The organism is Mesorhizobium sp. M0208, from assembly GCF_040322015.1.
Classification (GTDB): Bacteria; Pseudomonadota; Alphaproteobacteria; order Rhizobiales; family Rhizobiaceae; genus Mesorhizobium.
Genome location: NZ_JAMYSP010000018.1, coordinates 1 through 57,671, shown reverse-complemented (window position 1 = coordinate 57,671; position 57,671 = coordinate 1). Strand labels below are relative to the sequence as shown.

Genomic DNA, 57,671 nt, shown 5'->3' with positions numbered 1-57,671 from the left:
GAGCTTCGCCAATGAGTGATTCGACAGTGCGTGGTGTACTTCCCGGTAACCGAGCAGCAGGGCAGGAAAGCACAGCAGAACATGCGATCCATTCAGCATTCGACCCTTGATCACCTCGAAGTCGCGAACGTCGTCACGCAATTCGACGCCCGCTGCCGCGAGATCCGGGCGACCCGAGCAGAAACGGTCCTCCATGACCCATTGGAGAAAGGTCTCGGCCCGCACGGGAAGCCGGTCGTCAATGCCCATCGATGCATTCAGGGTCGATCGGTCCTCGGGCGTAATGGCGGGGACAATGCGATCGACCATGCTGTTCGGAAAGGTGACATGGTTTTCAATCCAGTCGCCAAGGCCCGGATCCTTCGCGCGCGCAAAAGATAAGACGGCGAGCTTCGCGACGTCGCCGTTGTGGCGGAGATTGTCGCAGGTCATGATGGTGAACGGCCCTGCTCCGCTGGCCCGGCGCCGGGCCAGCGCTTCCACGATGTGTCCAAAGGCGGTCCTCGGCGCGTCATGCCGACCTAGATCGTGAACAATGTCCGGATGGGTCAGATCGAATTCGCCGGTCGCCTCGCAAATATTGTAGCCGCCCTCGGTGATCGTGAGGCTCACAATCCGGATGCCGGAGTCTGACAGCGCCTCCAGCACCGCCTCCGGATTGGCTGGCGCATGCAGATATCGGATGATCGAGCCGATAACGCGCGAGGATCGGGCACCGTCGGGTGCGCACTCGGTCACTGTGTAGAGGCAGGACTGCTCTTCAAGGTCCTTCGCCTTCCGCGCGGCGTCGGCGCCCTTGCCAAGCCCTACGCCGACGATCCCCCAATCTTCGTGTCCCGGCAGATGTAGGCAGCGATCAAGCACAAGGGCCTCGTGGGCGCGGTGGAAGTTCCCCACGCCGATATGAACGATGCCTGCTCTCACACGAGCTCGTGCATAGCCGGGAACAGCCAGTTCGCGAGGCAGCCGCGAAAGAGTTCCGCCGCTCAGGGATTGAAGTTGTTTAGACACCTTGCCGATGCTCCACGCTCATGGTCCAGATGCTGCTCGCGCAAGCCCTTGCGCGACGCGTGCCAAACGCGTCCGGCCCCCGCAATGGAGCCGGACGCGGCCGCTCAAAAGTTGAAGTCGTTGATGTTGTCCTTGGTGAAAATGAAAGGCGAGCCGAGTAGCACCTCGCTGCCATTCACCACTTTGAGTTCGCCAAGGCGCCCGGCCGACACCGACGTTGCGCCAGGCGCCAGCGTACCGTCAGCGACCGCCCGCATGACAAATGTCGCCGCGTAGCCAAGATCGACCGGATTCCACAGAACGACGGACTTCACGCAGCCGCTCTTGACGTAGGGCTTCATCCCGTTCGGGGTTGTCAGTCCGACCACCGCCACCTTGCCGCAGCGATTGGCCTGGCTTACCGCTTCCGCCGCCGCGGGGGTTGCGATCGCGGTCACGGCGAACAGGCCTTTCACCTCATCGCCGTATTTGTTGAGCAGGGTCGACGCTTGGTTGAAAGACAGGACGTTGTCTTCCTGGGCCTCGACTGTCTCAAGCCACTTCATGTTGGGGTGGCATTTGGCGGCATAGGCCTCCATCTCCGCGATATAGCGCGAGTGGTTGGGAGCGGTGAGTGTCGAGGTGATGATGCCGAAGCCGGCATCCTCACCTGCTTCGGCTGCGAGGCTGTCGATCAGCGCCTTGGCCACGCCGTTGAACTCGGCCTGGTTGACGAACCATTGCCTGGAATCGGGAGTCGAGTTCGCGTCATAGCCGACCACGTTTAGGCCGGCGGCCAAAGCCTTCTTGAGCACGGGCGCTATGGCAACCGAGTCGAGCGCGGCAAACAGGATGCCGTCGACGCCGCTTGTGATGTAGTTGTCGAGGAAGCTGATCTGTTGGTCGATATTGGCCTGCGTCGGGCCGTCGGTCTTGATCTCGACATTGCCGAGCTCCGCCGCGGCTTCCTGCATTCCCTTGGTCGTGGCGGCGAAATAGTCGATTCCGATCAGCTTCGGAATGTCGACGACCCTGATGGTCTTGCCTTTGCGCTCCGGGGCATTGGAAACAGCTGCGCCGTCATAGGGCTTGGCCACGACGTTGCCAGGCGAGCCGTCGCAGGGCAGCGGGTTGGTCGGCAGATCGTCCGCCCCGACCCAGGCGCCGGCAGATGCTGCGCCAGCCATGATCAGAAGCGACACGGTGGTCGCAAAAGCACGTTTCAGCATTTCAACTCCTCCATTGTTGTGCCTTCCGGACAAGGTCTTTGTCCGCTTCGGCGACACGCCGAACTCAACCCTCGCCATGGCGAAGAAACAGATTGCTCAGGAAAACGGTGGCGATCAGGACGGCACCGATTGCAACAACCGTGCCGTCTCCGCGCACGCCTGCAAGCGACAGGCCGCTCTTCAGCGCCTGTATGAGCACGAGGCCAAGAATGGTCCCCATCACCGTGCCGCGACCGCCAAAAATGCTGGTGCCGCCCAGAACCACGGCCGTGATAGCGTCGAGCTCGATGCCCGTCCCCATATCCGATCGGGTCGTCGTCACGCGCGACACGAATATCACCGCGGCCAGAGCGGCGGTGAAGCCGGACAAGCCGTAGATGGCGACCTTAACACGATCGACTGCAAGGCCCGAGAAGCGGGCGGCCACCTCGTTTGAGCCGATTGCATAGATTGCCCGCCCGGCCTTGGTTAGGCCCAACGTGACAGAGGTCAGGATTGAGACAAGCCCGAGTATCCAGACCTGTGAAGGAACGCCCGCGAGTTGACCCTGTCCGAGCGTCATGAACCACTCGGGAAAGCCGCGCACCGAGCGAGCCTGGCTTATGCCCTCCGCCAGGCCCCGGTAGAGCGCCAGCGTCGCCAGCGTTGCGATCAGCGGCGGCACCGAAAAGCGGGTGATGATGATTCCGTTCGCCAGCCCCGCCAGCGTGCCTGCCGCGAGCGCGCAGGCAATCGAGACTGGCAGCGGCAGACCGGCGTCGCGCCAGAGAATCCCGAGCAGCATCGCGCTGAGGCCAAGAATGGAGCCGACCGAAAGGTCGATGCCGCCGCTGACGATCACCAGGGTCATGGCAAGCGAAACGAGGCCGATCTCGGCCATCAACCGGGCCTGGTTGAGGAGGTTGTCGATCGTAAAGAAGCGGTCGGAAAGCGCCGCCAACACCACCAGCGACAGGCAGGCCAGCAGCAGCAGGCCAAGCTCGTATTTCGCGAAAGCTGAGATTCTCATGAAGTGGCCCCGCTTCTCATTCGAGGCTCCCGCGGCGGGCGATGTCAGCCAGAACCGTCGCAAGGATCAGGAGCCCAACGATCGCCTTGAGCCAGTAGGCTGAGACGTTCACGAAGATCAGCGAGGAGCCGATCGCGGCGAAAAGCATTGCGGCGAGTGTCGAGCCGATCACCGTGCCGCTGCCGCCGAGAATTGATACGCCCCCGATCACGGAGGCGGTGATTATCGTCTGTTCCAGCCCGCTCGGCACGCTCGACTGGATTACCTGTAGCTGGGTGGCGAAGAGAAGGGCCGCGACGCCGGCGAAGAAGCCATGCAGCGCGAATACGGCCAACAGCGTACGTGGCACGCGAATGCCTGCGGATCGCGCCGCCTCGGCGTTCCCGCCGACCGCATAGATGGCCCTGCCAAGCGCGGAGTGGCGCATGATGAGCGCTGTTAGAATCGTCAGGCCGACCATCAGGACCACCGGAGCTGGCAGACCTAGGAACTGCATGCGCGCCAGGAGAAACTCCTGCGGCAAATCCGTGATCCACACGCCATCCGTGACGGTAATCAGGGCGCCTCGCAGTATCGACAGCATGCCGAGCGTGACAACAATCGAGGGGATGCGCGCGTAGGCGACCAAGGCGCCCATGCAGGTGGTCGTGAGCATCCCCGCGACAATTGGCGCGGTCCAGCAGATCCAGACAGGGTAGCCGCGAACCGCGAGCGTTCCGGCAATAGTCGCCAGGACGCCGATCACGGCCCCTACCGACACGTCGATGTTTCCGGAGATGATTACGAGCGACATGCCGATCGCGGCAACGGCGACGTAAGCGTTGCCCGAGAAGATCGTGTTGAGATTGCTTTCGAGCAGGAACCTTGGATTGACTAAGGACGCGGCGGCGAAAATGGCGACCGTCGCAAGCGCGACGACAATCTCCTGCCCGTGGCGCATGCCGGCCATGGCGGACCAAGGCGATCGTGATGACGTTCTCACGCGGCCACCCCAACCGGCATCGCCGTCATGGCGGTGCCAACCGCCTCCGCGCTGGCCTCCTCCGCACCGAGGTCTGCAACGATCCGGCCGCAGGACATGACCAGGATGCGGTCGCTCACGCCCAGCACTTCCGGGAGATCGCTCGAAATCATCAGGATCGCCATGCCCTGATGGGCGAGCTTGTCCATCAGGGCATGTATCTCGGCCTTTGCGCCAACATCGATGCCACGCGTCGGCTCATCGATGATGAGTATCTTGGGGTCCGTCTCCAGCCATTTGGCGAGGACCACCTTCTGCTGATTGCCGCCGGAAAGACCGTTGACGATCTGGGTCAGTCCGCTGGCGCGCACCTTGAACCGTTCGATCGCGCGTGCCGCCAGCGTTTTCTCCTTGGCGAAAGGCAGCAGCGGGCTGCGGCCGCCAAGGCGGTCAAGCACGGCCATGCTTACGCTCTTCGCGACCGACATGCGCCGCACCAGCCCTTGCTGGCCACGGTCCTCCGGCACGTAGGAGATGCCAAGGTCGCGCGCCTGACGCGGACTGCCTATGCGAACCTCCTTTCCCAGCACCGCGATCCTGCCAGATTGGGCGGGCGCAATGCCGAAGACGGTAAGCGCAAGCTCGGTCCTGCCGGACCCCACGAGGCCAGCAAGCCCGGTGATCTGCCCTGCCCTGAGCGCCAGGGTCACGTCGCGAACCCGGTTGCCGCGACACAAGCTCTTCAACTCGAGCACCGTCTCGCCCGGAAACTTTGCTGACCTGTGAAAAAGCGTAGCGAGGTCGCGGCCCACCATCATGGATACCAGGCGGCTCTCGCTGAGCGCCTTGGTCGCTGCGGTCGCAATATGCCGACCGTCCCGAAGCACCGTGACGCGGTCTGCGAGCGCGAATATCTCGGGCAGACGATGGCTGACGTAGACGATCGCCACGCCGCGCGCCTGCAGTCCCTTGACGACGTCAATGAGACGCCTCGCGTCGCCGTCTCCAAGGGCGGCGGTCGGCTCGTCCATGATAAGCAGCCTCGCATTGCGTGACATCGCCTTGGCGATCTCCACGCGCTGGCGGTCGGCGATCGAGAGCCTCTTCATCGGCGCATCGATGTCGAGATCGCCGCTGTCCAGTTCATGCAGCAGCGCGCGCGAGCGGCGGCGCATGTCCGTCCAGTCGATCGAGCCAACGCGGGTGCGCGGTGCATGGCCGAGGAATATGTTCTCGGCCACCGTGAGCTCGGCAAAGAAGGAGAGCTCCTGATGGACCGTCGAGATGCCAGCTCGCTGGGCCTCGCGCGGCGAGGCGAACTGGCATGGCTTGTCCTCGAGCATGATGATGCCCGAGTCCGGCGCATGCGCGCCGCCCATGATCTTGATCAGGGTCGATTTGCCCGCGCCATTCTCGCCAAGCAGAGCATGCACCTCGCCCTCACGCACGTCGAAGTCGACGTCCTGCAGCACCGGCCTTCCGGCGAAGGATTTGGATATCCCGGCAAGCCTGATCAGATGAGACATTGGCTCCTCCCGTGCGTCGTTGCGATCGCGTGGTGACTGGACACAGTTCTTCTCCCCACCCTCGACGAGCGCGGGCGGCTGGCGGCGAAAAAGCAGGCGCAGCCTGCTGTTCTAGGTGGCGAGTTGGATCTGCAGCTTCACGTCGCTCTTGCGTCCCTCGGCTGCCCGCTCGAATGCCGTGATGCTTTGCTCAAACGGAAAGGTCTGACTGATCAGCGGTCTAAGATCCGCCTTTCCAGACGCGATCATCTCGATGGCGCGATCATAGACATTGGCGTATCGAAAAACCGTCTCAATTCGACACTCCTTTGCGGCCGCTCCAACGACATTGAACGCTACAGGATCGACGGGCATGCCAACGAGAACCAGGCAGCCACCCGGCCTCACGAGGTCGAAGATACCGTCGTAGGCTTTTGGGCTGCCGCTTGCTTCGAACACCACGTCGAAACCCCATCCTCCGGTAGCGGCCTTGGCCGACGTGGCAAGGTCGGACTCCCGTATATTCACGGTAGAGACGCCAGGATATTGCGCCGCCACGCTCAGTTTTTCGGCGATGAGGTCCGCGACCACGACGCGGCTGCAGCCACCCGCAAGGGCAGCAATTGCGATCATGATGCCGATCGGCCCGGCGCCGATGACGAGCGCGACGTCGCCTGGCCGGATGTGAGCCTTGTTCGCGGCTTGCAGCCCGACCGCGAAAGGCTCGACCATGGCGCCCTCCGCGAAAGAGACATTGTCCGGCAGCTTGAACGTGAAGGCAGCCGGGTGGATGACGTAGGGAGCAAGGCAGCCATGGATCGGCGGCGTTGCCCAGAAGGTCACTGCCGGATCGACATTGTAGAGGCCGAGGCGCGAAGCGCGGGACGCTAGGTCAGGAACGCCCGGTTCCATGCAGACGCGATCGCCGATCGAGAAGCCGACGACTCCCGATCCCACCTCGATGACGGTTCCAGAGGCCTCATGGCCGAGCACCATCGGCTTTTCGACGACGAAGGGGCCGATGCGGCCATGCGTGTAGTAATGCACATCGCTGCCGCAGATTCCCACCGTATGAATCTTGATCTTCAGTTGGCCAGCGGCGACGTGCTCAGGCAGATCGATCTCGCGCAGGGACAATTCCCTCTGCCGTTCCAGGACAAGAGCTTTCATGAATGACTTCCTTTTCTGCGACGCGATCAAGCGACGCGGACTTGGCAATGGAGGGTTGGGAAGGCCGACTTGCCGCCGACCTTCCCGGGGCACTCAGAGGCTGGGAGGTGACATGAATGCCTTGATCGCCGGATCACCCTTGGTCAGGATCCGAACGCCGGTATCCAGATTGGCGGTCGGCACATTGCCGAACCCGGGATTGTTCATATTGTCGAACTGGGTGGGGTGAGCGGCAGCATAAAGCATGTGGAATGCCATCACGCCCATCAGATATGGGTTCTGCGCCACCGTTCCGGAAAGCTCATCGCTGTCGACCATCTGAAGGATCGGAAGGTCGATCGCGTAGGCGATGATTTGCACTTTGTCCGGCCCGCTGTCGCGCCCCACATTCCGGGCAGCCGCGACCGCACCGGTCGCGGGATTGCCATGGAGTGTGAAGATGCCATTGATCTGCGGGTTGGCCTGAAGCATGGCGGTGATCACTGTTTCCGCCTTCTGCAAATCGCCCTCGTCATTGACCTCGGCCACGATTTCCGCTTCCGGCGCGACGGACTTCAAGCCGGCGATGAATCCTTCCCGCCTGGCGTTGATGGCATCGAGGCCGGGGATTCCTGAAAAGCCGATCTTGGCTTTGTTCCCCAGAAGCTCGCCCATCTTCACGCCGGCCGCGAAGCCGGCATTGTAGTGGTCGGTGCCGACGAACAGCAGGCGCTTGCTCTTCGGAGAGTCTGAATCAAAGGTCAGCGTCGCCACGCCCGCCTTCATCGCGGCATTGATCGACGATACGAGCGTGTCGGCGTCGCCTGCGGTCACGGCAATGCCCTTGACCTTCTTCGCAACCAGTTGGTCGACGGCGCGCGACTCCGCCGAAGCGTCCCAGTCCGCTGGTCCCTGCAACTCGGCGACCGCGCCCACGGATTCAGCAGCGTCCTTGAAGCCGGCGAAGCACCAGTTGAAGAACTCCGAGCCTTTCAGGAAAACCACCATCCCGTAGGTCTCCTTGGCCTCCTGGGCGTAGGCGGTGGTCGCCGGACCTCCGAGCGAAATTGCAGCTGCCAATGCGTATCGGATAAGCTTTCTCATGTTCTCACTCCCGTCAGGATTGCTTTGCGATTGGATATTTTCTTCTGTCGGATCGACAGGATTTTCACGTTGCTCCTCGCCTCGAAGTATCGGCTGAGGAGGATTGCCACGAGGAGCATCCCGCCGTTGACTACGTCGTAGAGGAACGTGTTGACCGCCGACGTGACAAAGGCGTTGTGGACCGTGGCGAGAAAGAGGATCCCCAGAAGAGTCCCCCCTAGTGAGCCGCTGCCGCCGTTTATGTTGGCCCCTCCGATGGCGACCGCGGCAATGGCCTTGAGCTCGGCCATGTTTCCATGACCCCAGTGCGCCGCGCCGTAGCGCGAAGCGGCAAGAACGCCGGCAAAACCGGCGAGCATTGCCGAGGCGGTGTAGACGACAAGCTTGACCCGCTCGACATTGACGCCGGAAAGTCGGGCGGCGCGCTCGTCACTGCCGACGAAATAGACCTGGCGAAAGCTTCTATGGTTGCGCAACAGAAAGCCGAGACCTGCGGTCAGAATGACGAGCGCCCAGATCGGCAAGGGCACGCCGACGAGCTTCCCCTGTCCAAGGAAGAGAAACGCGTCGTCGAAGCCTGCGATCGACTTTCCGCTCGATATCGACAGGTTCACGCCCCGCATCGTCAGTAGGGTTGCCAGCGTGACGATCAAGGGATGCACGCGCAGCAGGTTGATCAGGAGTCCATTGGCCAGGCCGATCATGCCGCAAGCCACAAGCGTGATCGGAATTGCCGCGCCGATCGGAAGTCCAGCCTGCACCATCAGCTTCGCGACCAGGATCTCCGCGAAGGCGAACACCGCGGCGACGGACAGATCGATGCCGCCCGAGATGATCACGAATGTCATGCCCACGGCGATGATCGCCTCGAACACCATGTTCATGGCCAGCACTTCCATGTTGGCGGCGCTGACATAGCCGGGATAGGCAGCCTGCATGAACGCCAGGATGAACAGCGTCATGAACAGCAGGCCGGCGCGCTGGATCGTCGTCGGATTCCTGACGAGCAGCGCAAGCCGCGAGAACGGCTGGGGCTGGAGGGCGGTCATGCCACTGTTGCCCATCGCATTACCTCCTCCTGCGCAAGCTTGGCCGAATTGTTGTCCAGGTCCGCGCAGAGCACGCCGCCACAGAAGACCAGGACCCGGTCGCTCAGCCCCATCACCTCATTGAGTTCCGACGAGACGACGACAACCCCGATTCCTTGATTGGCCAGCGCGCGCAACTTCTTGTGAATTGCCGCCTTTGCGCCGATGTCGACACCCCGGGTGGGTTCGTCGACAATCAGAAGCCTGAGCTTCGACGCCATGGCCTTGCCCAGCAGGACCTTCTGCTGGTTGCCGCCCGACAGCGAGAACGCCTTGGCTCCTGGATCGGCCGGGCGGATGTCGAGATCCGCTATGAAGCCGCGGGCGAAGGCATCGATGCGGGCCGAACTGACGAGGCCTGCCCGCCCGGTCAGTTGCCCAAGCACGGACGCGCCGATGTTGTCGCCGACATTGAAGGCGAGAAAGATGCCACTGCGCTTGCGGTCCTCCGAGACGTAGCAAATGCCGTGGCGAAGCGCTGCCGCCGGATCCTGGATCGAAATTTCACTCCCTTTCAGAAAGAAGCGTCCGGCATCCCGGCGATCCGCGTTGACGATCCCGCGCATTGCCTCCGTGCGACCGCTGCCGATCAGACCGGCGATTCCGACGATCTCGCCTCGCCGGACTGAGAAGGAAATGTCTTCGTACATGCCGAACCGGCTGAGACCCTCACACCGGAAAAGCTCGTCGCCGATCTGATCGGAAAGTGGGGGATAAAGTTCATCGAGGCTTCGGCCCACCATGAGCCGGATGAGCTCTGCCTTTTGAGTTTCCGAGACGCCGCGCGTCGCAACATGCCGTCCGTCCCTGAGCACGGTTACCCGGTCACAGATTGCGATCAGCTCATCGAGCTTATGCGAGACGAAAATGATGGCGACGCCGTTTCGCTTCAGGTTCTCGAGAACGAGAAAGAGATCGCGCACCTCGCTTTCCGCAAGCGCCGAGGTCGGCTCGTCAAGAATAAGAATGCGGGCATCGAGTGCCGTCGCCTTGGCAACCTCGACCATCTGCTGCATGCCGACACTAAGCCTGCGAACCTCGCTCGCGGGGTCCACATCCAGTCCAAGCCGGGCGAAATGCTTCTCGGTGGCCTCGCGCATGGCCTTCCAGTTGTTGAGGCCGAGGCGGTTGGTGATCTCGCGCCGCAGGTAGATATTCTCGACCACCGTCGCGCTTGGTATCAGGCTGAGCTCTTGGTGTACGACGCTGATGCCTGCGTTCATCGCAGCCACGGGCGTGTCGAAAACGGCCTCTTCGCCATTGACCAGAATGACGCCGGCGTCCCTTTGGACGATGCCGGCGATGATGTTGATGAGTGTCGACTTGCCGGCGCCGTTTTCTCCAATGAGGCCATGTATCTCTCCGGCTCGCACCTCGAACGAAATATCGCTCAGGACCGGGTTGCCGGCATAGGCCTTCGAGACGCCCTGTATGTTCAGCATGCTGCTCATCAGCCACGCCCCCTGTAGGAGCGAAGGGCGTCGACCCCGACCGCGACGATAAGAATGATGCCGATTGCAGCCTGCTGCCAACTTGGATCGCCATTGAAGAGCACGAACCCGTTGCCAATCAGCGCGATCATGAGGACGCCGAGCGCTGTGCCCAGGATGCTGCCTGCCCCGCCCGACATGCTGGCGCCGCCGACAACGGCGGCGGCAAGCGCCCGCATCTCTGCCCCTACCCCGTAGTTGGCATAGCCGATGCGGGCATTCGCGATCATGAAAACGGCGGCAAGCCACACAAAGGCTGCGCAAATGACATAGCCGCTGATCGTGATGAGATTGACGCGCAAGCCCGACAGCAAGGCTGCCTCCCTGTTTTCGCCGACGAAGAAGAACTGGCGCAGCGGCGCCCAGCGCCGCAGCAGGAATGCGAAGCCAAAGGTGACGAAGATGACGATCAGCAGAGCAAGCGGAAGCCCGTAGACGCGCTCGCTGGTCCGCCAGAGCGGGACTTCAAGGCGCCCGAATTGCAGGAACCAGGCAGGGGCGCCGGTGAACGAAACATACTGGCCCGACGTCATCACTGTGGCGGTGCCGCGCGCCAGGGTCATCGTTGCCAGCGTGACAAGAAACGGAAGGATTCCAAATCTGACGGCGAGATAACCGTTGAACGAGCCAATCCCGACCGCCACTGCGAGGCCGATCAGGAGCGCGGCTGGCACGGGAACGCTTGCCTGAAGCGCCAACGCCATGACGACGGTCAGAAGCGCGAAGCTGGCACCGATCGAAAGGTCAAGTCCCCGGATGATGAGGACGACCGTCATTCCAAGTGCAAGCAGCAGGTCGTAGGTCATCAATGACAGGATTGCCTTGAAATTCACCCAGCTCAGGAAAGCCTGCGGCTTGCCGATCGCGATGGTGGCAAAGATGACGAGGTTCAGAATGACGAGCCCTGCCTCGCGCGAGATACCGGGGATTCTGACCGGCAAGGCCTGCATGACAATTGGCGTGATCAGGCGGCTTTGCAGCGACATGGGCGTCGTCTCAGCCGGCACAGGCAAAAATATCGGATCGATGCTCTGCTGAACTCATGATCTTCTCCTCCCGGTCTTTTCTTGGTCTTTTGACACCGAGCCTCGCCTTTGCGGCTGGTCGATATGCTGCGATTGAAAACCAATGGAGGCGCAGCAACTAGGAGCCAGCTTTCCCAAAACTGATACGCAATTTCCGCTGCTTTGCAAAAATCGCGGCAAATTCGTATCCAGGACGAAATAGTTGACCAGCGAGCGCTTGAGATTGCAGTTGAGCCGATGCTAACGTTGTTGGACTGGGACGTATTCCGGATAGGACTTCGCTTGACGCTCAAGGTACTGCATAGGCAATCGACGCAGACGCCAGAGGTTGGCCGGCCCGGGCTCGAGCAGGTTCTACGGGAACCGGGCGAGAGCTTTGTATGGCGGATGGACGACTATCCATGCGCTCTGGGCCAGTGGAACTATCACCCCGAATTCGAAATTCACCTGGTCCGCAAATCCGTCGGCCGGGTGTTTGTTGGGGATCATATTGGCCATTTCGAGCCCGGCTATCTCGGCGTCGTCGGGTCAAACCTTCCGCACAATTGGGTGACCGACATCAAGCCAGGCGAGGTCATCCAGGGACGTGACATCATCGTACAGTTCGATGCCGACATGTTGAGATCGGCGGTGGCTGTTTTTCCAGAGATGGCCGAGGTTGAGGATTTTCTGTCGGCGGCCGCCCGCGGCCTTCATTTTTATGGCACTACAGCCATCAAGGCCGCGGCGATCATCGAGGCGATGGGCAGCCTGCTCGGGTTAAAGAGGCTTGTGCTCTTTTTCGACTTGATTGGCCTGCTAACGACATCTGCCGAGCGCGACACCCTGTCAAGCGAGCACTTCGCGCCTAACCTGCTGCCGCGCAGTTCGGCGATGGTCCACAATGTCGTGGAGTACATACTTCAGAACCTGCATGAAACCGTCAGCATGAGTGAGGCGGCAGGCGTCGTGGGCATGACCGCCCCCACTTTCTGCAAGTTCTTCAAGAAGAATACCGGCCACAATTTTCGTGACTATGTTCGGCTGCTACGTGTTGGCCATTGCTGCCGGCTTCTTGCCGAGACCGAAGTCTCAGTTACCGAAATCTGCTACAAGGTCGGCTACCGCAACCTGTCCAACTTTAACCGGCATTTTCTGATGGAGAAAGGTGTCACGCCGACACAGTATCGCCGGCTTCTCAAGGAGCGCTCGGGCGGAGACCTCGAATAGGGTATGCCAGAAATATGGCATTCGCTACGCCCCTCAGGCGACCCATCGGCCGCACCCGCTGAAAAACCCTCAAAGGACAAAATTCCGTATCTGAGTGCACACGGATCGAACATGGCAAGCGGTGCCCTCACCGCCTTTCTGACTTCGTCTCTGCCCTCTGACTACTGGGCTGCGGCTCCAGCCCTTTTGAGCTGGAAGAGCAGGCGCTCCGTGGCCGCCCAGCTATGCATCGGGACTGTGCACTTGGCATGCGCGACTTCATTACCCGGGGCCTTTCCGCCCTTTGGTGCCGGTTTGACAGGAGCGGCACTGCCCTGCGCCGGGGGCGCCGACGGCAAACAAGCTTGCGCTGTCGGCCAGCCGGTCCAGTAAGTGGTGTTGAAGGCAAAGATCTTTGGCGACTGCACCAGAGGGATGAATGGTACGTCGTGAGCGATAAACGCATAGGCCTGGACAACGAGTTGCGGGATGGCGGGGTCGTCGAGCGGTCGTTTGCCGAGGTCCTCCACTATCGCGGAGTATTTTTTGGCCTCATCCGTGTTCCAGCGTCCTGTATTGCCGAAGCCCGGACTGCGTGAGCCGATGTCCGCATATTTGTCGGATGTGTAGCGGCTCATCGAGGCATATGGCTCGGCTACCGAGCCGCAGGAAAGCGATCCGTAAGCAAGCTCGTACCGGCCGTTGGGAATGACGTCGCCCCAATAGTCGTCGTTGGAGATGGCGCTGACCTTGGCATCGACGCCCCCGCTACGGAGTTGAGTAGCGACAGCATTGGCACCATCGACATCCTTTGCGCCAACTTCATCGACCACGATTGTCGCGGTCAGCGCCTTGCCGCTCTTCTTGAACAGCCCATCCGCATCCTTCTGGTAGCCGGCGGACGTGAGAATCTGATCGGCTGCGGCTTCATCAGCCTTTGCCGGGAGCCCGAGACCGGCTGCTTGTATTGGATCGATGAAGCGATCCATCGCGCCATACTGTGCGAACATCGTGGTTGAGGCGGCGGCAGTATCCCCATAGGCCGTGTGGGCGAGATCGCTCCGGTCGATCAGCAGCGACAGCGCGCGGCGCAGTTCTGGGTCGCTCCATGGCTGAGCTTGCGTGTTGATTTCGAGTTGCCGAGGACACGGCTCATTCCAGGCTGGCGACGGCGAGGAATCCCAACCCACGACCGCAGCGTTCTGAGATTTGGCATTGGCCAAGCCCCCCGGCGAATATTCGTCCGCTGCGTCGATGTGATTGGCAACGATCTGGTTGACGCTGTCCTGCTCGCGTCCGACGAACTTCCATTCGAGGTGCAGCGGGGCGGGCAGAGCGCGAAAGACCGGCTTGGCGTTCGGGTCAGGCTTGCCGTCCGGGCCAAGCTTGGCGTCCGGACCCGGCTTCGCGCCCCACCATCTTGGATTGAGCGTCCAGAATATCTGCTTGGTTGGGTCGACCTTGGCGTGTTTCGCCGGGTTGGTCGGATCGAGCGGATCGGCCGTGAAGGGATCCTCTTTCGGCTGCGGGTCATCGAGTATGTATGGGCCGGTACCCATCGGTGGCGAGAAAGTGAACGCGGCGAGCGGTCTCTTTCCCGAGGCGTCATCCTGCACTGCCTTTTGCCACTTGCTCTTGGGCATGATCAGGAAGGAACTAAAAAGGCCGGCGCCGAAATTCTCGAGCCCAAATCTCGGATTGGGTTGCAGGAGCGTAAATGTCACGGTTTGGCTATCCGTTGCCGCAACAACTGCAACCTGCGACGCGAAAGTCGACGCCTCGAAGGCCGGGAACTGATCGCGATGGTCGATCACCATCTGGGCTGTGAACCTGACATCTTCTGAGGTCAGCGGGGTTCCGTCAGACCACTCGACACCTTCTCGGAGTTTCAGCGTCCAGACCTTTTGCGCGGCGTCCGGCGCGAGGCTAAGGCCGAGCCAGGGCTCAAGCGCTCCACTCGAATAGTCGAGAATGAACAACGGCTCCCACATCGCCTGATGCGCCCCAGCATCGCGCCGAGAGGCAGGGCTGTACCAATTGAAGTTTGTGGCATCGGCGACCGGAGAGGCTAGTTCGAAGATGACCGCGTCAGAGCGTTCAACTTCAGCGGCCTTTGAATTTACACATGCCAAAGAAGCGAGCATGATCTCAAGTACCGCTGTTAATGAGAATAGGAATCTATGAGTCTTTTTCATAATTTTCTTCTCAAATCGATTGCATTATTTCGCAGTTTTATTTGCCTTTATTACATTTTTCTCATGATCCAATATCTTTTGAATGTTTTGAACAACATCTTCGGTTATTCTAGACGAGACATATGATGGCTTTCCGTCATTTCGGATAAATCCTTCAATGCCGCGGTTATGTGCAGTTCCCGCGCCCCTTGGCGTAAATGACATTCTGAGGGCTTGTTGTTTTTTCTCAATATTTCGAGCAACCAGTTCCATCGCACTTGGAACTTCGTTTGTCAGCTTCCATATAGTCTCGCGATCGTTTGGATCGCTCACGTCTAGGCCAGCCAGTTCCGCGGAGAGTTTGAGTTGTAATTCTCCAGGTCCAAGGGAAGTTTTTCCCCAATCCCCACGGAAATGGCCGTACACGGCGCCGGCTAGATCTTTCAGATCTGCGAAGATGCCCCACCGCTTTTCTTGATAGACAATCGCCGCAATATCAACTGCGCCAACTTCCGGGTGCCGTTTTGCCGCTTCCAGGATGTACGGAGCCATATACTCGATGCGGCGATAGACCGACTCGTTGGGAGCACCGCTCGGTAGCTGAGCGTCCATGCCAGTGGCGTCTACTCTTCCGACCGGCTGATTGTCTCCGAACGTGTAGCTCGCGAGTTTCGAAAGACTGACAGCTCCCGACCGGCGAACCAAATCCAATGGATCCGGGCTCAGCCAAATCCCCAAATCCCTGCTATATGACCGCGCGCCGAAGGACGAAAACCCAGTCACCAGATCGAGCTCCTTGCCCTGGAAAACTGAGAGCGGTGGCGCACCTTTGCGCCCAGTTTTGGCAATGCTCTCATTGGTGAGTTCGAGCCCGTAAGGTTCGTACTCTCGACGTGCAATCACGGTGGACCCAGGGTCGGTCGCCTCACCGAACGAGGTCACGCTCGCCGTCATCGAGCCGACCGGCAGGTCGGAATAAAGATAGGTGACGAGCGGATCCTCGCTCTCGTTGTCGGGCGGCGAAAGGCTCGCGTCCGGCAGACTTGCCCGGGATAGTTCCACCGTACCGCGCGCATCATAAGGCCGCGCGTAAAACGGCGTCATGTAGATGGTGGCGATCTCTATCGGTCTACCGTGTCCGATGGTAAGCGGGGCACCGGTGCCACTCTGCGGCTGATCTATTTTGAGCGTTCGGTTGCCACCGAAATCGTAGACATAATCTTCGCGCAGAAGGCCCTCGTTTCGGGTCACCTTCTGGTCGTGGACACCCCGAACCCGGATCGGCCGTCCCTCGCCATCCCAGCTGATACCCCGGTTCGAAAGAACCGGCGTCAAATCCTGACCTGCTTCGCCGGGCCCAAGCCCGGTCATCCGGCCGAGATCGTCATAGGCAAGCGCTGTATCGCGCTTTGCGCCATCGATCGAGAAGTCGATTGATTGTGGCGCATGGGCCGGCTTGGTAGCCGGATTGTTTGCGTAATCCAATCTCCAGGTCCGTTTGAAAGTTGTGCCGGGAGTCCCTGCAATGTCGAGTGTCCGGTCGGTAAGGCGGTGGCCGGGATCGTAGCTATAGGTGCCCGAACCCTTCACATGACCTATCCCCATCTTGTCGATTTCGGCATCGAAATATTTGAGCCGATTAGCTTGATCATAGCTGAATGCGTAGCTGCTGCTGTATTGCCCCTTGGTTAGCGCGTTGTTGACGTAGCCAAGGATATTGCCGCCGCCATCGTACTGGTAGCCGTCAACCAACACTGGCACGTTAGCCCCGGTTACCGTCGCCATCTTGTTCGTACGGAGATCAAGCTCGTCATATCGGTAGCCTGTCGTCGTTCCATCGGCTGTCCAGCGGACAGCAGGCCTGCCGAGCGCATCTTGGGCAGCGTAGACCAGTGGTTTGCCGTTGAAGAGTTCCTCAGCGACTGCGCCGTCTGGTGTATACTTACGGCCGATCGAAAAACGGGCGAGGCAGGTTTCGATGCCCGCATCGATACATTTGAGCGCCGGATTCGACGGCGCACTCTCGGAGAACTCCTCCTGCACAGGATCGCCGAAGGCCGTATACGAATTTTCCTGCTCGTAGAACGCAACCTCTGGAAGATAGGCCTCACTCTGGCCTTCGCTTTGCTTGACCTCGGTTACGGGCGCCACGATCGAGCGCAATTCTCGCCTGGGAAGCCCCAATTCGTTGTATGAGAAGCTTTGCCCTCCGGTCCGATCGGTGACCAGGGTTACTTGGCCGATGCAGTTCTCGCAATTGCGGCCAGTGACATCGATGAAGCGCTGGTTGGCTGTGTCATTGGGAATGAAGCGCGGCGTTTCGATGATCTCCCCGCTCCTGAGCGCAAAAGGATAGCGATCGAGGTAAAAATGGACGGCGTCGGCGACGTCAGTTGGCCCGCCCTGTTCATCCAGCGACCGGTAGGAGATCCCGAGCAGGCGGCCACCCGAATATGTATAGAGCTTCTGATTGCTAACTTTGGATGACGTACCGCATGCAGCGGCGGCGCTTTCATACTTGTAAGATGCCTGGGACAAGAGCGCGTTAAGGCCGTCATAGGAATATAGCGTGCAACCTGAATCTGGGTCGTTAAGTTTAATGCTCCGCCCGAGAAGATCGAAACCGACTTCAATCGCACCGCGCTTTTGCTTGGAGAGCGGATATTCAACCCCGGTCAACTGCGCGAGTTCGTCATAGGTGTACTCCGTGCGGGCTGGCTGTTCTTGCCCTGCTTCCGCGGCCTGTTCCTGCTCGTGCCAAATGCCGAGGATTTTGGGATTCGCCGGATTTTCTGGGTCGGCCAATGTCGAACAGGTGGAAATACCGTCGTATTTGCGCGCATAGGGCACATCGGCTGGTAAGGGATGGCCTGGCGTCAGAGGCCGGTCCGGATAGAATTGGTCCTGATCCTCGAACGTCTCGCGTGTCAGCCCCCTGGCGTCGGACCAGTTGGAAGTCAGCGTACAGCGAGGCGAAAGGGTGGCAGCCTCGAAACGCGGCGAGCGCGAGGCGTTTTCAGGGATGATGCCGTAGGCAAACTGCGTTGCCCCTCGCAAAGGATGATTGTCGTCGGCCAACCGGTTTTCGACGGTAATCGGCCGGCCCGCCGCGTCGAAAGCCGTTCGCGACAGGGGATTAGCAGTAACAGAACCAACATCCGGCAACCAGTTATGGAACCGAACCTCGCTACCTTGCCGCTTTGGAGAGCCGGCCGGGAGCGGATAGGCTTCATAGGACGCCCAATCCCTTCCAAGGGCATCGATGGCATCGCCCGGAGACACAATGCCGGTCGCCACGCTGGTACACCGTTCGGCGAGCCCGGCCGATTTGAGTGCCACCGTGCCACGATCAATCAGGTCGCCCTTGGCTTCCGCGCACACATCTGCTTCGCGGATAGTCTGGAATGTCCGGCCAAGCCCATCGGAGAAAGCCGTCGTTTCTCGCGTTGTATTGCCGTCTCCGAGCAAGCCGGCGTATGCGTTGGAACTTTCAAAGCGCAGCAGAGTGCTTCGCAGCCCACCCATATCAGCTGTCCCGTACTCGGCGTGCCCAAGAAGCCGCCACTGATCGACCGCGGGCATAGCTTGCACACCAACCGTCGACTGCTTCTTCAACGCTATCGCCAGTCCGTCGGCAAACGGTTTAGCCTTGTTCTCGCGCGGCGCCTTGCCCCACGACCGCGCCAAGAGGTCGAGCCGGCCCCAGCGGTCGAAATCGAATAGGAGTGAATTTCCGTTGATGTCACTCGTCCCGGACACCATGCCGAAATGCGAGTCGACCGTTGCAAAAGAGGCCTGCGAGATCGCCTTGCGCCTCACCGGGTCAGGGAGTTGAGCAAGCCCGAAGCTGCATCTCGGGCCATGAATTGCGGGTAAAAGATTAGAATCCGTCCCGGCGCCAGCCACATCCTCGACACAGCGCGTCAGTTCCGTCGCCGTGGCGGTTTTCCGGAAGGGGTCGGCTTCGTACTTGAACCGCCGCTCGATCCATTCCTTGTTGTCCGACAGCGGCGACACTGTGTGGGCCGGATTGCCGAAATCGTCGTAGCTAAGGATTTGGTCTAGCATCACTGCGTTGAAGAGTGTCTGGCCCTTCGGCAATCCTGCAGTTTTGTCGTAGGCCGTTCGCAGCGCGGCCTGCATCGTCGAATAACCGGTCTTCAGGGCGGCCAGAAGATTGTCGCGGAATTCCTCACAGATACCTGGCCGGAACGCGAAACCCTCTCCCCCTGGGTAAAGGCAAAGGTCGACGAGATTGCCACGACCATCGTCCGAATAGGCGGCTTCTCGAGCCCGCAGCAACTTCGCGTCTTTTTGAGCCCACGGACCGGCAAAGACCTCAGTACGCTGGGCAAGTCCGAGCATCGGATAGCCGGTGGCTTTGCCGTCCGCTTTCGGGCTCGCGTTGAGACTCTGACGAGCCGCGTACGCGACCGCCACGTTGGTAGAAGCCTTCGGTTCCGGCACCCACGCGGAAGACGTTTCCCCCATGCTGTCGAACGCGAGCACCTGTCCCCATTGATCATTGTCGAACGCAATGCCCGAGCGCAGACGCGGAACACTTGCCGAGGCCGGGTCGTTGCTGAACACGCTTTTGGCAATCCCGCCACCGAAACTCTCAAGCTGGATGAGCCGCTGCCGCACCGAGGCCGATTGTTGCGCCCAGAAGGCATTCTGCTCGTTGTCGAAGCCCTTCCGAAGCATGTTGTCGGATAACTTCTTGGGGCAGCCTTTGACATTGGTTGCGCACAAGCCCCCGTCGCCAAACACTGCTTGCTCGCTGGCATTCCCAATACTGCCATCCCAAAGGGCAGACAGCTTCGATGAGCCGAGAAATGCGCCGCTCGAACGAGACAGATCGTCTATCGAATAACCGATGGTTTGGCGTGAGACCGCTTGCCAAATCTGCGCTGGTGCTCGACTCCCGTCCACGCCTCGGGAGCTTAAACGTGAGTCAACCCCGGAGAGCTCCCGAGTGAGCAGCGATCCTTGTGAATAAAAATCACGGTTTGCGAATACCTCATGGACGAATTGCAATTCCTTGTAGCCCGCCTTTTCGAGGACGGTCCCCTCGCCGGCTGAAATGATGTCGGCATCTTCGTGCCGCAGGAAATCCGCATTCAGGCAATTCGCCTCACCGCCATCGCAGCCGTATGAGGTGCGGGTCCGCTCGGCGAATCCGTAGAATTGCCTTTCGGCGCGATTGTAGTAGCCATGCGCGTACCTATAGGCAGTCAACAGGACATCCTGCCCATCATCGGCAAGCGACTTGCCATTGGAATCGAAGCCGTCATATCTGGCGACATCGGTCAATGCCCAGACTGGTGCGCCATGCTCGGGTCCGCTATTGCCGAACAGACCGTACTTGAGGACTATCTGCGCTCCCGAAGGATTGGTGATCTTGGAAAGCAGGTGGCTCTTCGCCACTGGGTTGTATTGAACCTTGGTGGTGGCTGACCCGACGAGCGCGAGCCCTGCAACGTTGCCGGTGACGGTCGCAATATCGGGAACGCGGTCGCCGTTCATGTCGCGCAAGCTGATAACCTCTCGCGTCTGGCCTCGTGACCATTCGCCGGCGACTGTGAATACGACTTTGACGTACACGAAACTGACGCCGGTGGTAAAAAAGCCGCCTGCATCGACCAGCGTAGTCTGAGATGAGGATGAGAAGTCCGCGGGCAATTGGGCGATGGGATACTCCAGGGGTGTGGGCGAAAAGCCGTTTCCCAAATTGGAATAGACCTTCAAGACGTTGCCGGATGGCACGACGATATCCGGTTTCTGATCGCCGTTGAAATCGAGGAGTACCCCCTCCGACCCGCCGTCGCGGGTCTCGATGCCCATGCCGCCACCATAGCTTCCAGCCGACGAGACAAAGCCGAGCCGTATGCCCAACCCAACCGACTGGCTGCTACCGAACTGGTGGGCCGTTGCCTCGGTTCCAGGTGGCAGGAATTCGGAAGGTACCATGCGAAGTCTGTTGCCAGTGCTCAGCGACGAGATCACCGGCCCGCCGAGCGGATTCACATTGACGCTATCGGCAATGCCGTCACCATTTAGATCGATCAGCTCGGATGTTGCAGTGTCATGGCCAAGCTGAAGACTTGCCGAAAGGCTGAGACCCACGTTGCCGTCGTAGGACTCCGTCCCGCTGCCCGCGCCCGACTTTGTGTAGACACCGAAGGTGGCGGGCGTTCCACCATATGCCCCTCCGGCACTTACTGACGAGGAAGAGGTCTGCAGGCCAGAAGCCGAAAGCATCGCTCCCAGCGAAGACCCGGCGTCCCCCACTCTGAAGTAGCGCCACCAATCCTGCCTTGGCAGTCCAACCGGCGAACTGAGTTCGGCTACGCCGCCGGAAATGATATCCGGGTATCCGTCTCCATTGACGTCCTGCAGCAAGCGCCCAGACTGTTGCTCCGAATATCCGGCATTGCCATGAGCGTTATCATTGCCCGCATTGAACGTCAGCGAGTCTCCGGAACTCGTCAGAACAGGAGCAAAAATAGAGATCCTTCCGTCGCTCGGCGGAAGCGGGCGATTTGGATAGTCGGTCTTATCCGGACGCCCCTCTTCCTTGTCCGAACTGCCGTCGCCCTTCTTTTTCGAAACCGGACAGATTTTGGCTGGAACCTTGGAATCTGCCATCGCTGGATCAAGGCATGCAGTCTTTTGATAAGAGCGAAACGTGTAGAGGAATTCAGAGACTGGAGGGCGCTCGAAACCAATCAGGGCCGACACTGAGGTCAACGGTTGTGCATCTGAATTTTCGTTGGCCGCCAATTCCAGCGACACCGTATCGTCCATTCCCTCCCAGCAGCTGGCGGTCTCGGTCGGTGCTTCTGCTGAGCACACACCGCTGGAGCGGACTGCGTGCGGCGCAGTGGCCCTGGTTGGTCCAACGAACCGATGTTTCAATCCAAAGAAATTCACCCCATGCAGGTTCAGTACCGAGTTCCCGGTCGAAGCAAACTCGGTCTTGCAGGTCGACGGCCTGGGCGCCGCGCTGGTGCCACAGGCAGCGCTCGCTTCGGCTAACGTTTCCATATTCGTTGCGGGTTGGAGGATGTCAGGATCGTATCGAAGAGTCGACAAGCTCGGGGGCAAGATGACACCGCCATCTTGAGAGGCTCTACCGGCAAAGAATGCCCATTGGGATCCGGTCTTAGGCACCGCAGGGTCGTGATTGAAGTAAACGAGGAACTGTTTCGGCCCAGCATAGTTGGGAGCCACAGCCTTGAGGTCATCAAGCACAGGCAGTTTGCTCTCGATAAGGTCCTCAACGGGAACCAGCGGCCGAGATGTCGCCTTGGCCATCTCCAGATTCTGGTCCTCAAGGTGGAGTTGGTCGCCGCTCACTTCGATCTCGGGCTGCAGACGAAGGATATCGCGACGCCGCTTGATCGAAAACACTCCCGGCTTGTCGATCTTTTGCGCGTCATTGAAGGTGCGATACTGAGCGCCCAGAAACACTTCCGTCCAGGCAAGTTGCGTAAACGGCCGGCAGCGATCAGTTAAGGGTCCGCTCAGCCCGCCGGTTATCGGATTGACAAGCGGACAATCAATCGCGCCCGCGCCCGGCATAATCTGCCCTGGCGACCTTGGTATCATATAGGTTTTGGCGACACCGAAGCCGGAAGCCTGAGGGACGCGGAAGATCGAAAAATTACCCCTTAGGGTCTTGCCGTCGCTGGTCGTCACGGAGTTTTCGACAGGGGCGAGATGGTAGTGCAGTTCCAATACATCGAGAGGGTGCGCACGGAATTCCAGCACCCAATTTCGACCAATGAACTGATTGTTTTCGTCAATTTCATACGGGACCGAATAGACGGGGTCACCGTCGTACTTCTGTTGATTAGTTAGTTCGTTGCCCTCGAACGAACAGTCCTGCTTGGCTTCCATCGGACCAAGGTCGAGGCCGTAGATTGGGAAATGTTGCTCACAGATGCCATGGACCTGGTCGTCCATGATGTTATTTTGGAAGGCTACAGCGCGGCCCACGCGCTTGTTCGCCGTGATCCGCTGAAAAACGTCGCCATGAAAGGCCGGTTCGCCCCCGTCAAGAGGTAACTCTGGGACCGATTCAGAATTTTCGCTCTCGGGTTGAGCTGCAGAATAATTGACCTTGTTTCCATTGGGACCGCTTAAGTCCCCCAACGGATGAAAATACGCTTCTGGGCCAATCGTGCCGTACGCCCCTAAACAAGTATTTGGCGTCTTGACGACGCATTGCTGATTGCCAGTTTCTGCGCCGCTGAGCTTGCGGAACGCAAGGGGCTGGCCGTTGACCGTCGCAGTCATCTCAATGCGGAACGCAGGTTTCGTACTGCCCCGAAACTCCGCAAACAACTTCTGAAGGCTCTTGGCGCTCTCATCCGAAAGAACTTCGTTGAAATCCTGCGTCGCGAAATTCGCGGCAATGCGGTAAGCGCAGTCGCCGCGCCCGTCCCCGAAGATAGGCCTTGCGACTGGCTTCGAACCGGCCGTGATGTCAGCACAATCGAGCGGATTGACCTTTACCGGCAGTCTATAGCCGCGGCGCGCCAGCCGCGGATCGTCCATGAGCAAATTCGGCCCAAGACGAAGCGTCTCATATACCCTATCGAGGAGCGTTTCTGCGCTGGTAAGCTGTTCCGCAAATGGAAGATTGCCGAGCACCTTTGCCAGATGCAGGATGTCGTGACCCTTTTTCGGCAGTGTCTCAGGCCTGTCATCATTGGTGAACTGAACTGCATCGAAGAGGCTATCAGCGTCGTCACAGCGCTGTTTGTAGCTATCGCTCTTCTGCCAATGGCCCGAATAGTCGCTTGCAAAGGGCGGAGCGTTAACGGAGTAACGGTTCTTTAGAAAGTTGAGGATTTCGTCCTTGTATGCGCAAAGGGCGAGTGTCTGGCGTGTACGGGCAAGCCCTTCACTCTGAAGCTCGAGATCGAGCAAGTGTGCACGATCGATTTTCTCAGGTTGGGGTTCATCGTCCGCAAGACCGACGTCGGGATTTTTGAAACTACCGTGCTCGACGCGTATGAATTCGTTGTCAGGCTCGCCCATAGCGACAGGCAGATAGATGAAGACCGCCGACTGCGCCCCAACGGTGGGATGTGGCTCGTGGGGATCCTCTTTGACAACCGTCGTTATTTTCGGTGGGCGCAGCCACCTTAAGGTGCTCAGCCGCGAATCGACGTTCCGCGCTGGAAGCTCGAGCCGGCCGGTGCTCGTCTCTACGATCTGCTCGACGACCAGTCGCGAGGCAACTGCGATTGTTTCGTCGTAGGCTCCCAGAGCGCCGCAGTGCACGGCCCCTCCACTGGAGCAGAGTGCGATATCGACGGTGCAGTTCGGCCCTGCCTCCTTGGCGCACAGCGCCGACACGTCTTGTCGGTAGGTGCGTGGCAGCGCCGAAGCAGGGAGAAGCATTGAGGCAATTTGTGCGCCTGTTGCGGCCTTGTCTGCGCCGGGTATCTGGGCGGAGACCACATCGAAGTAAACCTGGTAGTCTTTCGTGAGGTCGGTGGGGATTGAGAAGCGCCCGTCTATCTTGCGATCCATTGCCGGCGGAAGTGTAACGGTCTGGTTGGGCGCTGAAGCAAGCGTACCGGTGGCCAAGTCAAAACTATAGCGGTTTTGCTTGGACAGAAGACAGTTCTGATGCTCGGCAGCTGTTAGTTCTTTCCATTTGCAGGGCAGCGAGGACGTCAATCCATTGGGGCCGCCTTCTTTGGCAAGGCGAAAGACTTCATCGTGATCGACCTTCGTGTACGTGACGTGAAGATCTGGCTCTAAGAAAGCTCCCAGATGCGGGCCCACGCGGTAGGTGACATAAAGCAGGTCACCCGCTTTGACTGAAATCTCTGAAGGCGTCGCACCGTCGACACGGCATTGAGCGTCGAAGCTTAGCGAGGACAAGTCCTTGCCATCAAAATCGCGAGTGTCGCAAGGAACAGTGGTCTTCGTCGCTCTCTTTGACAGTGCAATCTGTATCTGTGGCAGCGGCGTTTCGATGAATTTGATAACACGTTCGACCGCCGTATACTGCGGACCCAGCAAGTCCGACGCAGCGGCATGGCAATGCTCATCCTCCGGCCAGAGCTCGCACTTGCTTTTCAAGCTGACATAGGTCCCGAACTTCGCGACCTCGTCATACAGAGCTTTGAATTCAGCCGGTCCAAAATCGATACCATAGGCACCTGGGTTTTTGGGATCAACGACGGCGATGCCTTTGCGGAACAGCCCCGAAATCGAAATCGTGCCGTCGAGTGGCGCCTCCCACCCAAGTGTTGTCTGGCTGTAATCGAGCTCGTTCAGCCGATTACTGAGTACCGCGAGTTTGTCTTCGATGTTGGCGATCGTACCACGGAGGTCCGCAGGGATATGCGCGCTGACCGCGGCATTCGCCTCGGCATCAGTGCCGGGAATCGGGGGCAGCAGCGCACTGTCGGGAACAAATCGTACGACATGCTTGCCGTCGATGGTCTGCTCGCCCTGCCCGTAGAACACTTGGCCATAGGCGGCGATATCAATGAGCCCGTCGCCGTCGCGGTCCGTGAAGTAAACATCGGTCTGGCTTGTGTTCCTATTGAAGCCCAATGTGGCCATCGAACTAGGAGGCCAATATCCCTCGACACCGATGCTCTGGGATGAGGAACTCGACTTGGAAAACTCGGTGACGTTCTCGATTTCGCCACAATGACTAGGCGGGTAGAAGACAGTGTGATCTGCCGAGCGTTCCCCTGCGCAGTAGCGCAATTTGCGATCGTGACTATAGAGGATGTCGGCTATTCCGTCGCCGGTCACATCAACCAGCGCTGAGTTACCTTCCGATCGATTGAAGGCGACACCAGCCTTGACGCCACCCGAGATTTCCTTACGACTGGTGTCGCCTGCCGGACCCACACCAACATAGAGCGACGCGCCGGTTTGCTCGTTCTGGCCCGAGCCGAGCAGCGACTGGCTGGCAAGAAGATCGAACCCGAGGCTGCCGGCTAGATCGGCAGGAAAACCCAAAGTCCCCTGCGCCTGCTCCGAAAAATCGCCCGTCTGCGTGACCTCCGTTGAAGGCCAGTTCAGGACGCAACTGGGATTCTTGTCGTCCTTGGCGTAATTCTCGCCCTCATACTTAAATTGGAATGTCTGTTTCGAGAGCGCGCCGGCAGTGCTCCCTGCGGTATCATAAGCGGGATTGGCTTCGACGTCGTAGCTATGGAGCACCTCATCGAAATTGACGCAATTGTCGGCGCTATGGTGAAAAGTGTGCCTTGAGAAAAGTACGTCGCCGGCGGGGATACCGGATGCAGTTGCAGATGTGCTGGCGAGCCAAACCTGAGTTGGATCTGGCGGATAGTGGACAAGCAGTTGATCGAGCCAATAAGTCTGTGCTCGAAAAAAACCTAGCCGGCCATCGGTGGAGTATCGCGCCGCCGGCTCCCGAGGTACCCACTTGAAATCTACTGTTGTGATGCCGCTTCCAGGCAGCACGCCTGTCGGAAGCCCAAAGGCAAGGTTGTACCGGACTTGCGAGAGCATCAGTGCGCCCTGGCAGTCGCGACCGTCTCCCCCGCACGGGACGTCGCCTGGGTTGGTCTGTTGATATCTATAGCTTGCGCCGTTCCGCGCCGTCTGGCTGTCGAACTCTTGGGTGAGCGCCCATTGGCCGATTACACTTTTTTCAAGCCCCGAGGTCTCCGCCGCTACCCCCCTGAGTAGTCCGTTACCGTCGGGATCAATCACGGGCGGAGAGTGGTTCTCGGTGAAGGCACCCCCATAGAGTCTCGTTATGTGCGAGTTAGGATTCCAAACTTCCCAAAAATAATGATCTGGATCGTCGCCATAGCGACGGACGATCAATCCGTCAGAATTGTTGCGCAGGTGGAAGTAGCGGACGCCCTTGATCCTGGGGATGATCGGGCCGCCCTTATAGAGCGGAGCAATATCGTTGCCCTTGGCGTCCATGCCAATGAGGTCCATGCCGTCGAGCACATAGTCCTCGGTCTCATAGGCTGTATGATAAATTGGGGCAGGTCCGCGCGCTTCGATGTTGCTGATGCGGAGATCCCAGCCCCGACCGAGGGCCCCGGTGCCGGCCTGTGGACTGTAAGCGATCGAGAAGCTCGGACCTGGGCCCCGCGAAGGCCGCAGCAGCAGCGGCAAATTGATCGAATAGGCCCCTTTGTTGTCGGGTTCGACACTGTCGATGCTCAAGTACCCGCTAGCCGGGTTGACAGCCTCCAGTTGCTGAGCCAGTCCCGTGGGGGTGTTCATCGCCGGCTGAGCATCGAGCGCCTTTGGCGTCGCGATGATCCCGCCAACTATCCGTTGGACGTTTTGGGTAAGCGTCGCATACATGCGTTCAGGCTTCGGTGTGGCCGCTACGAAAGGCTGAGCCTTCGTCCAGTTGCCACTTACATCGTTGAATACAAAGACACCAGAATCAATGGTTTGGGCCTCGTCGACCCGGACCCCTGAAATATGAATGCTCACCCCAATCCCTAGGGGCGCGTCGGTCTTTGCAGGCGTCGCACCTGGGGGCTCAACGGGCGCAACCAATGCAGTTGCAACCGTGTAGGAGTTGCAGCCACCCGCCGACTGTGACGTAAAATTCAGCAGTTTTGCATCGGGCCCGTAGACTGACTGGTCCACACCCAGTGACGGAGTCCTCTTCTGATCATTGCAATCTACCAGCACTGTCACAGCGCTGCCACGATAGTTGTTCGGCAAAAAAACATCGAGGTCGCCAAAAGTGGCCCGTGGACTTTTGGTGTCGAGCCGAGCCAATTTTGTGGCGGTTTCTGCGGGGATTGGATTGGCTTCGGCAGCCGATGTAGTCGCAAGCGAAAGTATTACGCCTGACAGAGGCCATAATATGGTCTGGAGCGCGAACAGACACGCCACTAGCGAGGAGAATATTCTCCTAAACATGCCGCCCCACCCCGCCGATCGCACACGGCGGCCCCAGATTGCCAGGAAGAAACCCGGCCGAACTTTCAGCCGCGTCACCAATTCTCAGAGATCAATGTATTCGGGAAGAACAGTAGCAAGTGCTACAATACATAAGACAAAGACTTTCAGATGTCCATCGGGAGTCTTAAGCCCCTTTGGTTCCTGGTGCGATGACATTCGCGCGACATCGACCGGCCTGATGCGGACTGCGTTCCAGGGTCGCGCCAACTTCAACATGATTGCTCCCAGAACTGGCCTGACTCAACGCCGATTTGCCGACTATAGTAGCCGACTGCACATCGACCACTGCATGACCTTCGAGCATCTCGCGGAGCGGCATTGGTGCGATATTTCCACACGATGATCGCTGGCATACGCGACGCAACCGAACCCATGGCGGCTGATCAGATATACCAGCGAACATCCGCGCGGGAGAGGTCAATGCCGACGGCACAACGGTGTATAAAAAGGGGTTGTCGGTGGCTCTTTCGGGAGAACGAAAATGGAAGAGAAGAAGAACTTTCGTGTGCAGTTCTTGCACACGAACCCTGATAACTAGTTGATTTTGTTTATTTGTATGTCCAATCCATCAATGGGCGCAGTTAAGCTTTGTTAGACTGGATCGGCTAGTCCGAGCCCCGGTCAAGGCATGCTATCTTGGTTGGCGGACCATCCGATTTCTATCCAGCGATATCCTCCAGCACTACGCACTATGTTCGACCCCTTCCATCTTCGCGCAACTGATCCCATTCATTTCCGTGTGGCCGCGTGATTGAGAATTCGGGAGCATTGTCGTGCAGGATTGAATCGCACTGCCAGGCGGATCGCCCGCAGAGCGTTACCCTCTCAGACGTGCACAGTAGCGATAGCTGACTATATGGAGAACTCAATAGATACGAGGAAATACCTAACTGCCGAGGAAGTCTCTGACCGTTATCGCGGCGGTGTCTCGGTTGGAACACTGCGATACTGGCGAGCGATGAAGGTCGGACCGACCTTCATGAAGATTGGCAAAGCCGTCCTCTATCCCGTCGAACACCTTGAAGCTTGGGATCAAAAGAATACGGCATGTCGTGCGCCAGATCGACTTGCATTGGGCTCGCGTGACGAAGAATGAAAATCACTGATGAGCATTCAAGTTCGGAAATGCTGATGGGATCAATTGAGTCGTTGAAATGACGCGCCTGTCGGTTGCGGAAGAACTTGAAAGCGGCGCAGATCGTATCGCGGACATGTCGCGCGCGGATCTGCAAATCATTCTGCGTCGCGCTGCACTAATGCTCCGAAACATCACCGGCGTGCCGCTGGAACCGGCGACTGAGGATGCGCTCAACTCGATCGCAGCTGAGATGGAAATTGGCAAGTCGGACCTCATTCGGATCGTACTGCGCGAGTGGTTGGAAACCAACGCGTATCTGCCAGTGCGTGTGATCGATGAAGAGAGTGAAACGGACGGAAGCGCTTAGCGGCTACGATCATTCGTCTTTCCAAATCACCGACCGCTCCGTTGTGAGGACTAGGTGCCTAGCGGCTCAGTTTGGGACGCGTGGACGAGTTTAGCTAAATTGCCTACATGCTCGCCGATGCGGGAGCCATGCCGAAGATGCGCGAAGGGTCGCAACCAGCGAGCATCGCCGCCGATCATCGGCCGGGCTGTCGTAGAACCGAGCCCGCGCTGTCTCGTCCGTGGCTTCCATCCCTGATGCAGCATTCGGACCACCGCGGACGGGGACAGTCGGTCCCACGTCCAGTCCTGCGGCCGGCGCTATGCTGACGCTCCTACGGCTGTCCCGTTCACCGCCCGCGGCGGGGGCGAATTTCCTCCGTCCTACGCGCGACACTCGTCCGCTGTTGCGGACGCGCGCAGGATTGCGGCTTATACGCCGTTTTTCTTTAGAGCGCCGACTGTCGCCGGCGCGGAACGGAAGGTTCGGGATCCGTGATTGGCCGGGACTTCAGGATACTGACCAAATGCAATCATGCCCAAGCGTGGAAGATCACAGGTGTCACTCCATTCACACCCCACTAAGCGACCCCAGCTGTCGCTCGTCCGCTTGATACCCCGCGGGAATTCCAGATCATACTCGGGCACGCTTCGGATGAATTTTCATGAAAGCAGCTACTTACAAGAACCAATCCGAACTGCTCGTCCGTCGTGGACGGCTGTCGTTCTGTCGTGTGTGAACCGGCCCCAACGGGCCCTCAGTTTTTCCAATTTTGGCCCGAGGCTTAGGCGACGAGTTGTCATAGATCCAGGCCCCGTAACTGCGTCACGACGCGATCCGCGGCCGTCCGGTGGCGGTCGCGACAACGATGGCTTCGACGAAACTGCGTTCGCCTTCAATTGTTGCAACCCTTATGTCCCGTGCGATTTCGATCCGCGCCTGATCGGTCCCGGCGCGCTCGGCAAGACCTGCCGCCAAGACGCGAATGTGGGCTTCGGCGGCGATCATTGCTTCATCTTCGGTATCGTAGTCGTCCAGCCGCTCGCCTGAATTCAGACGGAAAAGCCCGATCTCCGGCTGGCTGACGCGTGCCTCCGCCGACATCCGCACCTGCCCAACGACGGCGCCCAACGCATTTGCGACGTCGGCGTGTTCGGCGATGTTGCAGTCATTGCCGATCAACTGCGGCAGACCGGCATAATGGAGCACTGCAGAGGCCCCGAGACCGATCACCGTTCGGTCGAGTGCGATCGACAGCCGTGCCATGCCGCCTCGCCGGCCAACCGCCCGCTGAACCAGCGGATTGGCAACGGAGACGCCGCCATCCAGCCCATCCTCGGCAAAGACTGTTTCAAGAATGGCTTCGGCCGAACGCCGGGTGACCGCGGTGAGAACCATTTCGGAAAAAGCTTCTGCGCCTTTGGCGACACCATGCCCCTGGCCGTCGCGTTTGCGTGCGAACAATTCGGCGCCCAGTCGAGCCGCGACAGTATCCCAATTCCCTTGTCGGCCGAGCACATGTGCCGCATCGGATGGCGTGAAGCCGGCGATATGCACCAGACCACGCGCGACCAGGCGATTGAGCGTCGCGATTTGCGAGGTCGATACGAGGAGACGATCGAGCGCGGCGGGAATTGCCGAAATGCCCGCATAGAGCCTTGCCTCGGTAACCGTCAGGCCTGCAGCCAGACGCTCGGGCACACCTGTTCGCAACGCGAAACGGCCGTCCAACCGGCTGGTGTTAGGGCTGAGCAATTGCCGCTTGAGGCCTTTGTATATGGCATCGTCGTGCTTCACCGCGGCCAGCGCCAGCGGCACCAGCCGACGGGGCCCGAGCACGATCGTCGAAGTCAGCGACCGCTCATGAAGCGAGACTTCCGAATCTCCACCGAGGCCAAAGGTGCGCATGGCGACGGCTTCCACCATGGTTCGCATTCCGCCGACGGTGGCGCCTTCCGGATCGAGCCGCAGGCGGCCGCCGTCGAGAACGGCGATGTCGGTGGTGGTGCCGCCGATGTCGGACACCACGGCGTCATCGAGGCCGGTCATGTACCGCGCTCCCACCAGGCTTGCCGCTGGTCCTGACAGGATGGTCTCGATTGGCCGGGAGCGAGCGAATTCAGCGGTAATGAGCGCGCCGTCGCCGCGCACGACCATGAGCGGAGCGACGATCCCGCGTCTTGCCAGAAAGCCCTCGGTGGCGTCGACAAGGCGATCGATCATCGAGATCAGCCGGGCGTTGAGAAGCGTGGTTAGCGCCCGACGCGGGCCGCCGAGTTTCGACGACAGTTCGTGTGAACAGGTCACTGGGAGCCCGGTACGCTCGCGGATGATGTCACGCACCGTGATCTCATGTTCGGGATTGCGAACCGCAAAATAAGAGGCCACGGCGACGCCTGAAACCGTGTCGGCGAGAGACGGCAGCGCAGCCACGAGAGCGTCCAGCACGAGTTGACGCGGATCGCCGTGGACGTCATGTCCGCCCGAGCAAAAAATCACGGAATCGGAGCCGAGGGCTTTTGACAATCCGTTCCGGGCAAGATCGGCTTCAGCGAAGCCGATCATCACCAGCGCGACCCGTCCGCCCTGCCCCTCGACGAGCGCGTTGGTTGCGAGCGTGGTCGACATCGAGACGAGCTTGATCGCGCTAGGTTCGATGGCGGCCTCGGATAAAACAGCGTCGACCGCGCTAGCGATGCCCTCGGCAAGATCGTGCCGCGTGGTCAGCGATTTGGCCTTGGCCACGATGCCTGTTGATTCCGACCACAGTACGGCATCGGTGTACGTGCCGCCTGTGTCGATGCCCAGATACAGAGGCGACGGCTGATGCGCATATGCGTTCATTTGATCAGTCGCCCAGCCCGGGTTCCGGCGAGAAATATTTCGCGAGCTTGTTCGCTTCGCCGTCGAACGCCTTGGCGTCGACGGGTGGATCACGCTTGATCGCAATATTAGGCCACACAGACGCGTACTCAGCATTCAGCGCGAGCCACCCGTCGAGACCAGGCGCGGTATCGGGAAAAATGGCCTTCGCCGGGCATTCGGGCTCGCAGACGCCGCAGTCGATGCATTCATCGGGATGGATGACGAGCATGTTCTCGCCTTCGTAGAAACAGTCCACAGGACAGACCTCCACGCAGTCCATGTATTTGCATCTGATGCAATTGTCAGTGACCACGAACGTCATGCGCCGTTTCTCAGCCATGGCCGATCAGGGCGATAGAACAAGAACAGCTTCAGACTTTCGGCAAAGTGGGCGGCCTTCAGCCAACAGAGTCCCGCAATCTCGCTGTCCAGCAATTCGTCACAACTGTCGCCAAACAAGGCGAGGCACCGGTCGAACAGACCGATCTCCAACCCACCCATGTGCTTGAGGACCGCGACGAGAGTTCCGTTGTAGTACCCGGTGGTCTGCATGACCGAGGACCAGAAATCGTACATCTTCGCCAGTTGCGTTTCCCAATCGCCAGCAACGACGCGCTCGAAAATCGGCCCGAGTTCTGCGTCGGCGCGGATCCTGCCGTAGAAGGAGTCGACGAGTAATCGAATCTTCCCTTCGGAAATCGGGGCTGTCTGCGTCAAGGGCATAGCGCTAATCCGACTCTTCAGACACGCCGTAGGTCATATCGAGCGGAATGCGGTGATCATCGATAGCCCGCACGCCAGCGATGTTTTCAGCCAGAATGAGCGAAGCTTTCCGCTCCTGCTCCGAAAGGTAAGCTCCCCAGAAGGTGACCACGCCGTTGGTCACGGTCACGTCCGGACTTCCGGTCGAGGGCGCCATGATTCGGATCGCAAGGCGTCTAGAATCTCCAGTCTGATACTGCTGTCGTCATGCGAGACCGGAGCGCGCCAACCTTTCCTGGCGACGACTAGGGCTCGCACCAGATTGGCGCGACTGACGATCCCCACGACCTGTCTGTCGCGCAGCACGGGAACACGCTTGATCCGATTGTGTTCAAGCAGGGTTGCGATCTCGACGACTGGCGTACTCTCGACCACCGTCGCAACTTGCATTGTCATGACGTCGGTCACATGCGCGGAATGAGACTTAACGTAGCCTTCCGCAAGATCGGCGTTGTTGGCGAAAAACCGAAGCCACCAGGAACGACCCTGCGGCGCCGTACCGATCTCCACCCGGCGGATCAAGTCTCCTTCACTGACAATACCCAGCAGCGCACCTCGATCAATCACCGGCAGGGCGCTGATCCCGTGAGGCAGGAGAATATCGGCGACCTCATCCACTGTACTGTCAGGCCCTACCGCGATGACCGGTGACGTCATCACGTCCTTGGCGATCAGCATTTCGTTCTCCTTCACCTGTCTGCAGGCGGCGGAACCGGCGGCAGGGTCCTTCTAGAGCCTTGCCCGTTGTGTGACAGACCAGCATTGAGGCTGATCGCGCGATAGAACTCCCTTGCATGGAAAGCATAGGCTTCCAGATCGGCCGGATCGCCAGCGAACAGTCCCATGTCCTCGGCTTTCCAGAAGAACCAGGGAGCGGGTAAACCAGGTTCGAGTGCCTTCACGGCAACAGCCGCAAGCAACGGCAGGCCTTCGGCCGCATCGTCGTCCATCAGTTGTTCGAGTGCATCACGGATCACGCCTGTTGCGTCGGAACCAACCATGCTCTCGGCGAGTCTTGCATAGGTGATCGGCAGCCGGGTCTGTGCTTGCAGGAGCAGTTCCTCGCGCAGCCGTGTCTTGAGGGCATTGTCATCCGAAGGAGTGATTGGACCGCGGTCATCTACGTCGAGGCGGCTGGCAGATACCATTCGCCCGACCACATGATGCTGAACCCTGCCGGAAAGTATTCTGCCGAAATCGTGTTCAAGCCTGTCCATTATCATCATTGCCGAGCCCAAGGTGCCCTTCGCGCGATATCGCCAAGAACTCCCCCTGGCGTTGAGACCTGCTGGCTGGCACCCAATCTGTCAATTTCGCTACGTGTGAGCTTCACTCATCCTTATCTGCAAGACAAACGAAGTTTATTGCCACTTTAGCACAATTATTTTGCATCAGAATTTCGATTGCGGCGCGTGACGCAGCCTTCCCTTTTCGAATTCGATATGCACTTTTGATTGGGTTAAGCCATCGCACGCCGGAGTGTCCTGGCTTTCAGCAAGCCGCGATTTCGGCCCCGAAAGCGGTAGCAGGAGATTTTACGATGATCACTGGTGCTCAATGCCGTGCCGCTCGCGCGCTGGTCGAATGGACCCGTGACAAGCTCTCCGGCAGTTCAGGCGTGGATGCTTTGGTCATCGAGGAATTCGAGCGTCGGATCAGCCTTCCCGACCAGGATGTCTGCGACACGTTGCAAACCGCGCTTGAAAACGCCGGCGCCGTTTTCATTGCCGAAAACGGCGGCGGTATCGGCGTTCGTCTGAAACTCAACCGCTCGGAAGTCAGGCGGATCGGCGTTCTGGAGAATGAGGGTGGCATCGTCGGAACAGACGCCGTTCCATAGACTCAAGGTTTTCGGGCTCGATGAATTCATGGCCACAGCCCGTGGCTCGACAATCCAGAATTCGCATTGGCTGGACAATGCAAACAAGGGAGGTGGCCGTCATGACGGTTATCTGGGACGCTCTAACTGAGGAGGAGCAAACGGCACTCAAGCGAATGAACCGCGGGCCTTACCCATCTCTATCAAAAGCCTTGGCCGAACGCCTTGTCTTCCTCGGATTGGCGGAAGAAAGACCGAGCGGGACCGGGATAAACAGGGCCGGAAGAGAGCTGGTGATAACTACGCTGCTTGGTGCTCGCCCTGACTAACTTAGGGTTGATGCCCGCAAAGGTGCACCGAGGTGGCTGGCTTGACTTCCCGGATTGCTTCACCAACTATGGTCTTATGAACGCCGCAGTCAAAATTCATCGCGATTTTCTTTTCCGGGTTTGTCCCATAGCGGGAATGTAGCCCCCGGCTCAGTTGCCATACGCCCTGAGCCGAGGGGCGGTGCGTTAACCCACATGGGATGATCCGCAGGGCCGCGAACCTCTGGGGCATTGGCGTTTTCAGCAAGTTTTCCACGAATTGACTCAGTTCCGGCACCCTTGGTGGGCGGCTGGTCCGGGCAGAAGCACGAGTATTCAAATGCAAGACAACACGAAAACCCGGCGCAAGCCGAACATCCGCATCTCGCATTCGGATCATGCGCGTCTATCGGCGCTTGCGAGCACTGTGGCTGTGCGAAATCCGGAGGCTTCCGATGAACTGCTCGCCGAACTCGAGCGGGCGCGTATCGTCGCCGATGGTTCTGTCTCCGCTGACACCGTCCAGATGGGTTCGTCGGTGACGTTCAAGCCCGACACGGGCGACGCCAAAACCGTCACGCTGGTTTTTCCGGGCGACGCGGATATCTCCGAAGGCAAGGTTTCGGTCCTCACGCCGATCGGCACGGCCCTGATCGGCCTCTCGGCTGGACAGTCGATCATGTGGACAGCGCGCGATGGGCGCCGGCACGAACTGTCGGTGCTTGCCGTAGGCCAACCTGCTGCGGAAGGCGATGCAGTCGATCGGCGCGCACCAGCGTCTTCGGCGATCGCGGCGGACGCCTAGACATGGGCGTTTCCATCCGTCTCCTCAATCACGCAGGCAGCCTGATCGAGGGAGTGTGACCCCTGCGCCGGCCTATCTTGGTCCGACACAGGGGTAGCTTTCCACACCCGATCAAAAAAGCTTGACGCCGGATCCCTTTTTCACAGGGCCGGCTTGGAGATGCACCATGCCCACTATCGATAGCTACCAACTGACCACCAAGGACTACACGATTCTTGAAGTGATGCAGGAGCGCCACTCTGCTCGCGACGATCCCTTCTCGGCTATTCTTCAACGCAAGATTTCGAGCGCAGTTGTAATGTTTCGGGAAGACATCCCGGCAACCGTCGTGACACTCAGCACCCGCGTGGCTTATCGGGTGAACGACGGCCCTGCCGAAACCCGCATCGTCGCACATGACGAGATGCGCGGTCTGGTTGGCATGCTTTTGCCGATCACCAATCCGCGTGGCCTGGCACTGCTAGGTCTGGCTGAAGGTCAGTCCATGTCCATTCCGACCACGGACGGCGGCCTAGAAACGCTGACTGTACATGAAGTGGTCTATCAGCCCGAAGCCGCAAGGCGCGAGAGATTGAAGCTGGCGGGGGGTGCAGCGCCGGGCCCGTGGCGACCGGGCGGACCGGTTCTGCGCGTCGTCCATCATTCCGATGAGCTGCTGGACAAAACGAAAAACAAGGTTGTGGCGGCAGCCTTCGATACCGAGTTCGACGACCCTGGTCCGTCGGCCGCCTGAGAGTTCGATTATTCCGAAGGCTGTGCAGGCGGGTAGACAAGCGTTCCGTCGTCCCGTGCCTTCACGCCGTCGGTGAGTTTCGCCGGTTCAACCTTGTCATGGCCCAACAGATGAAAAACGGACTCGCCGCGGCTGATCAGGTAGTCCGCGACGATCCTTCTATGACAGCGCCACCAGAGCGTTTCCGCGCACATGACAGCGCACCGCCGCTGCCTGCCGAGGGCCACAAGCCGATCCAAGCCGCCAAGAAACTCCGCCGACAGCGCGTAGTCGGCGTAGTTGTGAAAACTCTGGTTGATCCAGAATGCGTTGAGCGTCGGTGGAATGTCGTGCGCCTTGCCGCGCAGGCCGCCGAGTTCGGCAATGTGCTCATATCCGATGCTGAACGCCGCCAGGCTTTCCGGAAGTACCTCGCTATTGAACTGCGGGTTCGTCCGCGATCGCCGGATGGTCCTTATATCGACCACCAGTGCGATCTCGCCAACCCGCAGCAGGGCGACGAATTCGGCAATCGACCGGGTCGAGTGACCGATGGTGTGGAACGGGTAAGGCATGTCGGTCAGTCCGTAGCGATCCATCCTTCCAGGCACTCGAACCGGGGCTTCGCGCTTGGAAGGACGATCATTTCACAACTTGCTTCAGGCCGCGTAACGCCTCCTGCACGTCGACTCGCGCTTCGCTTGCTTCCGGATAGACTGCATAGGCCGGATAGGTGAATTCCGGTGCGCCTTCCACGATCTCGAGCTGCCCCGCCTCGATATGGGGAGCTGCGGCGCCCCTGCGGAAGTAACCCATTCCGCCGGCGCGCAGGATGTAGCTCAGCCCAAGCGGCCCAAGGCCGACCATCAGTCCCGGCTCGCCGAAGGCAGAGGAACTGGCATCATGCTGGGCCGCAAACAGCGGCCCCCAATCGACATAGACATAGTCCTTGGAGCCGACCGGTCCCCCCTCTCTGTCCGTGGTCCGAACCAGGACAAGCTGCTCCTCGACGAGAAGCTCTACCCTGAAACCCGGTAAAAGCTTCGGCGCATAGAGCACCGCAATGTCCAGAACGCCGGTCCTGAGCTGCTCGAGGAGCTGGTCCGGCACGCCGACCTGGGCTTGGATGGCGATTTCCGGCCTGGCCTTCTTCATCCAGACCAGCCAGTCGAGAAGCAGTGGGTTCCATAAGCTGAGCTCTCCGCCCAAGGCAACGACGCTTGTCCGTCCCGATGGGATGGCGAGCTGGTGCCGTGCCCGTTCCCAGATTTGCACGAATGACTGGGCGAACCGCTCGAACTCCCGGCCCGCCGGCGTCAGCTGCGCGCCATTGCGGTTGCGGATGAAGAGTTGACGTCCGAGCTCTTCCTCCAGCGTACGTATCCGCGCGCTTACCGTGGTCTGGGTGACGTGGAGCCGGTTGGCAGCTTTGAGAAAACTGCCGGAATGAACGATTTCCAAAAACGTGCGAGCGCGGTCGATATCCATACTAGTGTCCGGTTCAGTGCAATAATCTTGCATCAATACAGCATTTAATTCCGTTTGCCTTCCTGTTTTACGCAGCGCACCGTCCATGAGGGCGAGATGGTTTCCACTGCAACCGTCAACGGAGCGCGCAATGTCTGATCAGGAAGATGTTTCCTTGGAAACGCGAGAGTACGCCTCTCCTCCGTGCTTCATGCACGAACTTGTTCCGGGATATGGCACCGACTCCGTTGTGCAGGAAGCCTGGCCGGATGTGTGTCGATGGCGCAGGGCGGAGCGCAAGCGCCTGATCGACGAGCGTCTTGCCGTCGACGCCGAGGAACGCGCCGCAAGATCTTCACGCATCGCTTCCGCCCTCGACCTGGCTGTCGGCCGGGTGAGCGGCCGCATCGTCAGCGGCTACTGGCCCTTTCGAGGCGAGCCGGACCTTCGCAACTGGGCGATACGGGTGATCGAGCGCGGCGGGCGGATCGCGCTGCCGGTCGTCATCAAAAAAGGCTGGCCGCTGGAGTTTCGTATCTGGGGACCGGGAGACCCGCTGGAACGCGGCATCTGGAATATCCTTGTCCCGTCACACGGGCCATCGGTCCAACCGGATGTTGTCATCGCGCCGGTTGTTGGTTTCGACCAGGCCAACTATCGCCTGGGTTATGGCGGCGGCTTCTTTGACCGGACGCTGGCCGCCGCGCCGAACCGTCCACTCGTCGTCGGTGTCGGTTACGCCGGCAGCAGGATCCAGACCATCTATCCGCAGCCACACGATATTCCGATGGATGTGGTCGTCACGGATGAATGAATGAGCGCGGGCAAGACCTAGCCTCCGGTGATGGCGGATCGCAGATGCCGTTCATCGTTGAGTCCGTCTGCCTGCCGGCAATGAAGAGCAGGAAGCACATCATGTCCAATCCAGCCACGACCTTGGATGATCACAAGCCCGGCTTTATCGTCCGGTGGCTGTTCTCCACCAATCACAAGGATATCGGGACGCTTTACCTGTTGTTTTCGATCATGGCCGGGGTCTTCGGGACAGCGCTTTCGGTGTTGATCCGCATGGAGTTGCAGGAACCGGGTTTGCAGATATTTGGCGATCCGGGCGTCTACAACGTCGTCGTCAGCGCCCACGGACTGGTCATGATCTTTTTCGTACTCATGCCGGCGCTGATTGGTGGCTTCGGCAATTGGATGGTGCCGATCATGATCGGTGCGCCAGACATGGCTTTTCCGCGCTTGAACAATATCTCGTTCTGGCTTTTGGTGATGTCGTTTATCCTTTTCATCACCTCGATGTTCGTTCCAGGAGCACCCGGCACGCTCGGCCATGGCGGCGGCTGGACGCTCTATCCGCCCTATTCGACCGACGGCCAACCCGGTCCCGCCGTCGACCTCGTCATCCTGTCGATCCACCTGTCGGGCGCCTCGTCGATCCTCGGCGCGATCAATTTCATCACCACCATTTTCAACATGCGCGCCCCGGGCATGACGATGCACAAGATGCCTCTGTTCGCCTGGTCGATGCTGGTCACCGCGTTCATGCTTCTAATGTCGCTGCCGGTGCTCGCCGGCGCCGTCACCATGCTTTTGACCGATCGCAATTTCGGGACGACCTTCTTTTCACCATCCGGCGGTGGTGATCCGATCCTCTATCAGCATCTGTTTTGGTTCTTCGGCCATCCCGAAGTCTACATCATGATCCTGCCTGGCTTCGGCATCATCAGCCACGTCATCTCGACCTTCGCGAAGAAGCCGATCTTCGGCTATCTCGGCATGGCCTATGCAATGGTGGCAATCGGCGCGATCGGCTTTGTTGTCTGGGCACATCATATGTATACGACCGGCCTGTCCGTAGACACCCAGCGCTACTTCGCCTTCGCTTCGATGGTCATTGCCGTTCCAACCGGAGTAAAGGTGTTTTCGTGGCTGGCGACCATGTGGGGAGGATCGATGGAGTTCAAGACACCGATGCTCTGGGCTCTCGGTTTCGTCCTGCTCTTCACTATTGGCGGCGTCACCGGCATCATGGTTGCAAGCCCTGGTATCGACCGCTTGTATCACGACACTTATTTTGTGATCGCCCACTTCCACTACGTGCTGTCTTTGGGCGCGGTCTTCGCCATCTTCGCCGGCTTCTATTACTGGTTCCCGAAGATGACTGGCTACATGTACAGCGAGACGCTGGGCAAGCTGCATTTCTGGCTGATGTTCGTCGGCGTCAATCTCGTCTTCTTCCCACAGCATTTCCTCGGTATGGCCGGCATGCCGCGACGCTACGCTGACTATCCCGACGCTTTCGCTGGCTGGAATTTCGTGTCGTCCATCGGAGCCTACATTTCAACGGTCGGACTCGTCGTCTTCTTTGTCACGGTTGCGGAGGCCTTCACCCGCAAACGTCAAGCTGGCGCCAATCCATGGGGCGAAGGGGCGACCACGCTCGAATGGCAGCTGCCGTCGCCGCCGCCCTTCCATCAATGGGAGAAGCTGCCGCGCATTCTCTAGCTTCGCCTCCTGTTCCAAATCAGCGCCAGCTGTCACTTCGACATTTTGTCGGGAGAACGACATGAACGAGACCACAGATCCAAACCACCAGATCCTGCTCGTGGCGATCATCGCGTTCTATTGGGCATTGCTGGGCAGTTGGGGCCAACTTCTACCCCGCTCAGGCAACGACAAGGCCAAGCGGGACGATGCGCCGACAGAGCAACGAACCGGCAGTATCGACGACACATCCTGCGCGGACACACGCTTGGATGCGATCCGAGAGATCGACCCAAATTTCGACCTTGCGGCGTTTCTGACCGGCGCCAAGATGGCTTATGAAGCTATTCTGCGCGCGTATGCGGACAGCGACATCCCAACGTTGAAGCGCCTCGTCGGGCCGGAAGTGCTCGATATCTTTGAACGAGCGATTGCCGGGCGCCGGGATCGGGAGGAGATGCTGCAACTCACCTTCATCGGCACGAACGAAGCAAAGGTCGTCGACGCTGTTGCGGAGAATGGTACCGCTGAGATTGCCGTTCGCTTCGTTTCCGACGTGGTCAGCGTTACACGCGCGGCTAACGATGCGATCGTCGCCGGCGATCCCCAGCAGATCGTTGAGGTCATCGATACGTGGACGTTCGCCTGTGACACCCCGTCAACAAAGCGCAATTGGATGTTGATCGCCACGGAAGGCGAGTAACGAGTGAATGCTCATCCGATGCCTGCCTGACAGCCTTGTCAATATAGATGGGCGGTCAACCCGGAGCGCTCGAGCCGCGCGGAATTTGCAGGTTTTGACAATGCGCATTCACGACTTGCGTATCACGATCAATTCGACATGACCCGGTTCAGTCGATCATTTTCAAGCAGCGAGCGCGTAGCACCGCCAAAGATCCACTCCCTAAACCTGCTGTGGCCGTAGGCGCCGGATATGATCAGATCCGCATGCATCGCATCGGCCACATCAGCGATCGATCCACCATCAGATCTTTCCTGAAACACGTCAGCCTTCGCCCTTACGCCGTGGCTCGAAAGGAAGGCGACGACATCGTTCAGGCTGTTCCAGGTTTCATCGGTCGCGTCATCTTCGATCGTGATTACACGAACCTCCTGAGCCATTTGCAAAAAGGGCATGGCATCAGTAACCGCACGCCTGGCTTCACGCGTATCCTTCCATCCGACAAGAACCTTGTTGATGCGGAAATTTTCCTGGTTGGTCGAGGCGACAAAGACAGGCCGTCCTGCTTGAAGGATCAGGTTGCCGAGGTCGGTGGAACGATGAACGTTGCCAGAAGACGCGCCCTCGGGCGACGCCGTGACGATGAGATCGGCCACGCGGGCCGCCTCGATCAGCAAGCGGGTCGGATTGCCCACAGCCCCCCGCCATTCCGTATCAACCGTTGCGCCAGCAAGAACTTCGAACTCCGCGCGGAGGTCCTCAATTCGTCGCTCGATGTTCTTCCGCTGGTGCATCATGCTCTCGCCTTCGAAGGCCACCCCTCCTTCCATTACGACAGGCGGCGGAACGTCGGCAGCCGAGAGACCGACCAGACGCGCATCGAATCGCTGGGCCAGATCGACACCGAGCTTGATAACAGGAGCGACCATACCGTCGATGTCGAGATTGAGAACGATTGACTTGTAGCCCATTGGGTTTTCCTTCCATGGATTGGAGATGATGCCGGCTCGGCAAAGGGGAAACGTCAACAGACGCCCTGCCGCGAAACGCGGCTTCGCAATGCGGACAACCCTCAAAAGCCGGAGGTCTGCCTCGCAAAGTTTTCGAAAAACTGGTGACGAACGATCGTTGTCGTGAGAAGCGCGCCGGCCGGCGTGATCGTGAAGTCCCCTGGCCCTACTCGAACATAATCCGAGCGGTACCTCTTTTGGCAATCAACATTCTCCGAGCTTCCTGGACCCGCTCAGCCTGTTGTTTGGTATAGGGCCCCATCGGCCGCGTCTTTTCATCGCCGCGACGGACCCGGCAGTACCAGTGGCCGCTGTCCGAGAAGATTTCAACCGAGGTCGGCGTCTCATCGGACGCTTCCCTGGGAGCCTCCTTGGCGAACTCGACGATCTTTGAATAATGCTGAGCGGGCGCAACCGCGGGAAAACCGTTGGTAGTGTCAAGTTCCTGTTGCACTGTGGACATAAGTCGAACTCCTTTCGGTCACGACGACGCACCGCTCCGCCATTCTGGTTGCGCTCTCTCCGGATCGCGGTGCCGGAGAGCGCTTATTAGATTGCCATTTGGCGCTCCATTTCCAACTCCGCCTCCAGACTTTCGACGTCGCGGAAGATCGACGCGACAGCCAGCGTGCGCCCTTCGTGCTTGAAGCGCACGAGACAATCCTTGGCGGCAATGTCACCATCGACCGCAATCTCGTCCCAGCGCTCGGCATGACCGACGTAATTGATTGGGATGTCGTAGTGTTGGCTCCAGAAGAACGGCACGGCGGCGTATTTCTCACGCTGTCCGAGCATGTTGAGTGCTGCGGTTTGCCCCTGCCTCTCGGCAACCACCCAATGTTCGACCCGAATGTTCTCGCCACTGTGAGGATCTGGCCATCGCGCAATGTCGCCAGCCGCGAAGATTCCGGGTGCGCTCGTCTCCAGAAAGGCGTTCACGGCGACACCGCGATCGATGTGGAGCCCAGCCTTTTCGGCAAGCCCGATCCGCGGTCGCACGCCGACGCCGGCGACGACGAAATCCGCCGCCAGAGTACCGCCGCTGCTAAGTTTCACCTTCCTGCCGTCGATGCTAGCCGGCGTGTTCTCAAGATGGAATACGACGCCGTTCTCCTCATGGAGTGCGCGGATGAAGTCGGCCATTTGCGGACCGAGGACCCGTTCCATAGGCCGTTTATCCGGCGCCACGACGTGAACTTCGATATCGCGCGAGCGCAGGGCTGCGGCAACTTCCAGGCCAATGAAACTGGCGCCAAGCACGATGGCACGGCGCGTAGTCGTGGCTCGCTCGATGATCGCCATGCAATCTGCGAAGGAGCGCAGAGTGTGAACGTGTGGCTGGTCGGCGCCGGGTATGGTCAGGCGCACCGGTTCGGCTCCGGTTGCAAGGAGTAGCCTGTCGTAGGGAGTCCGGGCTCCGTCTGCGAGTACGACTTCGCCAGAATGGGCATCGATGCTAGTGACGTTCGCGTTAAGACGCAGGTCGATGTCGTTCTTTGAATAGAAGCTTTCCCCACGCAGCGGAACCCACTCCGCCGGCGCCTTGCCGGCGAGGTAATCCTTGGAAAGATTGGGACGATCAACGGGCGGCGCTTCGTCGTTGCTGAGCATGACGATGCTGCCCTGATAGTGTTCGCGCCGGAGTTTTTCGGCGGCTGCGAAACCAGCCGCGCCGCCGCCGACAATCACGATTTTCTTGGGGACCTGGCCGGAGCCTCCGGTGCGTGGTTTCGGAGTTGTTCGTTTGAGTTTCTCGCCGACGAATATCCGGCCATCCCGCTGTTCGACGGCCCAGCAGGCTAGAGGATTGAAGGCAGGAGCGCGCAACGCTTCGCCCGTTCGCAGATCGAAGCACGCGTGGTGCCAGGGACACCGGACAGTATCCTCCACCACGAGACCGTCAGCGAGCGGCCCGCCGTAATGTGTGCATGTCGCACTGACCGCGAACACCTCGGTGCCCCGGCGCACCAGCAGCACCTGGTCGTCGCCACATCGGCCGACAAGCTTTCCGCCATCAGGAAGGTCGGACAACGCGATGCCCTGGGCCAGATCCGGTCCGACTGATTTGGTATGGCCTTCAGTCATTTTCTTCTCCCTTGGCGATCTGGTGTCAAAATCGCTCGTACGGCGAAGCGGCAATCCCCGCTACTTCGGGATACCTTCTGCCTGGCTAGCGGCCTTCAGATTCTCAGCACCATTTGCGCCAAATATTCCGACTACGTCACGGATTGGGCTGAGGGGTTTTCACGCAGCAGCTTCCCGCCATCGCCGGTATCATGCAAACGAATTTAATCGGTAATTGAGTGCAATTTTTATGATGGCTTTCCTCTGCAATTCCACTGCGGGCAATTAAATGATCGCTTGCCCCGTCTTACCCCAGTCGGCGAGAAAGGACTCGAGGCCCCTGTCAGTGAGTGGGTGTTTCGCGAGATTTCTGAGCACCGCCGGTGGCACGGTCGCGATATCGGCGCCTGCGATTGCCGCCTGTTTGACATGGAGAGGCGTGCGAATTGAGGACGCCAGGATTTGCGTCTTGAAGGATTCGTCGTTGTCGTAGATCGTGCGGATTTCTCGGATCACTTCCATGCCGTCCAGACCGAGATCATCGAGCCTGCCGACGAACGGCGAAATGAAGGTAGCGCCTGCCTTGGCGGCGAGCTGTGCCTGGTTGGCTGAAAAGCGCAGGGTGACATTGACCTTGTGTCCGAGCTGACTGAGCGCCCGGCAAGCCCTGAATCCATCCCAGGTGGATGGCACCTTGACGGCCACATTGGCGGCAATGCTGGCCAAACGCTCTCCCTCGGCGATCATGCCGTCGAAGTGGATCGCGGTGACTTCCGCTGAAACCGGGCCCTCGATTGTCTGGCAAATCTCCTTGATCACATCCCTGATCGGTCGGCCGGTTTTTGCGATAAGGGACGGGTTCGTCGTCACCCCATCGAGAACGCCAGCGGCAGCAAGCTCGCGAATTTCAGATATATCGGCGGTATCGACAAAGAATTTCATTGTTTTTCTCCCAAAATGAACGCGCCCAACGATGATTGGATGAATTTTCCTTGGTTTGGTTTCCGGAGTTGTCGCTGTCGTGATCGCACGCCCTATGTCTTTGAAGGCAATGGCAGTGCAGGAGCGACGTGACGTCTCTACCGATGTCTCAGCAAAATCTCTCTAAGGACGACGGCATCGTTGTGGGCCTCGTCATGAGCCGAGTAGACGAGTGTGACGGCGCCCTGCCGTATCAGGTCGCGCAGTGGGTCGAGTTCATCGCGATGCTCATGGATTTCCGCCGCATATCGCCGGCGAAATTCCTCCCAACGGGTTGGATCGTGTCCGAACCATTTCCGAAGCTCGGTGCTTGGCGCGAGTTCCTTCATCCAATAGTCGATGGCGGCCTCGGTCTTCTTGACCCCTCGGGGCCAGAGCCGGTCCACCAACACGCGTGTGCCATCGTTGGCGGCAGGGCTCTCATATGCCCTTTTCAATTTTACTGACTGGTGAAACATTTTTTCGCTCAGCGAAGCCCTGTCCTGTCCGTCTCCGTATCGTCAACAGCATCGAGTAGCCCGGAGAATTCGCTTCTGATGATTGCCTGGTCGGCTGCATCCGACACGAACACGAAGATGCCGCGATATCGCTCGATCCAGTGTTTGCCAGCCCCATGACTGCGCAGGTAGTCGCCGACCTGATGGATCGTGGAATACCCCAAGCCCTGATGCAGAAGGAACTTCATACAGGTTGTGCTTTGCAGCCGGTACAGGTCGCCCCGTCTACCTCAGGGGCTGACCTTCTGACCCTGAGCGTTGAATTGTTTCAGGTAGGCGATGACGTCGGCGATTTCCTGGTCCTTGCTGAGACCGGCGAACGCCATCTTTGTGCCGGGCACCAGTTTGCGTGGCGCGCGCAGATAGGTCGTCAGTGTCGGTTCATCCCACGTCAGACCCGAATTCTTGTTCGCCGATGAATAGCTGTAATCGGGATACGCACCGGCCGCTCGGCCGACAACGCCGTTCAAGACCGGACCTACTCCGTTCTTTGCGTCAGGGCCGACCTTGTGGCAGGCCATGCACCGTTTGAAAACGACGGCCCCGGCCTCGGCATTGCCGGACGATGTGTCCTGCGCATGGGCCGAACCGACTGCAATGAGAACCGCGGTCGCCAATCCAAGCATGGTCGATTTCATGTTTGCTGCCTTCAATGAGCACGGGTTGGTCCTGGCTGAACCGGCCCGGCAATGGGTTCGAAACACATCAAGTCTGCCGGATCCGGATCCAAGCCGCCGGATCCGGATCCGACTGAGGTCGCTTCAGGAGGGAACAAGGGAGCCGGGGTTCTTCAGATACTGGTTCTTGATCGCGTCCACTGCCCAGTAGGCAAGAGCACCTACCGGTCCGGTCGGGTTCTTCCCGGCGTTCTGGGGAAACACGCAAGCGCCAGTGACGAATACGTTCGGGACATCCCAGACCTGAAGGTATTTGTTCAAAACGCTGGTGTTCGGATCGGCTCCGAAGACTGCCCCGCCTGTGTTGTGCGTGCTTTGATAGGGCACGATCGAATAAGGCACGGGGGGAATGCTCCGATCGACCTTGGTCGCACCCATCTCCTTGGCGATTGTCACGCAGATGTCAGCCTGACCGTTCATCTGCTTGACCTCGTTGTCCTGGAAATCGAACGTCATCCTCATCAGTGGACGCCCAAAGACGTCGGTGTAGGTCGGATCAAGGCTGAGATAGTTCTGTCGGTAGGCCATCACGGCGCCTTGATTGCCAACGCTGGCCGCGTGGTCATAATTGTCGACCACTGCCTTTTTCCAGTCGGAACCCCAGCGCGGCGTGCCGTGCGGGGTTGGATGCGACTGGATAGGCCGGGCGCCCGAGTTGCTGCAGCTGATCCCGCCGCCGCCGATGTAGCCAGCCTTCACGAAATCGTAGTTGTCGCCGTTGAAATCATCCATGCAGGTGCCGAGCGCGCCGGCCCCCATGAAGCGATTCAGGACGGTCTTTTTGTCGAAGAAGGCGGTAGCTCCACCACCGCACTGATAGGCATAGTTGCGGCCGACCACACCCTTCCCCGTTGCCGGGTCATAGGGTACGCCAATCCCCGAATGCAGCAGCAGGTTGACGTTGCCGAGCGCATAAGCCGAGAGGATAATGAGGTCGGCAGGCTGTTCGAATTCGCGCCCGCGTGCGTCGAGATAGGTGACGCTGACCGCCTTCTTGCGGGTCGAGTCGAGATTGACCTTCAGCACGATCGAGTTGGTGCGCAACTCGAAATTCGGGTTCTTCACCGCCAGCGGAATGACAGTGAAATGCGGGCTCGCCTTGGCATTCGCCTCGCAGCCGAAACGTTCGCAGAAGCCACAATAGTGACATTGGCCGAAGGCCACACCATCGGGATTGACGTAGTCCCGTGCCGCGTTTGACGAGGGATTGGGGAAAGGGTGGTAGCCGAGATTGCGGGCCGCCTTCTCGAACATCACCATGCTCTGCGCAGCAATCATCGGTGGATTGGGGTACTCGTCCTTTCGCGATCCCTCGAAGATGTTGCCGCCATCGATCTTCCGGCCGTTTATATTGCCCGCCTTGCCGGAGGTGCCGCAGGTTTTTTCGAACTTGTCGTAATAGGGCTCGAGGTCGTCATAAGTGATCGGCCAGTCCTGCAGGTGCATATCCGCAGGGATGATCTTTTCGCCGTATTTGTCGACCGTCCGGGTGCGCGCCTGATGATCCCATTCGAGCCAGCGCCAGGTCACGCCGTTCCAGTGCACGCCGGCGCCGCCGACGCCCTGGCCGGGCAGGAACGAGCCGAGTTGACGCATCGGCAGCGCCGTTTGCGATTCACTGTTGCGGAATGTGATGGTTTCGCGCCGCACATTCTGCATGAGATCGTGGCGGGCGGCATACCGCAGTTCGTCGTGGATTTGTGGATCGATGAAGTCCGGATTGGTATCGCGCGGGCCTCCCCGCTCAAGGGCGACGATTTTCAGCTTGGTCGAGGCGAGCTCCTTGGCGATGATGCCGCCCGTCCAGCCAAGGCCGACAATCAGGACATCGACAGCGTTGAGTTTGGTGGCCATGTTACAGTCTCCTCTTCTTCCGTCGACTAAATGAGATCCTGGATGCCCTTCGGTTCAGCCGTATAGGGCTTGTTCCGAAACGGCTCGATCTTGTCCATGTACATGGCGTCGGCGCCTGGGAACCCGATCATCTTCCAGGCGGCGCTGTCCTTGTTCCCGCCATACATCGGGTCGGCGAAGTAGCCCTCGATCGTGAGTTGCAGCAGAAGCCCGAAGAAGGGTGCGGTCGGCACGGTTGGAAGCTCGACCTTCTTGCCGTCGAGTTCGGTCATGACCGCGGCGCGATCTTTTTCCGATAGGCCGTTGAAGGTGCTCTTGTGGTTCTTCTGCACATAGGCACTGACGTCGGCGATGCCGGCCCGAATCAATTCCGATGGCGTCATCGGCAATTGATAGCCTTGTTCTGGCGTGCCCTCGCCGAACGGCCCTTCCAGATACAGCCGGTCGCCCTTGCCGTATCCGCCGGCCATTTGCCGATCGATGTAGATCGCAACGCCGAGTTCCTTGGCGCCGGGGCCGGTTGAATCGCTGGGAATGAGGGTATCGACCGCCGCCTCGACGAAGGCGGATTCGTTGACATTGAAGAATTCGTAGCCCGAGTCCCCAGCATAGGATTTCGTGGCGTCGGTTACGTGATGGAGCGGTTTGCCGGCCGTCGCGGCCACCATTTCGTCCGCCGATGCGGATCCTCCAAGCGGTAGTGTACTCGCGGCCGCGCCAGCCGCGCCGAACAGCTTCAGAAAGTCGCGACGCCCCACGTCGCCTTGACTCTTTTCTCTCGTCGACATGATTTCTCCTGTGACGCTGCGGGCAAAACGATGTGTGAGGATGGAGAGAGCTTGCGCCCGCTCCAACCGGCGCTGCGCAGCATCCAGCGCTAGGCTTGGTGGAATTCTTCGAGCCTAGAGCTGGAGGTAAGTATCTAGCAAACGAAATTGATTGACATTTAAACGCAACTTTTATGCTATATGTTTTATGGACATTGAGCTTGCGCGTACCTTTATCGAGATCGTTTCGACAGGGAGTTTCATTCGGGCCTCGGAGCGCCTGAATGTCGCCCAGACGACCGTTAGCGCACGAATCCGCAACCTCGAGCAGCAATTGGGCCGGGCGCTTTTTGTTCGCCACAAAGGCGGAGCTTCGCTCACCCCGGCCGGTGAGCAATTTCTGCGCCACGCCCCGATGTTCGTCCAACTATGGCAACGCACCCTTCACCAGGTTGCCGTGCCCCCGGGACGCCGAGCTGTTCTGACGGTCGGCAGCGAAGTCAGCCTTGCGCAACCCCTGCTGCTCGATTGGGTCCGATGGATGCGCGGCTCGCTTCAGGATATTGCACTTCGAGTACACGTCGATGTGCCGCAGGATTTGATCAATCAGGTCGCGTCGGGAATGGTCGACTTAGCTATCATGTACGCGCCCCCGCACAGACCGGGTTTGAAGATCGATCTGCTTCTGGAGGAAAAACTCGTCCTTGTGACTACCAATTCCGAAGCGCGCCTGCTGGACGAATCCGATTATGTTTATATGGATTGGGGGCCGGATTTTGGACTTCACCACGGGATGAATTTCCCGAGTGCCGCGCCGGATCTTTCTTTCGATCTCGGTCCGCTCGCACTGAGTTATGTTCTTGCGACTGGCGGCTCCGGATATTTCAGGATGAGTTCTGTGCAGCCTCACTTAGAGGCCGGCCGGCTGCACCTTGTGCCTGAAATGCCGCAGTTCTCCTATCCGGTTTATGCGGTGCAATCTGCAAGTGCGGACGAGAGCGTAGTAGGTCCTGCCTTGGCAGGATTGCACTCCGTCGCACGCGACGAGCCGAAATTGTAGGAACTCGTGTTGGACGTTTAAGTGCCCGCTTGGATTGATGGGAATAGAAGGTCGACTGTCGTTCCGACCCCTCGTTCACTCGTAATGCGGATCTTGCCGCCAACCATCTGCGCTAGTGCCTGCACTTGCGACATCCCTATCCCGGTGCCCTTCTCACCCTTCGTCGTGAAGAAAGGATCGAACACCTTTCGCAAGACTTCCGGAGGCATGCCGCAACCGTGGTCTTTGACGCGAACGCATGCGTAGGTACCCGGCCCGGGCGGGTCAGGTGTCGCGGTCGTCTGCACAAATCGCTCAGTGGTGACGTGGATCTCCCCGCCATTTGGCATCGCATCTCGTGCGTTCATGACGAGATTAAGCACTGCGCTGTCGAAAAGTGCGGGATCGATCAAGCAGTCTGGGACATCGGAGCCAAGCTCCAGCTTGACGCGGACATCAGGTCCCGCGCCATACCTCAGGAAAGGTTCGAAAGACCTGAGGAACTCATTCAAATTGCCAGCGTGGGCATCGAGTTCCTGGTGCTTTGCAAAGCCGAGCAACAGCGACGTCAATTCGACCCCTCGATCGATCGCTTCCCGCGCTGCGGCAATATAAGCACGCACGCTTTCGGGCTCGTGGGCTCTTCTCTCGGCGAGCCCGAGCCCAGCTTCGATTACTGCCAGGAGATTTCTGAAATCATGGGCAATACCGCCTGTCATCCCGCCCAGCGCCGCAAGCCGGTGCGTTGCACGCTCGCGTTGCTCGGCAGCTATTCGGACATCGAGAGGCGTGTACGGCACCTGGGTGCGCGCGTCGCGTTCCGCCTGAGATGACGTTTGAGTTTCACACGGAAACACGCAGCCTGCCATGAAAGTCGCCCCTAGGTCACTGACGACACCCAAGAAACTCGCGCTCCCATTAGCATCGTCGTATTCGGTCCCATTTGTGCTGAGGGCTGTGCCTTTCATGCGCATGATCTAAGTGCGCCGGACGACCCTTTTCGCCATGATGTCGTCGACAGTCGGGAATGCCTTGAGTGCCTCCTCCGGTAGGTCGCCATTTGCTCCGATCAGTTCAGCCCAGCCATGTGCCTCTGGTTCTCCGACGATAATACGGCCGACCATTCCGGCATGCTCATGCGGGATACAATAATAGTCGTAGACCCCCTGCTCGGTGAAGGTAACCGAAAAGGTCTCGTTGGGCAGGAGATAGTTGGAATCCCACGGTTTTGCCGCTTTGGGCATGCGAAGCGGTCGCTCGAAGTTTGCCGGATTGTACGCCGTGGTCGTGTGCGAATTGCCAGGATTGAGATTGGTCCAGCGGACCGTCTGTCCTGGTTTGATCACAATGCCGATCGGGTCGAACCAGACTTGTGAACCGTCCTCGCGCCCTTGCATCTTGATTTCGACCATCTCGCCAGCCCACCCCGACAGAGAAGACAGGGAAAGGGCGGCGGCAAGACCGCCGCCCGCACCCAGTATCTCACGGCGCGTGAGTGTCATTTGGCGACCCGCGCCTCGTCTGCGGCTGAGACATGCCACAGCACCACGTGGACATGCGGCTCTTCGACCCCAGGATGGCCGGCATTGTAGTAGACGTCGACATGGTCGACATTGCCGCCGGTCGCAGCGAGGTTGTCAAAACGCTTGTCCGGATTGAGGTCTTTGATCGGCAGCATATAGATGGTGCTGACAAGCTTGCCTTCGTGATCATCGGCAAGGAACGGACCGGCCGGCAATGTCGTAGGATCGACAAAAAGTTGGCCCATGCCGGGTAAGAAGTCGGGCAGCTTCACAAGCTTGCTGACCTGTTGGTAAGGCGCGGCTGGCGGGGATTTTGTGACCTCAGACGCCGCCATGGCGCAAAGCGAGCTGGCCATTGTCACGACAAGTGCGAGGGCGAGTCTTTTCATCACGGTATCTCCTTGTTGAACTAAAAAACCGCGATGGCCGAAGATCTGGAAGAGGTAAAAAAATCCGATTTTTACTTGCTGGCGCGGCCTGTTCGCGTCCAGCCAGCAAGCAGGAGACTGTTCTGATCGTCAAACGAAATTAACTGGCATTTCAGTGCATTATTTCTGCTATTCGGGTGCGCACCTGTTTGCTTGATTTCGAAAAATCTTTCACTACCTCTGTATTGCTATGAATATGTTCCGCCTCGATTTCCGGCAGCCGAGACTCCTCAAAACGGGTCATTAGCCCGGACGCGGGAAAGCCTTGGCTCCGCGTCCGGGACAGCAAGCATCTCCACACCTCATCTGCCCTGCTTAACCAGTGCGGCTGAACGCTGATTTGCGATCGCGTTTGGATCGCTTGGAGTTGACCCTGATGATCTCCCCCGCCTTGTCAGAGGAAGACATTTCGCTTGACCTTGCGACAAAGGGAAAGCAATCAGCCTTATCAAAAATCGCGATCAGGATTGCGCGAAGAGCCGGGCTTGACGAGCAGGCGGTTCTCCGTGGTCTCTTCGACCGCGAGGATTTCGGCTCGACGGGCATAGGTCGTGGCGTCGCAATCCCCCACGCTCTACTGGGTATGATCTCTTCGCCTGTCGCGTCTTTGACACGCTTGGCCCAGCCCGTCGATTTCGGCGGCCCCGACGACGACCCCGTCGACCTCATTTACACTGTGCTCTGGCCGCGCTCTGCCACTTCCGCCTTCCTCCCTGCCCTTTCGCAAATATGCCGGGTGCTTCGGACATCTCAAGTTCGGGAGCGACTCCGACAGGCACAGTCATCCGATGAGGCGTTGGCGATTCTCGAAACTGAGCCGCTTCCGACGCATACTTGCCGCGTCGGGCCTGGCGTCGTGATACCTAAGCAGTTCAGCAATGCCTTTCAGTGGCGCGGCACCAACCGCGGTCAACTAAGAGGTTCGTCACCAGCGGATTGGGCCAGGCAGATCTGCTTCAGCTTCGGATTCCACTTCATGAGTGCTTTGTCGCGCCATAACATAGATTGACAATGTATCTTTTATGTCGCATGTATCAAGGAGCGAACCCAAGGCTTGAACCCGCTCGCATTGGGGAAAAGCAGGAGCGTCCAGATGAGTGAGAAAGGTCGGAGTAGGAGAACTATCGTCGTCGACGGCGTCCCGTTGCCGGACGTGCTCGACGAGACAATGATCCTCGGCGTGGTCCACGGTTTTTATGACGAAATTCGTCGTGATGACATTCTCGGCCCCATTTTCCAGAACGGGATTGAGCCTGACAAGTGGCCGCAGCATCTGGCGAAGATGTGCGACTTCTGGTCTGCGACGCTACTTCGGACTTCGCGATATGAAGGCCGGCCACTACCGCCACACCTGGCCATAGCCGGTCTCGGCGAGGCGCATTTCCGTCGCTGGTTAAAGTTATTTCGCGCAACGGTACGCCGCATTTGCCCGCCCGAGGTGGCAGCGCTCTTTATGGAACGCGCGTTGCGCATCGCTCACAGTTTCCGTCTCGCGGTCGCCTTCAGCCGTGGCGAGACTACAATTGGCATCGAACCTATTGCCGAGAAAGACCTGTGATGCCGAATTGGTTTGTTAGTGGTTTCCATAACAGCACGCCAACCTAAGAGAGCAATCACCGGTGAGGCTGACCAACTTCTCGGACTATGCTTTGAGGATGCTGATGTACGCGGCCTCCGCCGGCGATCGCCTGATCACGATCGAGGAGACTGCTCGCACCTTCAAGGTGTCGAAGACACACCTCAACAAAGTGGCCAATACCCTGACACGCGGCGGCTACCTGAAGGCGGTCCGCGGCCGTTCCGGCGGTCTTGTTCTGGGGCTCCGGCCCGAGATGATCCGAATCGGCGATGTCATACGGCTGACCGAACCGGATTTCGCGGTTGTGGAGTGCTTCGCCACGGGAAACCAATGTGTGCTCACCGGCTCCTGCAAGCTTTCAAGCATGTTTGGCGAAGCGATCGCCTCTTTCCAGAGCACCCTTGACCGCTACACGCTGGCCGACGTCACTCTGATGCCTCAGGATTTCCTCGGCAGGCCGTCACCACTCCAAATTTCCGGCGTGGCGCAAAGCGGCGGGTAAGGTCGACATCGATCGAAGACAAAATGTTGCGCCGCTAAGGATCAAGAGCCGCACCATCTTGTCGCCGATCGATTGGAGAACGGAGCAGACAGTCGTCACAGTCACCTACGCAAGCGTTGCCCCTTTTGCCGTCGCATGCCCATTTTTCTCGCACGGAGACGAGCCATGATTGAACCAAAGAAGAACGATAAGGCGATAACAAAGCAGTTTGACTCTGGTGTCGAGCCGGACAACAGTCTGTTGCCGATGCTGATCGGCGGCCTTGTATTGATCGTCATCGGCGCGATCATAGTCATGATGTTCGTCTAGTTTCGGAATGACTTAGGCGCCGCTCCGCAGAAATCACATTTTTTCACTGCGAACCTGCTCGCCGCAGTTTCCTTGCATGCGCTTTGAACGACCGCGCTATCCATTTGGCGTCGATTGCTCCAATTGAACTTTGCTGCAACCCCGTTGATCATCCCTCGAATGGCTGGCGGCGAGCGAAGAAATTGAACACACTCTTCTTACTCATGGCGCAGTATGAGGGACGCGTGGTTGTCCCCGTTGAGACCGTGTGCAAGGATTATTTTTCCCACCTGACGCTCACCAAGTTCTTACGCAAAGTGAGCATTGGAGAAATTGAACTTCCGCTAACCCGAGCAGAACGAAGCCAGAAGAGTGCCAAAGGCGTTCATCTACAGGACCTAGCTTCATACCTCGATAAGCGCCGCGAAATCGCACTGTCTGAAGTGCGTGCCTTCCGACGTGGCTAATGTTCGCGGCTTCTTTGCGCTAGAGTTTAGCAATCCTATTTGACCGACAGGAGACCTGAGCCCTTAGATCTCCTCCAGATTTTAATAGAGCACGACGTGGCTGAGGGAGGGATGCCGGGGTCAGCAGATTAGTGCCTCCGAGATAGCGAGGAAATTTCAATCGACGCCGAGCAAGACCGGCGCACGAGCGAACGAATAGATCCTGTCACGCTTACGCCAACGGTGGCACGCGGATGACAGATTCGTCCTGTGCGTGGCCGAGCTGCGTGCGTTCGGCAGCTACATTGAGCCCGACAAGGCCGACCTGGCGGATCTCGATACGCCTTGCGGTTGAGGTGAAGCCTGGGTTCGTCACCAAGGATGTGACTGGCTTATCGAAGCGTTCGCAGCGTAGCTTCCCTGGCATCCAAGCTTGGAACTTCCTGGAGTTCCTGTTCCTGCCGCGGAAGGTCGTGCTGCGGATACTGAAGAACCAATCGCCTTATCTGTCGCTTCATCCGATTGAGGATATGGCGAAAATTGGAGTTGTGGGAATGAGGATTTTCCCGATCCAATCGTCGACTTAAGACGATCATTGCGGATAAGTTACACTCGTTATAACCTCGGAATGCTTAAGGATTAACCGTCTTAGTCTGGGAGGTCCCTAATTATGCCCCATCCCCGTACGCTATTCGTAATGTTACCTCTGCTCACTCTCGGTGTCCCCGTCCTCACTCACGCACAAGAAAATCTGCCGGCAGCTCCCGGACCAGAGCAGCCTACAGCTGCACCAGCTACAGCCAATATGGCACCACCCGGATTCAGCAACTTAGACAACGGAAATCACAGCAATGGCTTCGCTCAGGATAGGTTTTTGGCCGACAAAGCCAATTTTGAGGATGTCGAGGAGATAAAAGTTGATCCAAAGGATCCAGAGAAGAAAGGAGGCCTAGGGCCGGTTTACAATGCGACCAGCTGCGTGAGCTGCCACCAAAACCCTGTGACCGGGAGTTCTAGCCAAATCTCAGAGATACGAGCTGGCGGCAAGGATAAGGATGGCAACTTTGCCGAGCCCTTCGGGGGATCTTTGATCCATCAACGCGCAATCGACGGGGAAATCCAAGAACATGTCCTTGCTGACGAAGTTGTTCGTACTTTGCGGATGTCGACCAACACGCTTGGGGACGGGTTTGTTGAAGTTATTCCGGATAGCGAACTGATAGCCAATTGCGAGAGTCAAAAAGGGAAGCTGCGAGGATTACCTATAGCCCGGCCGGTCGCAGTGCGCGTGAAAGCGGTGAATGAGGCGGGTCAGCCGAAAGACTTCGACCTCGCTATGCGGGTCGGCCGATTCGGGTGGAAGGACCAACATGCCTCGCTCCTGAATTTTAGCGCTGATGCCTACATCAATGAGATGGGCATCACTAGCCCCCTACAGCCAACGGAAAACTCGTCGAACGGACAGAACGTTTCTTCCTTTGACCGGGTGGATGACCCGGAGGACAAGGCAACATCGAAGGATCCCGCCAAGATACCGGTTAAACACGAGGATTTTGAGCACCCCTTTGGAGAAGATGTGGAAGCCTTCGCTGAGTTCATGCGCTCTACCGGGGTTCCCCCTGCCCGAATCGAAAATGCTGACGTTCTCAAGCGGGGAGAGGAGGTATTTGATGCTGTCAATTGCGTCGCATGCCATCGAAAACAATATACCACACCGCCCGCTGGCTCCTTAATTGTTCCGCTCTTCCCGAAAAAGGCGGGTGCAATTGGGACCGACTTTGCTGAGAACAAAGTACCTGAGGCGCTAGGGGGAAAAGTTATTCGGCCGTTCAGCGATTTTTTGATGCATAATATTGGAACAGGCGATGGTATCGTGCAGGCCCAGCACGCGCAACTGCCGGCTATTGGGGTTGAGTCTTTTCTAATTGACAGGGTATTCCGCGAAGCTCCCGATTTCTTTTCTCCTGATGTCGTTGATAAACTGAAAGAGCTTACCGGAATCGAGGCGAACGTAACTGTACCAGCAGGTGATGCGTGTCATCCAAAGGTAGTGTTACCCCAGAACTCTCGTTTGATGGCTGAGAGTTTTGCTGGTCGACGATCGCTTCGAGATGTGAAAATTGACCAGACCACTGCGAACATGATTAGAACTGCTCCGCTCTGGGGGCTTCGACTCCGGCCTCAAATGCTCCACGATGGCCGTGCGTTGACAATTAGAGACGCAATCCTCGCTCATCATGAGGATGCTCAAGAAGTGACGGATGCATTCAACAAGCTGAGCGGCGACGACGTGCAAGCACTCTTGGCGTTTTTAAACTCGCTTTAGGAGGCGCCTCTTATTTCGTTATTTTATGAAGACCATTCCAAGCCCGTTGCCGCTCCCCTGCGGTAGCGGGCTTCTTTGTTGAGGGGCACGGAACGGGTGCGCACCTTCGGCATTCAGGCGATATGCCAACAGAATTGCCCCGGCGTCGCGTTGCCCGCAATGTACCCTGCGGACCGAGTACAACAACAGTACAACTTAGAGCGATTCCTACCGCTTAGTTGTTGAATACACGTTGCTTTTCGCGATGTCCAGTCCAGTCCATCATAGGCGCCGTGGCAATTATTCGCTCTATCATATTAATTTCATTATCTTTTTTCTGTCTCAGTCCGTCCAATATCCCGTTGGAAAGACTGGGAAATTTGGCGACATTTGTCTATCCAAAACGCAACCGATGTTACGATTTTGGATACCCTCCGGCGAAGGCCGCCTTGCGAGAGGACGGCACGGTAGCGAGGCTGCGCTCTTAAGGTCGCCCTTACGAGCGAAGTTA

General features: G+C 58.8%; 47 protein-coding genes and 1 pseudogene (1 of these 48 running past the window's edge). 16 read left to right on the top strand and 32 right to left on the bottom strand.

What is annotated here, in order from left to right; all coding sequences use genetic code 11:
• The 10 genes from NKJ17_RS18950 to NKJ17_RS18905 form a co-directional block, all read right to left on the bottom strand.
• Nucleotides 1-924, bottom strand: the 5' portion of a protein-coding gene (locus NKJ17_RS18950) for a mannitol dehydrogenase family protein (RefSeq protein WP_352689675.1). It extends 483 nt beyond the left edge of the window; the window shows 924 of its 1,407 coding nt (coding positions 1-924); it begins with the start codon at nucleotides 922-924; the stop codon falls past the left edge of the window.
• A 191-nt stretch (nucleotides 925-1,115) separates the two neighbouring features.
• On the bottom strand, nucleotides 1,116-2,219 hold the full coding sequence (locus tag NKJ17_RS18945) for a substrate-binding domain-containing protein (RefSeq protein WP_352689674.1): 1,104 nt from the start codon (nucleotides 2,217-2,219) through the stop codon (nucleotides 1,116-1,118).
• A gap of 64 nt (nucleotides 2,220-2,283) precedes the next feature.
• On the bottom strand, nucleotides 2,284-3,228 hold the full coding sequence (locus NKJ17_RS18940) for an ABC transporter permease (RefSeq protein WP_352689673.1): 945 nt from the start codon (nucleotides 3,226-3,228) through the stop codon (nucleotides 2,284-2,286).
• A gap of 16 nt (nucleotides 3,229-3,244) precedes the next feature.
• Complete coding sequence (locus NKJ17_RS18935; protein ID WP_352689672.1) at nucleotides 3,245-4,177, bottom strand: ABC transporter permease; 933 nt, start codon at nucleotides 4,175-4,177, stop codon at nucleotides 3,245-3,247.
• Between the two features lie 29 nt (nucleotides 4,178-4,206).
• The gene (locus tag NKJ17_RS18930; protein WP_352689671.1) at nucleotides 4,207-5,715 is read right to left on the bottom strand and encodes a sugar ABC transporter ATP-binding protein; all 1,509 of its coding nucleotides are present in this window, start codon (nucleotides 5,713-5,715) and stop codon (nucleotides 4,207-4,209) included.
• 111 nt (nucleotides 5,716-5,826) lie between these two features.
• The gene (locus tag NKJ17_RS18925; RefSeq protein ID WP_352689670.1) at nucleotides 5,827-6,864 is read right to left on the bottom strand and encodes an NAD(P)-dependent alcohol dehydrogenase; all 1,038 of its coding nucleotides are present in this window, start codon (nucleotides 6,862-6,864) and stop codon (nucleotides 5,827-5,829) included.
• Nucleotides 6,865-6,957: 93 nt separating this feature from the next.
• Nucleotides 6,958-7,947 (bottom strand): substrate-binding domain-containing protein, encoded by a 990-nt coding sequence (locus tag NKJ17_RS18920; RefSeq protein WP_031237857.1) that lies wholly within the window; start codon nucleotides 7,945-7,947, stop codon nucleotides 6,958-6,960.
• Entirely contained in the window at nucleotides 7,944-9,011 is a 1,068-nt protein-coding gene (locus NKJ17_RS18915) for an ABC transporter permease (protein ID WP_352689669.1), read from the bottom strand. Before NKJ17_RS18915 ends, NKJ17_RS18920 begins: the two co-directional genes overlap by 4 nt.
• Nucleotides 8,993-10,486 carry a sugar ABC transporter ATP-binding protein gene (locus tag NKJ17_RS18910; RefSeq protein ID WP_352689668.1) on the bottom strand — a complete coding sequence of 498 codons (1,494 nt, stop codon included), beginning with the start codon at nucleotides 10,484-10,486 and terminating at the stop codon, nucleotides 8,993-8,995. Before NKJ17_RS18910 ends, NKJ17_RS18915 begins: the two co-directional genes overlap by 19 nt.
• Complete coding sequence (locus NKJ17_RS18905; RefSeq protein WP_352689667.1) at nucleotides 10,486-11,511, bottom strand: ABC transporter permease; 1,026 nt, start codon at nucleotides 11,509-11,511, stop codon at nucleotides 10,486-10,488. The genes NKJ17_RS18910 and NKJ17_RS18905 overlap by 1 nt, the downstream gene beginning before the upstream one ends.
• 201 nt (nucleotides 11,512-11,712) lie before the next feature.
• On the opposite strand from NKJ17_RS18905, the gene NKJ17_RS18900 reads away from it, so the two are divergent.
• The gene (locus NKJ17_RS18900; protein ID WP_352689666.1) at nucleotides 11,713-12,759 is read left to right on the top strand and encodes an AraC family transcriptional regulator; all 1,047 of its coding nucleotides are present in this window, start codon (nucleotides 11,713-11,715) and stop codon (nucleotides 12,757-12,759) included.
• 161 nt (nucleotides 12,760-12,920) lie between these two features.
• Here the strand turns inward: NKJ17_RS18900 and NKJ17_RS18895 are convergent, their stop codons facing one another.
• Nucleotides 12,921-14,729 (bottom strand): ABC transporter substrate-binding protein, encoded by a 1,809-nt coding sequence (locus tag NKJ17_RS18895; RefSeq protein ID WP_352689665.1) that lies wholly within the window; start codon nucleotides 14,727-14,729, stop codon nucleotides 12,921-12,923.
• A gap of 228 nt (nucleotides 14,730-14,957) precedes the next feature.
• Nucleotides 14,958-27,680, bottom strand: a complete 12,723-nt coding sequence (locus NKJ17_RS18890; RefSeq protein ID WP_352689664.1) for a toxin TcdB middle/N-terminal domain-containing protein — start codon at nucleotides 27,678-27,680, stop codon at nucleotides 14,958-14,960.
• A 1,054-nt stretch (nucleotides 27,681-28,734) separates the two neighbouring features.
• Between NKJ17_RS18890 and NKJ17_RS18885 the strand changes: the two genes are divergently transcribed.
• On the top strand, nucleotides 28,735-28,962 hold the full coding sequence (locus tag NKJ17_RS18885; protein WP_352689732.1) for a helix-turn-helix domain-containing protein: 228 nt from the start codon (nucleotides 28,735-28,737) through the stop codon (nucleotides 28,960-28,962).
• Between the two features lie 58 nt (nucleotides 28,963-29,020).
• Entirely contained in the window at nucleotides 29,021-29,311 is a 291-nt protein-coding gene (locus NKJ17_RS18880) for a hypothetical protein (RefSeq protein WP_352689663.1), read from the top strand.
• A gap of 804 nt (nucleotides 29,312-30,115) precedes the next feature.
• On the opposite strand, the gene NKJ17_RS18875 is transcribed toward NKJ17_RS18880, so the two are convergent.
• From NKJ17_RS18875 to NKJ17_RS18850, 6 genes are read right to left on the bottom strand one after another with little or no spacing between them, the layout of a single operon-like run.
• Nucleotides 30,116-32,134, bottom strand: coding sequence for a hydantoinase/oxoprolinase N-terminal domain-containing protein (locus NKJ17_RS18875; RefSeq protein WP_352689662.1), 2,019 nt, complete (start codon nucleotides 32,132-32,134; stop codon nucleotides 30,116-30,118).
• A 4-nt stretch (nucleotides 32,135-32,138) separates the two neighbouring features.
• Nucleotides 32,139-32,477 (bottom strand): ferredoxin FdxA, encoded by a 339-nt coding sequence (fdxA, locus tag NKJ17_RS18870; RefSeq protein ID WP_352689661.1) that lies wholly within the window; start codon nucleotides 32,475-32,477, stop codon nucleotides 32,139-32,141.
• Entirely contained in the window at nucleotides 32,474-32,878 is a 405-nt protein-coding gene (locus NKJ17_RS18865; RefSeq protein WP_352689660.1) for a group III truncated hemoglobin, read from the bottom strand. The genes fdxA and NKJ17_RS18865 overlap by 4 nt, the downstream gene beginning before the upstream one ends.
• Nucleotides 32,879-32,882: 4 nt before the next feature.
• Nucleotides 32,883-33,047, bottom strand: coding sequence for a BON domain-containing protein (locus tag NKJ17_RS18860; protein WP_352689659.1), 165 nt, complete (start codon nucleotides 33,045-33,047; stop codon nucleotides 32,883-32,885).
• The gene (locus tag NKJ17_RS18855; RefSeq protein WP_352689658.1) at nucleotides 33,044-33,595 is read right to left on the bottom strand and encodes a CBS domain-containing protein; all 552 of its coding nucleotides are present in this window, start codon (nucleotides 33,593-33,595) and stop codon (nucleotides 33,044-33,046) included. Before NKJ17_RS18855 ends, NKJ17_RS18860 begins: the two co-directional genes overlap by 4 nt.
• A gap of 11 nt (nucleotides 33,596-33,606) precedes the next feature.
• On the bottom strand, nucleotides 33,607-34,134 hold the full coding sequence (locus NKJ17_RS18850; protein WP_352689657.1) for a hypothetical protein: 528 nt from the start codon (nucleotides 34,132-34,134) through the stop codon (nucleotides 33,607-33,609).
• Between the two features lie 323 nt (nucleotides 34,135-34,457).
• On the opposite strand from NKJ17_RS18850, the gene NKJ17_RS18845 reads away from it, so the two are divergent.
• The 3 genes from NKJ17_RS18845 (at nucleotide 34,458) to NKJ17_RS18835 (ending at nucleotide 36,582) form a co-directional block, all read left to right on the top strand.
• Entirely contained in the window at nucleotides 34,458-34,757 is a 300-nt protein-coding gene (locus NKJ17_RS18845) for an XRE family transcriptional regulator (RefSeq protein WP_352642816.1), read from the top strand.
• Between the two features lie 627 nt (nucleotides 34,758-35,384).
• Nucleotides 35,385-35,849 (top strand): nucleoside diphosphate kinase regulator, encoded by a 465-nt coding sequence (gene rnk, locus NKJ17_RS18840; RefSeq protein WP_352689656.1) that lies wholly within the window; start codon nucleotides 35,385-35,387, stop codon nucleotides 35,847-35,849.
• 166 nt (nucleotides 35,850-36,015) lie between these two features.
• Nucleotides 36,016-36,582: a GreA/GreB family elongation factor gene (locus tag NKJ17_RS18835; RefSeq protein WP_352689655.1), complete on the top strand. Its 567-nt coding sequence runs from the start codon at nucleotides 36,016-36,018 to the stop codon at nucleotides 36,580-36,582.
• An 8-nt stretch (nucleotides 36,583-36,590) separates the two neighbouring features.
• On the opposite strand, the gene NKJ17_RS18830 is transcribed toward NKJ17_RS18835, so the two are convergent.
• Nucleotides 36,591-37,136, bottom strand: coding sequence for a DUF488 domain-containing protein (locus NKJ17_RS18830; RefSeq protein WP_352689731.1), 546 nt, complete (start codon nucleotides 37,134-37,136; stop codon nucleotides 36,591-36,593).
• 67 nt (nucleotides 37,137-37,203) lie between these two features.
• The gene (locus tag NKJ17_RS18825; protein ID WP_352689654.1) at nucleotides 37,204-38,049 is read right to left on the bottom strand and encodes a LysR family transcriptional regulator; all 846 of its coding nucleotides are present in this window, start codon (nucleotides 38,047-38,049) and stop codon (nucleotides 37,204-37,206) included.
• Between the two features lie 130 nt (nucleotides 38,050-38,179).
• Here NKJ17_RS18825 and NKJ17_RS18820 point away from each other — a divergent pair, with 130 nt between their 5' ends.
• From NKJ17_RS18820 to NKJ17_RS18810, 3 genes and pseudogenes are all read left to right on the top strand, one after another.
• A complete protein-coding gene (locus NKJ17_RS18820; RefSeq protein WP_352689653.1) occupies nucleotides 38,180-38,842 on the top strand; it encodes a 5-formyltetrahydrofolate cyclo-ligase in 663 nt (220 codons plus the stop codon).
• A 131-nt stretch (nucleotides 38,843-38,973) separates the two neighbouring features.
• Nucleotides 38,974-40,539, top strand: a pseudogene (ctaD, locus tag NKJ17_RS18815) (cytochrome c oxidase subunit I); the annotation flags it as partial.
• Between the two features lie 61 nt (nucleotides 40,540-40,600).
• The gene (locus NKJ17_RS18810; RefSeq protein WP_352689651.1) at nucleotides 40,601-41,221 is read left to right on the top strand and encodes a Tim44/TimA family putative adaptor protein; all 621 of its coding nucleotides are present in this window, start codon (nucleotides 40,601-40,603) and stop codon (nucleotides 41,219-41,221) included.
• 128 nt (nucleotides 41,222-41,349) lie between these two features.
• Here NKJ17_RS18810 and NKJ17_RS18805 read toward each other — a convergent pair whose 3' ends face one another.
• The 9 genes from NKJ17_RS18805 to NKJ17_RS18765 all read right to left on the bottom strand — a co-directional run bounded on the left by NKJ17_RS18805 (nucleotide 41,350) and on the right by NKJ17_RS18765 (nucleotide 49,071).
• Complete coding sequence (locus NKJ17_RS18805) at nucleotides 41,350-42,171, bottom strand: universal stress protein (protein ID WP_352689650.1); 822 nt, start codon at nucleotides 42,169-42,171, stop codon at nucleotides 41,350-41,352.
• A 205-nt stretch (nucleotides 42,172-42,376) separates the two neighbouring features.
• Nucleotides 42,377-42,673, bottom strand: coding sequence for a hypothetical protein (locus NKJ17_RS18800; RefSeq protein WP_352689649.1), 297 nt, complete (start codon nucleotides 42,671-42,673; stop codon nucleotides 42,377-42,379).
• An 86-nt stretch (nucleotides 42,674-42,759) separates the two neighbouring features.
• On the bottom strand, nucleotides 42,760-44,295 hold the full coding sequence (locus NKJ17_RS18795) for an FAD-dependent oxidoreductase (RefSeq protein WP_352689648.1): 1,536 nt from the start codon (nucleotides 44,293-44,295) through the stop codon (nucleotides 42,760-42,762).
• Between the two features lie 264 nt (nucleotides 44,296-44,559).
• On the bottom strand, nucleotides 44,560-45,216 hold the full coding sequence (gene fsa / locus NKJ17_RS18790) for a fructose-6-phosphate aldolase (protein ID WP_352689647.1): 657 nt from the start codon (nucleotides 45,214-45,216) through the stop codon (nucleotides 44,560-44,562).
• Nucleotides 45,217-45,353: 137 nt separating this feature from the next.
• Nucleotides 45,354-45,713: a DUF488 domain-containing protein gene (locus NKJ17_RS18785; protein WP_352689646.1), complete on the bottom strand. Its 360-nt coding sequence runs from the start codon at nucleotides 45,711-45,713 to the stop codon at nucleotides 45,354-45,356.
• A gap of 8 nt (nucleotides 45,714-45,721) precedes the next feature.
• A complete protein-coding gene (locus tag NKJ17_RS18780; RefSeq protein ID WP_352689645.1) occupies nucleotides 45,722-45,940 on the bottom strand; it encodes a hypothetical protein in 219 nt (72 codons plus the stop codon).
• Between the two features lie 42 nt (nucleotides 45,941-45,982).
• Nucleotides 45,983-46,390 carry a c-type cytochrome gene (locus NKJ17_RS18775; RefSeq protein WP_352689644.1) on the bottom strand — a complete coding sequence of 136 codons (408 nt, stop codon included), beginning with the start codon at nucleotides 46,388-46,390 and terminating at the stop codon, nucleotides 45,983-45,985.
• A 123-nt stretch (nucleotides 46,391-46,513) separates the two neighbouring features.
• The gene (locus NKJ17_RS18770; protein ID WP_352689643.1) at nucleotides 46,514-48,283 is read right to left on the bottom strand and encodes a GMC family oxidoreductase; all 1,770 of its coding nucleotides are present in this window, start codon (nucleotides 48,281-48,283) and stop codon (nucleotides 46,514-46,516) included.
• A 26-nt stretch (nucleotides 48,284-48,309) separates the two neighbouring features.
• Entirely contained in the window at nucleotides 48,310-49,071 is a 762-nt protein-coding gene (locus NKJ17_RS18765; RefSeq protein ID WP_352689642.1) for a gluconate 2-dehydrogenase subunit 3 family protein, read from the bottom strand.
• Between the two features lie 187 nt (nucleotides 49,072-49,258).
• Here NKJ17_RS18765 and NKJ17_RS18760 point away from each other — a divergent pair, with 187 nt between their 5' ends.
• Nucleotides 49,259-50,110: a LysR family transcriptional regulator gene (locus tag NKJ17_RS18760; RefSeq protein WP_352689641.1), complete on the top strand. Its 852-nt coding sequence runs from the start codon at nucleotides 49,259-49,261 to the stop codon at nucleotides 50,108-50,110.
• A gap of 17 nt (nucleotides 50,111-50,127) precedes the next feature.
• On the opposite strand, the gene NKJ17_RS18755 is transcribed toward NKJ17_RS18760, so the two are convergent.
• From NKJ17_RS18755 to NKJ17_RS18745, 3 genes are read right to left on the bottom strand one after another with little or no spacing between them, the layout of a single operon-like run.
• Nucleotides 50,128-51,057, bottom strand: coding sequence for a two-component system sensor histidine kinase NtrB (locus NKJ17_RS18755; RefSeq protein ID WP_352689640.1), 930 nt, complete (start codon nucleotides 51,055-51,057; stop codon nucleotides 50,128-50,130).
• A gap of 9 nt (nucleotides 51,058-51,066) precedes the next feature.
• On the bottom strand, nucleotides 51,067-51,591 hold the full coding sequence (locus NKJ17_RS18750; protein WP_352689639.1) for a plastocyanin/azurin family copper-binding protein: 525 nt from the start codon (nucleotides 51,589-51,591) through the stop codon (nucleotides 51,067-51,069).
• Nucleotides 51,588-52,001 carry a DUF5602 domain-containing protein gene (locus NKJ17_RS18745; protein WP_352689638.1) on the bottom strand — a complete coding sequence of 138 codons (414 nt, stop codon included), beginning with the start codon at nucleotides 51,999-52,001 and terminating at the stop codon, nucleotides 51,588-51,590. The genes NKJ17_RS18750 and NKJ17_RS18745 overlap by 4 nt, the downstream gene beginning before the upstream one ends.
• Nucleotides 52,002-52,416: 415 nt before the next feature.
• On the opposite strand from NKJ17_RS18745, the gene NKJ17_RS18740 reads away from it, so the two are divergent.
• From NKJ17_RS18740 to NKJ17_RS18715, 6 genes are all read left to right on the top strand, one after another.
• A complete protein-coding gene (locus tag NKJ17_RS18740; RefSeq protein WP_352689730.1) occupies nucleotides 52,417-53,049 on the top strand; it encodes a PTS sugar transporter subunit IIA in 633 nt (210 codons plus the stop codon).
• Nucleotides 53,050-53,133: 84 nt separating this feature from the next.
• Complete coding sequence (locus NKJ17_RS18735; protein ID WP_352689637.1) at nucleotides 53,134-53,598, top strand: group III truncated hemoglobin; 465 nt, start codon at nucleotides 53,134-53,136, stop codon at nucleotides 53,596-53,598.
• A 61-nt stretch (nucleotides 53,599-53,659) separates the two neighbouring features.
• Nucleotides 53,660-54,121, top strand: coding sequence for an RrF2 family transcriptional regulator (locus NKJ17_RS18730; protein WP_352689636.1), 462 nt, complete (start codon nucleotides 53,660-53,662; stop codon nucleotides 54,119-54,121).
• Nucleotides 54,122-54,286: 165 nt separating this feature from the next.
• Nucleotides 54,287-54,430, top strand: coding sequence for a hypothetical protein (locus NKJ17_RS18725; protein WP_352689635.1), 144 nt, complete (start codon nucleotides 54,287-54,289; stop codon nucleotides 54,428-54,430).
• A 182-nt stretch (nucleotides 54,431-54,612) separates the two neighbouring features.
• Nucleotides 54,613-54,876 carry a pyocin activator PrtN family protein gene (locus tag NKJ17_RS18720; RefSeq protein WP_352689634.1) on the top strand — a complete coding sequence of 88 codons (264 nt, stop codon included), beginning with the start codon at nucleotides 54,613-54,615 and terminating at the stop codon, nucleotides 54,874-54,876.
• 853 nt (nucleotides 54,877-55,729) lie between these two features.
• The gene (locus NKJ17_RS18715; RefSeq protein ID WP_352689633.1) at nucleotides 55,730-57,181 is read left to right on the top strand and encodes a di-heme oxidoredictase family protein; all 1,452 of its coding nucleotides are present in this window, start codon (nucleotides 55,730-55,732) and stop codon (nucleotides 57,179-57,181) included.
• Nucleotides 57,182-57,671 lie beyond the last annotated feature (490 nt).

Bases quoted from the DNA above. Each gene is read 5' to 3' on its own strand.
- NKJ17_RS18905 (WP_352689667.1), bottom strand. From the start codon at position 11,511: ATGTCGCTGCAAAGCCGCCTGATCACGCCAATTGTCATGCAGGCCTTG.
- NKJ17_RS18845 (WP_352642816.1), top strand. From the start codon at position 34,458: ATGATCACTGGTGCTCAATGCCGTGCCGCTCGCGCGCTGGTCGAATGG.
- NKJ17_RS18925 (WP_352689670.1), bottom strand. From the start codon at position 6,864: ATGAAAGCTCTTGTCCTGGAACGGCAGAGGGAATTGTCCCTGCGCGAG.
- rnk (WP_352689656.1), top strand. From the start codon at position 35,385: ATGCAAGACAACACGAAAACCCGGCGCAAGCCGAACATCCGCATCTCG.
- NKJ17_RS18830 (WP_352689731.1), bottom strand. From the start codon at position 37,136: ATGCCTTACCCGTTCCACACCATCGGTCACTCGACCCGGTCGATTGCC.
- NKJ17_RS18910 (WP_352689668.1), bottom strand. From the start codon at position 10,486: ATGAGCAGCATGCTGAACATACAGGGCGTCTCGAAGGCCTATGCCGGC.
- NKJ17_RS18810 (WP_352689651.1), top strand. From the start codon at position 40,601: ATGAACGAGACCACAGATCCAAACCACCAGATCCTGCTCGTGGCGATC.
- NKJ17_RS18725 (WP_352689635.1), top strand. From the start codon at position 54,287: ATGATTGAACCAAAGAAGAACGATAAGGCGATAACAAAGCAGTTTGAC.
- NKJ17_RS18750 (WP_352689639.1), bottom strand. From the start codon at position 51,591: ATGACACTCACGCGCCGTGAGATACTGGGTGCGGGCGGCGGTCTTGCC.
- NKJ17_RS18820 (WP_352689653.1), top strand. From the start codon at position 38,180: ATGTCTGATCAGGAAGATGTTTCCTTGGAAACGCGAGAGTACGCCTCT.
- NKJ17_RS18735 (WP_352689637.1), top strand. From the start codon at position 53,134: ATGAGTGAGAAAGGTCGGAGTAGGAGAACTATCGTCGTCGACGGCGTC.
- NKJ17_RS18930 (WP_352689671.1), bottom strand. From the start codon at position 5,715: ATGTCTCATCTGATCAGGCTTGCCGGGATATCCAAATCCTTCGCCGGA.
- NKJ17_RS18775 (WP_352689644.1), bottom strand. From the start codon at position 46,390: ATGAAATCGACCATGCTTGGATTGGCGACCGCGGTTCTCATTGCAGTC.
- NKJ17_RS18795 (WP_352689648.1), bottom strand. From the start codon at position 44,295: ATGACTGAAGGCCATACCAAATCAGTCGGACCGGATCTGGCCCAGGGC.
- NKJ17_RS18855 (WP_352689658.1), bottom strand. From the start codon at position 33,595: ATGCTGATCGCCAAGGACGTGATGACGTCACCGGTCATCGCGGTAGGG.
- NKJ17_RS18745 (WP_352689638.1), bottom strand. From the start codon at position 52,001: ATGAAAAGACTCGCCCTCGCACTTGTCGTGACAATGGCCAGCTCGCTT.
- NKJ17_RS18800 (WP_352689649.1), bottom strand. From the start codon at position 42,673: ATGTCCACAGTGCAACAGGAACTTGACACTACCAACGGTTTTCCCGCG.
- NKJ17_RS18770 (WP_352689643.1), bottom strand. From the start codon at position 48,283: ATGGCCACCAAACTCAACGCTGTCGATGTCCTGATTGTCGGCCTTGGC.
- NKJ17_RS18920 (WP_031237857.1), bottom strand. From the start codon at position 7,947: ATGAGAAAGCTTATCCGATACGCATTGGCAGCTGCAATTTCGCTCGGA.
- NKJ17_RS18935 (WP_352689672.1), bottom strand. From the start codon at position 4,177: ATGGCCGGCATGCGCCACGGGCAGGAGATTGTCGTCGCGCTTGCGACG.
- NKJ17_RS18780 (WP_352689645.1), bottom strand. From the start codon at position 45,940: ATGAAGTTCCTTCTGCATCAGGGCTTGGGGTATTCCACGATCCATCAG.
- NKJ17_RS18915 (WP_352689669.1), bottom strand. From the start codon at position 9,011: ATGGGCAACAGTGGCATGACCGCCCTCCAGCCCCAGCCGTTCTCGCGG.
- NKJ17_RS18755 (WP_352689640.1), bottom strand. From the start codon at position 51,057: ATGAAAGGCACAGCCCTCAGCACAAATGGGACCGAATACGACGATGCT.
- NKJ17_RS18740 (WP_352689730.1), top strand. From the start codon at position 52,417: ATGATCTCCCCCGCCTTGTCAGAGGAAGACATTTCGCTTGACCTTGCG.
- NKJ17_RS18945 (WP_352689674.1), bottom strand. From the start codon at position 2,219: ATGCTGAAACGTGCTTTTGCGACCACCGTGTCGCTTCTGATCATGGCT.
- NKJ17_RS18765 (WP_352689642.1), bottom strand. From the start codon at position 49,071: ATGTCGACGAGAGAAAAGAGTCAAGGCGACGTGGGGCGTCGCGACTTT.
- NKJ17_RS18785 (WP_352689646.1), bottom strand. From the start codon at position 45,713: ATGTTTCACCAGTCAGTAAAATTGAAAAGGGCATATGAGAGCCCTGCC.
- NKJ17_RS18835 (WP_352689655.1), top strand. From the start codon at position 36,016: ATGCCCACTATCGATAGCTACCAACTGACCACCAAGGACTACACGATT.
- NKJ17_RS18805 (WP_352689650.1), bottom strand. From the start codon at position 42,171: ATGGGCTACAAGTCAATCGTTCTCAATCTCGACATCGACGGTATGGTC.
- NKJ17_RS18875 (WP_352689662.1), bottom strand. From the start codon at position 32,134: ATGAACGCATATGCGCATCAGCCGTCGCCTCTGTATCTGGGCATCGAC.
- NKJ17_RS18760 (WP_352689641.1), top strand. From the start codon at position 49,259: ATGGACATTGAGCTTGCGCGTACCTTTATCGAGATCGTTTCGACAGGG.
- NKJ17_RS18895 (WP_352689665.1), bottom strand. From the start codon at position 14,729: ATGTGGGAGCCGTTGTTCATTCTCGACTATTCGAGTGGAGCGCTTGAG.
- NKJ17_RS18850 (WP_352689657.1), bottom strand. From the start codon at position 34,134: ATGGACAGGCTTGAACACGATTTCGGCAGAATACTTTCCGGCAGGGTT.
- fsa (WP_352689647.1), bottom strand. From the start codon at position 45,216: ATGAAATTCTTTGTCGATACCGCCGATATATCTGAAATTCGCGAGCTT.
- NKJ17_RS18940 (WP_352689673.1), bottom strand. From the start codon at position 3,228: ATGAGAATCTCAGCTTTCGCGAAATACGAGCTTGGCCTGCTGCTGCTG.
- NKJ17_RS18880 (WP_352689663.1), top strand. From the start codon at position 29,021: ATGACGCGCCTGTCGGTTGCGGAAGAACTTGAAAGCGGCGCAGATCGT.
- fdxA (WP_352689661.1), bottom strand. From the start codon at position 32,477: ATGACGTTCGTGGTCACTGACAATTGCATCAGATGCAAATACATGGAC.
- NKJ17_RS18865 (WP_352689660.1), bottom strand. From the start codon at position 32,878: ATGCCCTTGACGCAGACAGCCCCGATTTCCGAAGGGAAGATTCGATTA.
- NKJ17_RS18825 (WP_352689654.1), bottom strand. From the start codon at position 38,049: ATGGATATCGACCGCGCTCGCACGTTTTTGGAAATCGTTCATTCCGGC.